45 protein-coding genes and 3 pseudogenes are annotated in these 55,877 nt (G+C 58.0%); 13 read left to right on the top strand and 35 right to left on the bottom strand.

The features are described 5' to 3' along the window. The 4 genes and pseudogenes from U4Z31_RS30345 to U4Z31_RS30360 all read left to right on the top strand — a co-directional run. On the top strand, nt 1-456 hold a 456-nt coding region (locus U4Z31_RS30345), incomplete at its 5' end, for a tyrosine-type recombinase/integrase (RefSeq protein WP_321812244.1). After that, nucleotides 453-1,400 carry a tyrosine-type recombinase/integrase gene (locus tag U4Z31_RS30350; RefSeq protein WP_321812245.1) on the top strand — a complete coding sequence of 316 codons (948 nt, stop codon included), beginning with the start codon at nt 453-455 and terminating at the stop codon, nt 1,398-1,400. The genes U4Z31_RS30345 and U4Z31_RS30350, both read left to right, overlap by 4 nt. Beyond that, nucleotides 1,397-2,392, top strand: coding sequence for a tyrosine-type recombinase/integrase (locus tag U4Z31_RS30355; protein ID WP_321812246.1), 996 nt, complete (start codon nt 1,397-1,399; stop codon nt 2,390-2,392). Before U4Z31_RS30350 ends, U4Z31_RS30355 begins: the two co-directional genes overlap by 4 nt. Nucleotides 2,393-2,480: 88 nt before the next feature. Then, nucleotides 2,481-2,720: pseudogene (locus tag U4Z31_RS30360) on the top strand (transposase domain-containing protein); the annotation flags it as partial. A gap of 260 nt (nt 2,721-2,980) precedes the next feature. Here the strand turns inward: U4Z31_RS30360 and U4Z31_RS30370 are convergent. From U4Z31_RS30370 to U4Z31_RS30420, 11 genes are all read right to left on the bottom strand, one after another. Then, entirely contained in the window at nt 2,981-3,322 is a 342-nt protein-coding gene (locus U4Z31_RS30370) for a hypothetical protein (RefSeq protein ID WP_321812247.1), read from the bottom strand. Then, a complete protein-coding gene (locus tag U4Z31_RS30375; protein WP_321812248.1) occupies nt 3,304-4,473 on the bottom strand; it encodes a DUF1624 domain-containing protein in 1,170 nt (389 codons plus the stop codon). Before U4Z31_RS30375 ends, U4Z31_RS30370 begins: the two co-directional genes overlap by 19 nt. Nucleotides 4,474-4,836: 363 nt before the next feature. Beyond that, nucleotides 4,837-7,365 (bottom strand): efflux RND transporter permease subunit, encoded by a 2,529-nt coding sequence (locus tag U4Z31_RS30380; RefSeq protein WP_321812249.1) that lies wholly within the window; start codon nt 7,363-7,365, stop codon nt 4,837-4,839. Continuing rightward, nucleotides 7,362-8,507: a WD40/YVTN/BNR-like repeat-containing protein gene (locus U4Z31_RS30385; protein WP_321812250.1), complete on the bottom strand. Its 1,146-nt coding sequence runs from the start codon at nt 8,505-8,507 to the stop codon at nt 7,362-7,364. The genes U4Z31_RS30380 and U4Z31_RS30385 overlap by 4 nt, the downstream gene beginning before the upstream one ends. A gap of 132 nt (nt 8,508-8,639) precedes the next feature. After that, nucleotides 8,640-10,019: a DUF1329 domain-containing protein gene (locus U4Z31_RS30390; RefSeq protein ID WP_321812251.1), complete on the bottom strand. Its 1,380-nt coding sequence runs from the start codon at nt 10,017-10,019 to the stop codon at nt 8,640-8,642. 37 nt (nt 10,020-10,056) lie between these two features. Then, nucleotides 10,057-11,733, bottom strand: coding sequence for a DUF1302 domain-containing protein (locus U4Z31_RS30395; RefSeq protein ID WP_321812252.1), 1,677 nt, complete (start codon nt 11,731-11,733; stop codon nt 10,057-10,059). 138 nt (nt 11,734-11,871) lie between these two features. Further along, nucleotides 11,872-13,074: a formaldehyde dehydrogenase, glutathione-independent gene (fdhA, locus tag U4Z31_RS30400; RefSeq protein ID WP_321812253.1), complete on the bottom strand. Its 1,203-nt coding sequence runs from the start codon at nt 13,072-13,074 to the stop codon at nt 11,872-11,874. Nucleotides 13,075-13,102: 28 nt separating this feature from the next. Next, nucleotides 13,103-14,101: a PDR/VanB family oxidoreductase gene (locus U4Z31_RS30405; protein ID WP_321812254.1), complete on the bottom strand. Its 999-nt coding sequence runs from the start codon at nt 14,099-14,101 to the stop codon at nt 13,103-13,105. 320 nt (nt 14,102-14,421) lie between these two features. After that, the gene (locus U4Z31_RS30410; protein WP_321812255.1) at nt 14,422-15,324 is read right to left on the bottom strand and encodes an alpha/beta hydrolase; all 903 of its coding nucleotides are present in this window, start codon (nt 15,322-15,324) and stop codon (nt 14,422-14,424) included. Beyond that, nucleotides 15,321-16,571: an amidohydrolase family protein gene (locus U4Z31_RS30415; RefSeq protein ID WP_321812256.1), complete on the bottom strand. Its 1,251-nt coding sequence runs from the start codon at nt 16,569-16,571 to the stop codon at nt 15,321-15,323. The genes U4Z31_RS30410 and U4Z31_RS30415 overlap by 4 nt, the downstream gene beginning before the upstream one ends. A gap of 28 nt (nt 16,572-16,599) precedes the next feature. Then, complete coding sequence (locus tag U4Z31_RS30420) at nt 16,600-17,658, bottom strand: aromatic ring-hydroxylating dioxygenase subunit alpha (protein WP_321812257.1); 1,059 nt, start codon at nt 17,656-17,658, stop codon at nt 16,600-16,602. A gap of 163 nt (nt 17,659-17,821) precedes the next feature. Between U4Z31_RS30420 and U4Z31_RS30425 the strand changes: the two genes are divergently transcribed. Continuing rightward, the gene (locus U4Z31_RS30425) at nt 17,822-18,478 is read left to right on the top strand and encodes a TetR/AcrR family transcriptional regulator (RefSeq protein WP_321812258.1); all 657 of its coding nucleotides are present in this window, start codon (nt 17,822-17,824) and stop codon (nt 18,476-18,478) included. A gap of 235 nt (nt 18,479-18,713) precedes the next feature. Here U4Z31_RS30425 and mdlC read toward each other — a convergent pair whose 3' ends face one another. Then, nucleotides 18,714-20,276, bottom strand: a complete 1,563-nt coding sequence (mdlC, locus tag U4Z31_RS30430; RefSeq protein WP_321812259.1) for a benzoylformate decarboxylase — start codon at nt 20,274-20,276, stop codon at nt 18,714-18,716. A gap of 50 nt (nt 20,277-20,326) precedes the next feature. Then, nucleotides 20,327-21,763: an NAD-dependent succinate-semialdehyde dehydrogenase gene (locus U4Z31_RS30435; protein ID WP_321812260.1), complete on the bottom strand. Its 1,437-nt coding sequence runs from the start codon at nt 21,761-21,763 to the stop codon at nt 20,327-20,329. A gap of 582 nt (nt 21,764-22,345) precedes the next feature. Here U4Z31_RS30435 and U4Z31_RS30440 point away from each other — a divergent pair. Further along, entirely contained in the window at nt 22,346-23,239 is an 894-nt protein-coding gene (locus U4Z31_RS30440) for an IclR family transcriptional regulator (RefSeq protein ID WP_321812261.1), read from the top strand. A 207-nt stretch (nt 23,240-23,446) separates the two neighbouring features. On the opposite strand, the gene U4Z31_RS30445 is transcribed toward U4Z31_RS30440, so the two are convergent. After that, nucleotides 23,447-24,400 carry an MFS transporter gene (locus U4Z31_RS30445; protein ID WP_321812288.1) on the bottom strand — a complete coding sequence of 318 codons (954 nt, stop codon included), beginning with the start codon at nt 24,398-24,400 and terminating at the stop codon, nt 23,447-23,449. On the opposite strand from U4Z31_RS30445, the pseudogene U4Z31_RS30450 reads away from it, so the two are divergent. After that, nucleotides 24,326-24,790: pseudogene (locus U4Z31_RS30450) on the top strand (transposase); the annotation flags it as partial. The gene U4Z31_RS30445 and the pseudogene U4Z31_RS30450 sit on opposite strands and share 75 nt — an antisense overlap. Nucleotides 24,791-25,437: 647 nt before the next feature. Here U4Z31_RS30450 and U4Z31_RS30455 read toward each other — a convergent pair. The 5 genes from U4Z31_RS30455 to U4Z31_RS30475 form a co-directional block, all read right to left on the bottom strand. Further along, complete coding sequence (locus U4Z31_RS30455) at nt 25,438-26,298, bottom strand: fumarylacetoacetate hydrolase family protein (protein WP_321812262.1); 861 nt, start codon at nt 26,296-26,298, stop codon at nt 25,438-25,440. A gap of 41 nt (nt 26,299-26,339) precedes the next feature. Continuing rightward, nucleotides 26,340-27,398, bottom strand: coding sequence for a gentisate 1,2-dioxygenase (gene gtdA, locus U4Z31_RS30460; RefSeq protein ID WP_321812263.1), 1,059 nt, complete (start codon nt 27,396-27,398; stop codon nt 26,340-26,342). A gap of 183 nt (nt 27,399-27,581) precedes the next feature. After that, nucleotides 27,582-28,724, bottom strand: coding sequence for an FAD-dependent monooxygenase (locus U4Z31_RS30465; protein WP_321812264.1), 1,143 nt, complete (start codon nt 28,722-28,724; stop codon nt 27,582-27,584). Then, nucleotides 28,721-29,188, bottom strand: a complete 468-nt coding sequence (locus U4Z31_RS30470; protein WP_321812265.1) for an acyl-CoA thioesterase — start codon at nt 29,186-29,188, stop codon at nt 28,721-28,723. The genes U4Z31_RS30465 and U4Z31_RS30470 overlap by 4 nt, the downstream gene beginning before the upstream one ends. 55 nt (nt 29,189-29,243) lie before the next feature. After that, on the bottom strand, nt 29,244-30,923 hold the full coding sequence (locus tag U4Z31_RS30475) for an AMP-binding protein (RefSeq protein ID WP_321812266.1): 1,680 nt from the start codon (nt 30,921-30,923) through the stop codon (nt 29,244-29,246). Nucleotides 30,924-31,100: 177 nt separating this feature from the next. Between U4Z31_RS30475 and U4Z31_RS30480 the strand changes: the two genes are divergently transcribed. Beyond that, nucleotides 31,101-32,027, top strand: coding sequence for a LysR family transcriptional regulator (locus U4Z31_RS30480; protein WP_321812267.1), 927 nt, complete (start codon nt 31,101-31,103; stop codon nt 32,025-32,027). A 356-nt stretch (nt 32,028-32,383) separates the two neighbouring features. On the opposite strand, the gene U4Z31_RS30485 is transcribed toward U4Z31_RS30480, so the two are convergent. Both U4Z31_RS30485 and U4Z31_RS30490 read right to left on the bottom strand, forming a co-directional pair. Next, nucleotides 32,384-33,658 (bottom strand): hypothetical protein, encoded by a 1,275-nt coding sequence (locus tag U4Z31_RS30485; protein WP_321812268.1) that lies wholly within the window; start codon nt 33,656-33,658, stop codon nt 32,384-32,386. A 315-nt stretch (nt 33,659-33,973) separates the two neighbouring features. Continuing rightward, complete coding sequence (locus U4Z31_RS30490; protein ID WP_321812269.1) at nt 33,974-34,858, bottom strand: GntR family transcriptional regulator; 885 nt, start codon at nt 34,856-34,858, stop codon at nt 33,974-33,976. 189 nt (nt 34,859-35,047) lie between these two features. On the opposite strand from U4Z31_RS30490, the gene purU reads away from it, so the two are divergent. Beyond that, nucleotides 35,048-35,914: a formyltetrahydrofolate deformylase gene (gene purU / locus U4Z31_RS30495; RefSeq protein WP_321812270.1), complete on the top strand. Its 867-nt coding sequence runs from the start codon at nt 35,048-35,050 to the stop codon at nt 35,912-35,914. A gap of 289 nt (nt 35,915-36,203) precedes the next feature. Here the strand turns inward: purU and U4Z31_RS30500 are convergent, their stop codons facing one another. From U4Z31_RS30500 to U4Z31_RS30510, 3 genes are all read right to left on the bottom strand, one after another. Further along, nucleotides 36,204-37,598, bottom strand: coding sequence for an MFS transporter (locus U4Z31_RS30500; RefSeq protein WP_321812271.1), 1,395 nt, complete (start codon nt 37,596-37,598; stop codon nt 36,204-36,206). A 115-nt stretch (nt 37,599-37,713) separates the two neighbouring features. Further along, nucleotides 37,714-38,421, bottom strand: coding sequence for a carbon monoxide dehydrogenase subunit G (locus U4Z31_RS30505; protein WP_321812272.1), 708 nt, complete (start codon nt 38,419-38,421; stop codon nt 37,714-37,716). Nucleotides 38,422-38,529: 108 nt separating this feature from the next. Continuing rightward, nucleotides 38,530-38,925, bottom strand: coding sequence for a PaaI family thioesterase (locus U4Z31_RS30510; protein ID WP_321812287.1), 396 nt, complete (start codon nt 38,923-38,925; stop codon nt 38,530-38,532). 646 nt (nt 38,926-39,571) lie between these two features. Between U4Z31_RS30510 and gcvA the strand changes: the two genes are divergently transcribed. Both gcvA and U4Z31_RS30520 read left to right on the top strand, forming a co-directional pair. Next, nucleotides 39,572-40,504 (top strand): transcriptional regulator GcvA, encoded by a 933-nt coding sequence (gene gcvA, locus U4Z31_RS30515; protein WP_321812273.1) that lies wholly within the window; start codon nt 39,572-39,574, stop codon nt 40,502-40,504. Continuing rightward, complete coding sequence (locus U4Z31_RS30520; protein ID WP_321812274.1) at nt 40,501-42,099, top strand: class I adenylate-forming enzyme family protein; 1,599 nt, start codon at nt 40,501-40,503, stop codon at nt 42,097-42,099. The genes gcvA and U4Z31_RS30520 overlap by 4 nt, the downstream gene beginning before the upstream one ends. A 128-nt stretch (nt 42,100-42,227) precedes the next feature. Here the strand turns inward: U4Z31_RS30520 and istB are convergent, their stop codons facing one another. Then, the gene (gene istB, locus U4Z31_RS30525; RefSeq protein WP_321812275.1) at nt 42,228-42,977 is read right to left on the bottom strand and encodes an IS21-like element ISBmu3 family helper ATPase IstB; all 750 of its coding nucleotides are present in this window, start codon (nt 42,975-42,977) and stop codon (nt 42,228-42,230) included. A gap of 15 nt (nt 42,978-42,992) precedes the next feature. After that, nucleotides 42,993-44,543 (bottom strand): IS21 family transposase, encoded by a 1,551-nt coding sequence (gene istA, locus U4Z31_RS30530; RefSeq protein WP_321812276.1) that lies wholly within the window; start codon nt 44,541-44,543, stop codon nt 42,993-42,995. A 48-nt stretch (nt 44,544-44,591) separates the two neighbouring features. Between istA and U4Z31_RS30535 the strand changes: the two genes are divergently transcribed. Beyond that, nucleotides 44,592-44,729, top strand: a complete 138-nt coding sequence (locus U4Z31_RS30535) for a hypothetical protein (RefSeq protein ID WP_175891702.1) — start codon at nt 44,592-44,594, stop codon at nt 44,727-44,729. Nucleotides 44,730-44,788: 59 nt separating this feature from the next. Here U4Z31_RS30535 and U4Z31_RS37225 read toward each other — a convergent pair. The 6 genes and pseudogenes from U4Z31_RS37225 to U4Z31_RS30565 form a co-directional block, all read right to left on the bottom strand. Further along, nucleotides 44,789-45,714 (bottom strand): annotated as a pseudogene (locus U4Z31_RS37225) (XdhC family protein). Between the two features lie 33 nt (nt 45,715-45,747). Next, complete coding sequence (locus tag U4Z31_RS30545; protein ID WP_321812278.1) at nt 45,748-46,125, bottom strand: RidA family protein; 378 nt, start codon at nt 46,123-46,125, stop codon at nt 45,748-45,750. An 85-nt stretch (nt 46,126-46,210) separates the two neighbouring features. Further along, entirely contained in the window at nt 46,211-46,705 is a 495-nt protein-coding gene (locus tag U4Z31_RS30550) for a (2Fe-2S)-binding protein (protein WP_321812279.1), read from the bottom strand. Nucleotides 46,706-46,708: 3 nt separating this feature from the next. After that, nucleotides 46,709-49,027, bottom strand: a complete 2,319-nt coding sequence (locus U4Z31_RS30555) for a xanthine dehydrogenase family protein molybdopterin-binding subunit (protein WP_321812280.1) — start codon at nt 49,025-49,027, stop codon at nt 46,709-46,711. Next, nucleotides 49,024-49,905 (bottom strand): xanthine dehydrogenase family protein subunit M, encoded by an 882-nt coding sequence (locus U4Z31_RS30560; RefSeq protein ID WP_321812281.1) that lies wholly within the window; start codon nt 49,903-49,905, stop codon nt 49,024-49,026. The genes U4Z31_RS30555 and U4Z31_RS30560 overlap by 4 nt, the downstream gene beginning before the upstream one ends. 84 nt (nt 49,906-49,989) lie before the next feature. Continuing rightward, nucleotides 49,990-50,823, bottom strand: a complete 834-nt coding sequence (locus U4Z31_RS30565; protein WP_321812282.1) for an alpha/beta hydrolase — start codon at nt 50,821-50,823, stop codon at nt 49,990-49,992. 74 nt (nt 50,824-50,897) lie between these two features. On the opposite strand from U4Z31_RS30565, the gene U4Z31_RS30570 reads away from it, so the two are divergent. Continuing rightward, nucleotides 50,898-51,083: a hypothetical protein gene (locus tag U4Z31_RS30570; protein ID WP_321812283.1), complete on the top strand. Its 186-nt coding sequence runs from the start codon at nt 50,898-50,900 to the stop codon at nt 51,081-51,083. Nucleotides 51,084-51,895: 812 nt separating this feature from the next. On the opposite strand, the gene U4Z31_RS30575 is transcribed toward U4Z31_RS30570, so the two are convergent. From U4Z31_RS30575 to U4Z31_RS30585, 3 genes are all read right to left on the bottom strand, one after another. Further along, the gene (locus U4Z31_RS30575) at nt 51,896-53,782 is read right to left on the bottom strand and encodes a methyl-accepting chemotaxis protein (RefSeq protein ID WP_321812284.1); all 1,887 of its coding nucleotides are present in this window, start codon (nt 53,780-53,782) and stop codon (nt 51,896-51,898) included. A gap of 349 nt (nt 53,783-54,131) precedes the next feature. Then, complete coding sequence (locus U4Z31_RS30580; RefSeq protein ID WP_321812285.1) at nt 54,132-54,920, bottom strand: SDR family oxidoreductase; 789 nt, start codon at nt 54,918-54,920, stop codon at nt 54,132-54,134. 327 nt (nt 54,921-55,247) lie between these two features. Beyond that, on the bottom strand, nt 55,248-55,763 hold the full coding sequence (locus tag U4Z31_RS30585) for an aldehyde dehydrogenase family protein (protein WP_321812286.1): 516 nt from the start codon (nt 55,761-55,763) through the stop codon (nt 55,248-55,250). Between the last annotated feature and the right edge of the window lie 114 nt (nt 55,764-55,877).

Genomic DNA, 55,877 nt, shown 5'->3' on the forward strand with positions numbered 1-55,877 from the left:
GAAATCGTCGCAATCGAGCTTGACGACATTCACTGGCGTTCGGGGGAACTCGTCGTTCATGGCAAGGGGCAAATGGTCGAGCACGTCCCGCTGCCATCGGAGGTCGGAGAAGCAATTGCAACATACCTCCGCGATGGTCGCGGAGCGAGTGCATCGCGGCGCGTATTCCTTCGCAGATGGGCACCCCGGGTTGGTTTGGCGGGGCCGGCGGCGATTGGCAAGATTGTTTGTCAGGCCTTCGCACGTGCCGGTTTCCGCCCCGCGTGCCGGGGCGCCGCACATCTGTTCCGTCACGGTCTGGCGACGACGATGATTCGCCACGGGGCCTCGATTGCAGAAATAGCCGAGGTCTTGCGGCACCGCTCACCGGACAGTACAGCGATCTATGCAAAGGTCGCGTTTGAGGACCTGCGCGGGGTCGCGCGCTCGTGGCCGATGGCTGGAGGTTCAATATGACTGCAATCCGCGATTCTCTCGCTCGGTACGTGGCGGTCCGCCGTGCTCTCGGGGCGTCATTCTATGAACCTGCATTGGCACTCGGCCATTTCGTTGATCTTCTGGAACATGAAGATGCTGAGTTCATTACTACCGATCTGGCTCTGCGCTGGGCGATGACGCCCGAACTCGTCGAACGCGCGACCCGGGGGCGGCGCCTCTCTCAAGTGAGAGGATTCGCCAGATGGATGAATGTCATTGACGGTCGAAACCAGATTCCGCCAGCAGGACTCCTGAGTGCCCGCAGACGGCGCAATGCCCCGCATATTTACACTGAGCAGGAAATTGATCTGCTTATGACACGAGCTGCTCAACTGCGATCCCGAACCGGCATGCGAGCACTGACCTATTCGACGCTCATAGGGCTTCTTGTAGCGACGGGCCTCAGGCCAGGCGAAGCATTTCGGCTCGACCGGTCCGACGTAGACCTCGTCAGCGGGATACTCTCCATCCGGGAATCGAAGTTCGGTAAATCGCGCTTTGTTCCTGTAGCGGAATCGACCCGGGTGGCACTCGAACACTATGCCCAGAAACGCGATCAACTCTGTCCTTTACGATTGAGCGAGGCGTTCCTGGTTAGTGAGCGCGGCAAGCGACTGAAGGCCGGAACTGCACGAAGCATGTTCGTCAGAATGTCGCGCGCTGTCGGTCTGCGATCGGCGACAGAGGATGGGCGGGATGGTTACGGCCCGCGCCTCCAGGACTTCCGGCATAGCTTCGCGACTGGACGGTTGGTCGAGTGGTATCGCGCCGGTCTGGATGTAAGTCGGGAATTGCCTAAACTTGCCACCTACCTCGGCCATGTCAACATCGGTCTTACGTACTGGTACATCGAAGCGGTTCCTGAGTTGCTTGAACTCGCGGCAGCCTATCTCGACAAGAACTGTCCGGGAGAACGGCCGTGAGCGCCGCCGGCCTCCCATCCCTCGTTCAGCGGTTTTTTACCCAGCGCCTGCTCGAGCAGCAAGGTCTGAGTTCGCATACGGTAGCAAGTTACCGTGACACGTTCCGGCTGCTGCTAGCGTTCGCCACGAAGCATATCGGGCGCGCGCCGTCAAAGCTGCGAATCGAGGACTTCGACGTGTCGTTGATCGAGGAATTCCTGCAGCACCTCGAACACGGCAGAGGCAATTCAGTGCGGACACGCAACACGCGGCTTGCCGCCGTGCATGCCTTCTTCCGGTTCGTCGCGGTCAGCGAGCCTGCGTTGTTTCTGCAGTGTCAGCGCATTCTTGCAATTCCATCGAAACGCTGCGAGCACGGCCCTGTTGAGTTTCTGACCGAAAGCGAGGCCGCCGCTCTGGTAGGGGCGCCTGACGTACGAACGTGGATCGGCAACCGCGACCGAACGCTGCTTCTTGTAGCGGTTCAAACGGGTCTGCGCAACAGCGAATTGACCACACTCCGGCGTCAGGATGTCATGCTCGGCACAGGCGCTCACGTCCGTTGCCTTGGCAAAGGCAGAAAGATGAGGTGCACTCCGCTGCGACCGGATGTCGTTGCCGTCCTGAAAGGATGGCTGTTGTATCAACCAGGCGAACCAAGTGATCCGGTCTTCCCCAGTTCGCGTGGTGGTCATCTCAGTGCCGATGCTCTTCAGCGACTCGTGTCGCGCAACGCCGAAATCGCGCGTCTCTCGTGCCCCTCGCTGAAGAAAAAATCAATAACGCCTCACACGCTTCGGCACACGGCCGCGATGAGCCTCATGCATCACGGCGTCGACCTAACCGTGATCGCGCTCTGGCTCGGTCACGAGTCCTCCGAGACTACTCAGATCTACTTGCACGCCGACATGCAACTCAAGGAACGCGCGCTCGCGCACGCCACGGCGAGCGGTGTCGCGCCGACACGCTACAAACCTCCAGATCCGTTGCTCGCCTTCCTGGAGGCTCTCTGATAATGCCGACAATCCGAGCGACCGGGAACCGAGATCCGCCCAACCGTTGTGCGCGTGGATTCATGACGCGGCATAATCGGGGAGTCGGCATAACTGGCTGGAGAACCAGATTCGACCATGGGCGACTGGCCGCTCGAACTGGCTGTTCGCCGGCTCACTGCGCGCGGGGCAACGTGCAGCCGCGATCATGAGCCTGATCCGGTCGGCGCAGCTTAACGGCCATGATCCGTACGCCTACCTGAAAGACGTGCTCACCCGACTGCCCACGCATCGTGCCGACGACATCGCGTCGCTGCTTCCGCATCGCTGGTCGCTCGCCGCGGCTTGATCAGCGGTACCTCACGAGCCTCGGTGCCTTTACCGGGGGCTTACGCATCAACGACATATTCGGCTCTGAAACCGCGATCTTCGCCTATCGACGTGTTCGTCGAAGGCGTTGTTCTCGCCAATGAACTGGGCAACGAATGCGTTGCATGGCTGTTCATACAGGGAAATCGGGTCGTCGATCTGCTGAATCACGCCCTGATGGAACACCGCCACCCACCCGCCACCCATCGCGGCCGCTCGACAATCCAAGTGAGACATTCGTCAACCAGTTCGTCCTGCTGTCGCCTCGCCAGCGTCTGCACTTGCAGCATTCGCTGCATCAGCAACGGGTTCGTGAACCGCCCCTTCCGGACTGGTGAGCTTGGTCCGTTCAGCGATCGATAGATAGCCGAATGGCTTGATCGCACCCGACTTTGTCTGCGCGAAGCGGTACAGTGCGGTGAAGTACAGGCTGCTGCGCGGGTAAACGAAACTCGTGTCGACGATCCCGTAAATCACGACTGACGAAGCGCTCGCGTCGTCCACGGCGAACAGCGCGAGCGCAACGCTCGCCGGCATCGCGGCGCGCGCGCTCCTGCAACGACTCACAGATACTTCAGCCATCCGAGATCCTTGCGGCGTTGCTTTAGCCGCGCGAACCACGCAGCCGGCCAGTACAGCGGCACGACCAGCAGCGTCGAGGTCAGCCAGATGCCCCAAAGCGCGTCAAAGCCGAAGTACTTGCCCCGATTTGCGCCAAATATCACGAAGGCGACCACGTAGAGCGCCTTGAGCACGTATAGGTGCAACAGGTAGAAGAACATCGGCGCACCGCCGAGTGTCGCGAGCCGCTGCGCGGCGGCGCAACGATCGCGCCATTCGAACCATGCGAGCAACAGCAACGTGGCGCCGAGCGTCGGCAGCAGGAACATCAGCGACGGCGGATATTTCGTCGCGGCGAGGAAGCTCATCGTCGTGCGCAGTGCGTCGCCGGTTGCGAGCCACGGCTTGTCGCCATACACGTTCAGCCAGCGCAGCCCGATGTAGGCCGCGATCAATGCGATGCCGAGCATGATCGGGCGGCGCACCCGCACACCGGGCGCAACGTCGCGCGCGAACCACGGGCCCACCGCGTAGCCGAGCAGGATCACGCCGATCCACGGCAGAACGGGATAGCTCGTGCGCACTCTGATGCCATCCCACAGATCGATGAACGCACGCTGGTGCAGGATTGCCCATGGCACGAAACCGATCGAGTCTGGCTCGAGACGCAAGCCATCGAGCAAGTTGTGCCCGGCGACGATCGCGATGCCGAGCGCGAACTGAACGCCTCGCGGCAAGCGCAGCAGCGCGGCGAGCGCGAGCATCGAAAGGCCAATTGCCCAGATGACCTGCAACCAGAGCGTCGATGGCGGAAATTCTGCCGTCCACGCAAACGACACGAAGGTCAGTTCGAGAAAGATCAGGAATGCGCCACGCTTGACGAGGAATACTGCTGCCTCGGCAGCTGGACGGTCACGGCCGTACAGCCATGCGGAGAGCCCGGTCAGGAACACGAACGCGGGCGCGCAGATCTGGCTCGTGAGCCGCGTGAAGAACAGCGCGGGATCGACGCTCAGCACATCCATTGGATCGGATACCTGCCGATGCAGGAAGAAGGTTTCGCGAACGTGATCGACAAGCATCAGCAGCATCACGAGGCCGCGCAGCGCGTCGATCGCAATCAGGCGACCACCGCCGCTCGCTTGAGCAACAGGAGAAGAACGAGGACACATCGGGCAAAGGCATGGAGTGGAGGAAGTCGATTCGGAAGTTGCCCGACAGTCCCGGCTTATCGGCACCGACAGCCATCATCGGAACCGACATGTGATCGCCGCTGCGATGATATAACATTTCATTACGCTTTGTAATTTATCGGCGTGACCACCATTCGTAGTACTCCCCGCTACGGCCACGTGCCGGGCGTAAGCCAGCGCATTGCGTCCTGCTGGACATCCGATAGCGACCGACATCCTTCAACGGTGCGCCGTGTCGCTATCGGAGCGGTTTAGTCGGACTCGAACGCGAGTGCATACGCCCGTTCTTCACGAGCGCGAGTTTTCGTTCGAAGCACGGTCGGAAGGATATTGAGACTAGCCTCAATCATTCAGTGATGTGGCCGCGGTACCAAGGCCATTCTCGGACATGCTTGCGGAGCCCTCCGATTGCGTAGAGGTAGATCGCTTCGTGACATCACGATGCATGCGCGATTTCGATGCGGGAAACATGAAATGAGCAAGCGCAGGAAGCAAAATAAGTGCACCAAGCATATTCAGAACGAACATGAAAGCGAGCAAGATGCCCATATCAGCCTGGAATTTGATGGGTGATGCAACCCATGTCGCCACGCCCAACGCCAACGTCACGCCTGTCAGCAACACGACGCGCCCTGTAAACAGCAGCGCAGCGTAGTAGGCTTCAGAGAGGGACCTTCCCTGACGCAACTGGGTGAGCGTAATACTCATCACATAGAGCGCATAGTCCACGCCGATTCCGACGCCGAGTGCGATAACCGGAAGAGTCGCAACCTTCACGCCGATGCCAAGTGCCACCATCAGCGCCTCGCAAAGCACCGACGTGAGCATCAGCGGCAGCACCGCGCATAACACACCGCGCCAAGAACGGAAGGTGAAAAGACACAGCGCAATCACCGCCGCATACACCCAAAGAAGCATCTCCCGATTCGCCTTCTCGACAACGATATTGGTCGCCGCGTCGAAACCTGCAGTACCAGCTGCCAGCAGAAAGCGAGCGGAATTCGAATCATTCTGGTCAGCGAACTCCTGGGCAACAGAAACGGCCTTCGCAAGGGTCGTCGCTTTGTGATCGCGCAGGTACGCAAGAACGGTCAGCGTGTTGCAGGTCTCGTTCATCACGTCACGTGGCCCCCGAGCATCGATCGTATTGAGCAATGCCTGATTCGGCACGACATCTGCCCACTTCGCATTACCTTCATTCAGCCCCACCGCCATGGCACGGTCATAGCCAGCAATCGAGCGAGTCGATTCAACACCATCGATCTGGCGCAGTCTCCATTCGAGCGCATCCACGAGCATCGTGGCGTGGTAGCTCGAGCAGCCACCGTCTGGCGTTTTGACCATGATCGCAAACACGTCGGTCGAGGCACCGTAGTTCGCTGTCGAAAATGACATATCCTGGTTGTATCGCGAGTCCGCGCGGAGTTCCGGCGCGCCGGGATCCAGATCGCCAATCTGGAGATGACGACTCGTCACATAGCCGGCGCCCGCAATCAATACAGCGATGAATATTGCAAGTGCTGCAACGCGGCGCTGCGTGAAGAGGTCGAGAAACGACCAGAGCGCATGCTTGCCCGACACGACAGCTCCCCCCACCACCCGTTTCCCTTCCTCCGCGCGCAAAGACCGCAGCGCAGCCTTTCGGCTCACCCCGGTATAGCTGAGCAGAACGGGAAGCAGCACGAGGTTCGTGAAAATCAGTACCGCCACGCCGATGCTCGCGATCATTGCGAGGTTCTGAATGGCCGGGATGCGGATCAGCATCAACACGGCAAAGCCGACAGCATCGCAAAGCAGTGCGGTGAGTCCAGCGAGAAATAGTCTCCGGAAGGTATAGCGCGCAGCTACGAGGCGATGCGTGCCACGCCCAATATCCTGAATGATGCCATTCATTTTCTGCGCACCATGACTCATGCCGATGGCGAATACGAGGAATGGCACCAGCACCGAGTACGGATCAAGCTGAAAACCCAACATCGGCAACAGTCCCAGCTGCCACACAACGGCCATCAACGAGCACGAAACTACCAGAAGCGTGCTTCGCATACAGCGTGTATAGCCGTAAAGAACGACGCATGCCACGGCCACTGCAATGCCGAAGAACACGGCAATCGCCTTCATTCCCTCGATGAGGTCACCGACCATCTTGGCAAAACCCGTAATATGAATCTCGATGCCCTGCGCCTTGTATTTCATGCGGATCTCATCGAGATTTCGACTCAACCGCACATAGTCGAGCGGTTTTCCCGTACTGGGGTCCACTGCCAGAAGTGGTACATAAATCACCGACGAGCCACTATTGGCAGCCACAATCTGTCCAATCTCCCCCGATCGCTGGACGTTCAAACGTACGCGTTCGATCGACGCGGGCGATGTCGCGTCATAGTCGTCAGGAATCACCGCACCACCGTCGAGGCCATCCTCGGTGACCGCAGACCAGCGCGTATTCGGCGTCCATATCGACTTCATGAACGGGCGATCCACACCGGGCATCAGAAAGATCTCATCATTGATCTTCTCAAGCGTTGCGAGGTACGCAGCGTCGTATATCGATCCTGGTTTGCCATCTGCCCGGCGAGGTGCCTCAACGACGACACGCACTGCATTCCCCAAGCCCTGCAGATCACCGTGGTTCTTCAAATAGTTCTGGATGAACGGATGATACGTGGGCAGGGTACTTTCGAAGCTGGCGTTAAGCGTGACCCCCGTCGACTGGAAAGCGAGAATGAGCGTCATAATCGTACACAGCAGTAGTACGATCAGACGATGATTGAAAAGCAGCCGCTCAAGTACACTCCCCGACTGAAGATCGAACTCGTCCAGGGATCTGACCACCGGTTTCGGCGGCACGTCACTGCGTGAGAAACTCATGGACGACCTCCTGCCATCTCGGTTTTTCCTTGTGTCGTAGGAGCAATCTGCATGTCGGCATCGTGCTGAAGATGTGCCACCGATAGTACGCCAGTAAAACCGGCTCCGAGCACTGCGCCACTTTGAGTTAGCGCGATGCCGTTCAGCGGAAACTTCGGTCGGGAAATCAGTGGTTGAAAGGTCCCGGTGGCGTTGCGGCTCGCCAGCACCTGGCCATTCTGCGCCGCAAGCACCCAGGTGCCGCCGGAGGTGTACACGATGTCGGTAATCGCGGCTTCACCCCCCGGTTTGAATGCGATGAACGTCGCGCCACCATCTTCCGTTCTCACCGCTTGTCCGCGCAGACCGCCCAGCACCACAACGTCATCCTGCCCGATGCCAACGGAGAAGAAACTTCCCTTGTACGGCGTCAGGTCGGCCCTGAAGCGGTGGCCATAATCGGCTGAATGGGCGACGAACCCCTGCTCTCCAGCCACCCAGATAGAATTGCCACGCTGGCGTATCGCATAGAGATGGAGCGCACGCTGATTACCAATACGCGCCGTCCACGATTGCCAAGTTCGTCCTCCGTCATCCGTATGAACGGCAATGCCATACGCGCCTACTGCAGTGCCATGTTGCGCATCGCTGAACGAGAGCGACAAGAACGGTTTGTCCGCTCCTTCCGAAACAAGTCGACGGGCGTTTTGCAACGCAACCTGAGAAGATGGTTTGGGGAAGACTGCCGAATCGCTTCTACCGACGCTACCGACGCCCTTTGACTGGCCGGTTTCCGGCATCGACGCTTGGCTCGTTACCATGGCCTCCGCCTCCTCCAGTGCAAGGTGGGCAACACTGACGCCGTCGAGCTGACGCGTCCAGGTGTTCCCTCCATCGCCGGTATGCAGAACAACCCCTGAATGTCCAGCTGCCCAGCCTTGCCGCGCATCGACGAACTGCACGCTGGTCAGCGTCACACTCACCGGAACCTTGGCCTGCCGCCACTGACGACCGGCATCGTCGGAAACGAGCACGATGCCACGCTCGCCGACAGCCACCATACGCGAAGCACCTGCCGGCGCCACGGCGAGCATCAGTGCACGCAGCGCGAGAGGTGTCGTGACCGCGGGTCGCATGCCGGGCGGCACTTCGGCGACAGCCATTGCGGAAGGCGACGCTGATACCAGCATAGTGAGTAGAACGACTCTCCCCTTCCATATGTCCCGACCGGACGCGGCACCCGAACGAGGCGACGTCCGCACGCGGTTCATGTCTTTTCCCGCCATCCTGTCCCCCTATTGACCCGCGGCTGCCATCGCATCCGCCGTGAACATATCACCGTGCAGACCTTGAGGCGGAATCTCGTACTGGGGACGTGCCGAGCCGAGCGCATTCTCGATGATGTATGTGGAGCCCAGTAGGTCGTACTGCCCAAAAGTCGTCGGAATCGCGCCAGGGGCATCCGGCATGGCAATCAACCACTGCCAGTAGGTTCTCCAGAGTTGACCCTTTGCATCCCAGCCATCAGCGAGCACCACGGTCCACGTGTCCTCGTCGAGATAAAACCTCTTATGCGGAACCTGGTGGCGCTTGCCCGCTTTGAGTTGCGCATCGATGACCCAAACACGATGTACTTCCCAACGGACCGCATCCGGATCGATGAAGCGTTTTCCGACCAATTTTTCGTCCGAAACCTTCAGTGCGCGGTTGACGTTGTATGGGACGATCATTTCCTTCTTGCCGACAATCTTCCATTCGTAACGATCGGTGGGCCCCGAAAAGACGTTCAGTTCGTCGAACGTCGTGAGTCCTGAACTCGCCGGCATCGGCGTGTCGTACGCAGCCACAGGCAGTTTTCGGACCCGGCGTTGGCCCGGCAAGTAAGTCCAGGCCGGATCCAGGGTGCCTGATCGGTCGATCTCGCTCCAGCCGACGTTTGCTTCACCCGCATGCAGTGCCGGCGAAGAAGTCACGGCGTAGACTTTGTAGTAATAGCCCTCGAATTTGTCCGCTCCGTCCTTCACGTAATAGGGACGTTGCTCATACAGCTTCCCCGAACTGAGCAACACCTTGCCGCCGTCCGCCGTTACTTGATAGTGGCTGACACCTGACACGTCGCCCCCCGGCGACCAACGCAGCAGGTGATTCCATATCGCCTCATCGCCGCTCTTCGGAATGGGAAACGGGATTCCTCCGTAGGCCCCGGCAACTTTCAGATTGCCCGCTTCAAGCTTCGCACTGGTCGCATTTCGGAAGGTCGCATCGTAAACCCACTGCGGAGCGACGCCCGTGCGATGCGTCGGATATACATCGATGCGGTAGTCCGGGTATTTTTTCAGCAGCGCCTGCTGCCCGTCGGTCAGCTTGTCCGAGTACTGCGCCATAGTCTGTGGGGTAATCGAATACAACGGCTTTTCGTTTGCAAACGGATCCGAACGCTTGCCACCTGACGTGTCCCCTCCCTTGATGATCTCTCCGGTCCATGCGGGAATCGCACCATCCTTGCTCCCTTCCCGCTCCGCCCCCATTGGCGTAAGCGTCGCCTTGAGTTTTCCGGCTTCCTCGGCACCCACTGCCGCATACGCGCCCATGTTCAGTGTCAGCATCGATGCTGCAGAAACCGAGAGTGCGGTAACAACGATAAAGCGTGGCTTGTGAACGTTCAGTAGAGTCATGGTTTGTCTCCTGGTATTTTTGATTGAGTCGACGTGTTTAGAAACTGCGGGAAAGCGTCAGCGATACGAAGTCCCGATCGGCAAGAGATTGCCCGTACGTATAGTGACCAGCCGAATCCAAAAAATTCTGGCCGGCACCCAGGTACCTGGTATAGCGCAAGGCGACGTTCCAGACCCGCTCGTACGCGCCCTTCACGCCAAGCGTAAATACCCCAGTGTGATAGCCGCCGCCGTTGAACCCAACAACCGACGACTTACCGACCGGGTTGTAGCCGAGACCGATCGGCACGCTGATATCGAGACCGGGGAGCACTTGATAGTAGTTCGGCGAAAACACGAATTGCACGCCGATCGCATCGCGTGTCGCGTTGGGATCGAGGGTCTGCGCATTCGCATCGATCGACAGGCGTCTGTTCCATCCGACCTCCGCCATCAGCACGGCGTCGCGCCAAAAAGGCGTTGGCGGGACGGAATACAGCATCGACAGGTTGGCATGTGCAGTCTTTCCGGTGGCAAAAAGCACGTTTCCGGTATTGTTCCCCCTCCCGCTGAAATCGAGGACAACATCGCTCATCAATGGCATGTTTTCGCGAATCGACACTTCGCCAGCCACGTTCGCATCACCTAAAGTGGTTGAGAAGCTCGCACCGAACGATCGCACACCATTCCCATAGACCAGACGGTAGTTTCCCATTTCCGGATTCGCATATATCTCGGGATCCTTAGCATTAAATCTAATCCAGTAGAGACCGAAGTCAGTATTCCATCCGGTCGGCGAAAATCGTAGCTGAAATCCAAACTGGCCTGTGTCCTTCCCTGCCTGATCGTTCGCTCGAACGAGATGTGACGGAAAACCTGGAATGGGAAGATAGAAGCTTTCTGCCCCTTGGCCCAAAATGTCGGAAGACGAGAAATAGCTTCCGGCAGGAGGCAACTGATCGGAACGCCATCTAAACTGATAATACGCGCCAAGCGTAATGTGATACGGCAGCTGTGCCGAGATCGTGGCCTGCGGTACCGGCATGACGATCTGCTTGAATTCTGCGCTGGGATCCGAGAACAATTTGTCGACGTCGACTGGCACCATGCCTCCCGCAATGCCGTTGGCGCCGAAGAAGAGCGTCTCGCCCCACTCCTGGGCCAACTGTCCGATACGAACTGAAATCGGAATGTTGCCCACGCGTCGGCTACCATAGACAAACGCATCGAGAAGCTGTGCCTGCTTGCCCTTCACCGTCGTGGTGGCATCGGTAAACTGGTTGTACGATACGGAGAGATTGTTCGACGTGAATGCCGAATTGTTGGCGTTGTGCCTGTTATACATCGTGTCGTAATACGCTTCTCCAGAGATCCGGAAGCCATATTCCATATACTTCATATCCATTTCCGAGAAGATCGCAAAGCGATTCTCGACAATCCCACGGTGCCGAAACGCATTGTTTCCGTCATCTTGATTAATGGCCGCGGGATTGGTTGGCCCGAAAAGCAGATTCTGACCCGCCGGGCGAAGACGATAAGCGCCTGTATACGAAAGCGTCGTATTGAAATCACCCGTCAGGTCAGGATTGTCGAAAGTAAACGCGAACGCATGCGCATTTTGGGAAACAGTGATCGCGCTCGACACCAAGACACTCGCGATGGTTCGTCGAACGATCTGCTTCTTTCCTTTTTTGATCCCGACAATTAACTTAGTATTACTTATATAGTGTGACATGTGTCTCCTCCCGTATTCCGATCTTGGGGTCGCCCATTATCGGGGATTCGCGCGTCAGGCAAGTCGCCGTATGGGAAACACGGCAACACTCTACTCCGGGCTGTCTCAATCGCCCGGCTTCGAGCGGCCCGCGCCGAGCTATGCCGCCTTGGGTACCAGACCGTGCGGATCGATCACGAACTTCTTCGGCGCCCCTGCATCGAAGGCCGCATAAGCAGCGGGCGCCTCGTCCAAGCTGATCACCTGAACCCCCACCGTTTCCGCGATCCGGATGCGGTCCCACAGGATCGCTTGCATCAGTGCTCGGTTGTACTTCATCACCGGCGTCTGCCCGGTGAAGAAGCTGTGTGATTTCGCCCAACCCAAGCCAAGACGAATACTCAACGAACCATTCCTTGCCGCACCGTCGACACCGCCCGGGTCTTCCGTCACGTACAGACCCGGAATACCAATCCGGCCTGCCGCACGCGTAACCTCCATCAGCGAGTTCAGTACCGTCGCCGGTGCCTCGTGCTGCACTCCATCGTGGCCATGGCCGCGCGCTTCGAAACCCACCGCGTCGATCGCACAGTCAACCTCAGGCACACCGAGAATCTGTTCAACCTGCTCAGCCAAGCTTGCATCCTGCGACAAATCTATCACCTCGTAACCCAGCGCCTTCGGATGCACGAGCCGCCCCCGATTCACATCGCCAACGATCACGCAGGCCGCCCCAAGCAAACGCGCCGACGCTGCCGCAGCGAGTCCCACCGGGCCCGCGCCTGCTACATACACGGTACTGCCGGGCCCCACGCCCGCAGTTACCGCACCGTGATACCCGGTCGGCAGAATGTCGGACAAACACGTCAGATCGCGAATCCTCTCCATTGCCTGTGCCTTATCCGGGAAGCGAAGCAGATTGAAGTCCGCGTAGGGCACCATTACGTATTCGGCCTGCCCCCCCATCCAGCCCCCCATGTCAACGTAGCCGTATGCGCCGCCCGCACGCGCCGGGTTGACGGTCAGGCAGACACCGGTGTGTTGCTCCTTGCACGTCCGGCAGCGACCACACGCAACATTGAACGGTACCGAGACCAAATCACCGTTGTGCAGCGTTTCGACGTCCCGGCCTAGTTCAACCACCTCCCCTGTAATCTCGTGGCCCAGAATCAATCCCTCCGGCGCTGTCGTGCGCCCGCGAACCATGTGTTGATCGGATCCACAGATGTTCGTCGACACGACGCGCAGGATCACACCGTGATCGATACGCCTTCCGCGCGGGTCTTCGAGCTTTGGGTAGTCGATTCCTCTGACCTCCACGGTCCCCTGCCCCACATAAGCTACGCCTCTGTTACCAGCCATTTCCCTGTCTCCTGATATTCACCAGCGCTTAAAGATCCAGCACGAGCCTTGCAGTGTTTGCGCGAGAGCAGCAAGGTGTAAACCGGTCATTGACGGCCTGCTCCTCCGGCGTAAGATATACATCCTTATGCGCTGGAATTCCCTCCAGCACCCGAGTCACGCACGTCCCGCATACCCCTTGCTCGCACGACAATGGAATTCGCACACCGGCATCAGCGAGCGCCTGTGCAACCGTCTGATCTCGCCCCACAACGACGAGCCGCCCCGAGCGCGCCAGATGTACCTCGAATGCCCGATCGCCGTCCGTATTGCATGGCTTGGCCGAGAAGAACTCGTAATGCAGGCGATCTTCAGGCCACGCCCGCGCACGCGCCTGTCCAAGCACGGCGTCCATGAATCCCCCAGGGCCACACACGTAAAGCTCTTGCTGCGCGCCAATGCGGTCCAGCACCGCAGCAATGTCAAGCTTCTGCGTCCGCGCACCATCATCGAAATGAAACAGGACTCGCGATGCAAAGCCGGACTCGCTGATCCGATCGTAAAAGGCCATGCGCTCCTGGGAGCGCGCACAGTAGTACATTTGAAAATCAGCTCCGGCCGCGTATAGCCGCTCGGCCATCGCAAGGATTGGGGTCACTCCGATTCCACCTGCGAACAAGAGGGTCGGCAGCCCGCTGGCTGACAACTCAAAGTGATTCCTTGGTCGGCTGATCGTGATCTCATCGCCAATATGAATGGCTTCATGCATCGCCCGTGAACCGCCGCGTGAGTTCTCTTCCTTAAGCACGGCGATTAGATAGCGGTGCCTCTCCGAAGGAGCGTTACAAAGCGAGTACTGGCGCACGAGCCCATCGCTCACACGTACATCAATGTGCGAGCCCGCCGAAAATGGCGGCAATGCCGACCCATCCAGTGACGTAAGTTCAAAGCTGTCGATATTGATCGCCTCCCTACGCCTGCTCGCAACCTTCACCCGAAGAACCTGCGTCGAACCCGACGTCTCTGGCAACACCGTTTGCACTAGCATTTCGCTGTGTTTCCTGAACAAAAACCGATGGTTTCCGCGGCCTCATGATTCGTTATCCTGAGCACACGTTTTGTCAATTTTCAAACTTCGAGAAAATTTGTCAATCGTCAAAGTCTCGGGTATTTTCCCTATCCTGCATTGAACTGTCGCGCTCGATAAAAGATCACCGCCGCGACACAAGACGCGGCATCGATAGCCCAGGTTCTTGCGGCAAGCCCCTCGAACGTCCAGATAGTCCGTAAACAATAGCGGTCCACGCGTCTCGTGGCTTCCCGTCTTACAATTTTGTGGCTTCGTCGTGCATGCCAATCCGGCTCGCACTACGATTTCGCAAATTTCAACCCGGCAATGAAATCGCGCAACATACCGCTAACACTCTCATCCCCAGTGTTGAAACTGAAAGACTGGGAAAAATGGTTGTGATCGGGAATGACATGCAGCCGTGGACTATAAGCATGCTTTGTCACCAAACGCGCGAACAGCTCGCCTGCCTGAACCTGCATCTGGACCAAATCCCGCTCCGCAAAACTGATCAACAACGGACAAGGCTCCGTATCGATCAACTCCACCGTACTGGCAGCCTGCCATAGCGCTCGATCCGAGCCGAAGTACGCTTCGTTTCTCGGGTCCGGCGTGGGTGCTCCGAACTGCATGCTCGCCAGCCCTTCAAGGTGTGCGTTGTATGGCCCGGAAAGCAATGCGGCACCGCGGAAGCCGACCGGTAACGACTGGCGATAGCGCGCGATTAAAGTGGCAGCAGCAACATGTGCGGCGCCGGCGGATTCACCCGCAAGCACGAGACAATCGGACCTTCCGCCGTAAACTCCACAATGCCGTGCCACCCACTGCGCGACTCGAACCACATCTTCCGGCCCAGCCGGCCATTGGGACACTGGTGCAAGACGGTAATTGCACAGGACGGTCACGACGTTGTGTCTGGCGAAGTACCAACCAACGTTGGCGCGATCACGCTTGTCTCCCCGGATAAAACCACCGCCGTGAAAATAGACCAGTATGGGCCGGACTTCACCGTCTCCTTCGACCGGCTCGTACACATCGAGAACGTGCCGCTCGTCGGACCCATAACGCAGGTCGTAATGAACGCGAACACCGTCCGTGGGCTGCGTCGCCAGCAACGGCTCATACACTTCACGAACCTGCTGAAGGTTGAACCCGGTACCGAGCTCGCGTAGACGAAGCGCGAATGCAGGCGCCAGATTCATACCGGATCCTTGTGGAATGCGCCAGCCTTCATGATGCCTCTGAGGCGAGCCTTGTCCTGCAGGATTCGCACGTCGCACGCCGGATCGCCATCCACAAGAAGCAGATCAGCCAAATAGCCCGGCTTGATCAACCCGAGTTCACCCGCCAGGCCCATGATCTCGCCGCCGAGTTCGGTTGCCGCACGCAAAACTTCCAAAGGCGAGAAACCAAAATAGCGAACCCACAGCTCAAGATCCCATGCATTGCGGCCGTTCGGATTGAACGGAAAACCGTAGTCCCCGCCAGGCAAAATCTTTACGCCCCGTTTGTGCAACTGGGGGATAAGAACACTCAGCAGATCCAGTTGTTCCTTGGCATTGCCCTTCTGATACTCGGAGTCCATGAAAGGCGGCAACTCTGTGTCAAGGATCGCCTGCATGATCCCGATCGACGGTGCGACGTAAATGCGGTCTCGTGCCGCCTCGAGCATATCCATTGCCTCGGCATCTGCGTAGGTGCAGTGATACAGAACCCGGAATCCGTGCTTGATAGCGAATTTGATCGCGTCCTTCGCTTGGGCATGAGCCGACAGCCATACGTTGCTTTCCCGTGCCTGTTCGCCCGCTGCTCGTACTTCCTCTTCCGAATACGTGAGCTTCTGCGACGTGCCGGGTGATAAGGCATTCTCTCCATTCAGGAGAAACTTCACAGCTTTGACGCCGGACTGGGCCGCCGCCCGGACGAATGCACGCACACCCTCCGGGCCTGATTCGTGTTCTTCGACGGCGCCCGTCGCAAGAAAACCATCAGTGGCACCGGGCGGCTCGCGCTCAATCGTCGAGGGAATCAGGCGCGGCCCCGGAAACGCGTTTTCGTCGAGATGCTTCGCGAGTGCGACCTCCACACCGGGCGCAAGCGCTCCCGCCGAATAGGCACTGGTAAAGCCATGGTCGAGCAGGATACGCGCGTTGCGAGCCGCGTTGAGTGTGAGGTCCTCGAGCGGCAAGAACATCCCGGGCACCAATCGCTCGACACTCGTCGGCCAGGTCAGATGCGCGTGCGCCTCCACCAAACCCGGCATCAGCACACAACCCGGGCTCTCGACGATGCGTGCCCCGTCACGCGGAACACGCTCGGCGGCCCGTGCGACCTGCGTAATGCGCTCTCCGTCGATCCTAACCTCGCCCGGAAACGGTTCGCTTCCCGTTCCGTCGAATATCCGTACGCCTGTAAAGACTACGGCGCTCGCTTGATCACTTGCTGCCATATTTGACCTCTATATCGGTTGGGGGCAATCACGCGACCGCGTCAATCGCGGTGCTTTCCGAACGAATCTGTGCGGAAAGACGCTTACGGACCTGAATTGAACCCACGTCCGCACGCACTGATACTTCCTGAGGCAGCGCCAGACCAGACTGCAGCATCTGCTCGATCCTGGTGAGCGCCGCCTGATCCTGAGGACCGATCTCGTTGCTGGAATTAAAACACCACTTCGCAATGACGCTGTCGTCGGTTCGGAAGTTACGCGAAATAATGACGTGATAATGGGTCGAGTGCGCCGTCTCGGGTGTCATCAGGTGAACGAAGTTCATCGAACCCAAGCTACGACCTGTACCTGTGGCATAGAAGCCACCCCCGGTGCGAACGAGACATGGTCCGAAATACTCGGCGTCGAAATCCTCATCGACGGCACCGTCGTAATCGGGAAAGAACATCTTCAAGAGCGGGTTGCTCGGGATGTGGCGCGCGATCCGACGCAAGTTGAACGTCTTTTCGCCACTGACGGCCTCCGCCGGAATACTTGCTACAGCGTCTGCCGCAGGAATCGTGTCAGCATGAACGAACGAGATGTGTGTGAGATCGAGCAGATTATCGATGAGCAGCGTAAAGCGGGCGGGCAAATGGATGTATCGTGTTTGCTCGGCCACCCAACCCGGCGCGTCCAAACCGATCGCCGCGAGATCGGGCATCAGTGCGGAATCGGCCAGTTCCGGCTCTCCCGTCCACATCCAGATTGTGCCGCCTCGTTCCACGACCGGATAGCTTCGCAATGCGACCGGGGCTGCGCCGGACTGGGACGGTACTGACACACATTGGCCATTCGGGCTGTACGTGATGCCGTGATACCCGCATTGAATCGAATCGCCAATCAGACAGCCGTGCTCCAATGGATACATCCGGTGCGGACAGATACCGGACACTGCCACGGCTTCGCCGTTCTCCTTGCGATAAAGAACGACACGCTCGTCGAGGATAGTTTTCCCGAGCGCCTCGCGCCCAATCTCGCTGCTGTACGCGACCATCCACCACTGACGGCGAGGAAAAGGCTGCGCTTCCGTAAGCGGATACATCATGAGTCTCCTGTAGTTGTGTTGTAGAAGGGATACGCGACAGTTCACGATCTTTGTCAAGTGACAAAGTAGGTGACGCGACAATCTTTGTCAATTGACAAAGACGTTAGGACTTTCCCGCAGGGGCTTCGTGCTCGGCGCGAGCTTTCCGCGGTAAAATTTCCGCATGGCTACGAAAAGAAAAGATTCCACTGTCAGCAGTGCGGACGCTAATCGGGCGCGCATTCGCGCGGCCGCACTCGACCTGTTCTCCACCTATGGATTTGAAGCAGTCAGCACGCGACAGATTGCGACAGCCGTAAGCATGGAGTTAGGGCACCTTACCTACTACTATTCGAGCAAGGAGGCGTTGTGGCGCGAACTGGTCGCCGAAAAGCAGGCCGAGTTCGAGCGCAATCTTGACGAAGCCTTCTCCGTTGCGTCAACGAAACGCACTGCACGGTCGAGAGCTGCCATCATCCTGCCTCGGCTGCTCGAACACTTGGCGAACGAACGGCGGCTCGCGAGGCTCATCATGCAAGAATTCTCCATGCAGTCACCACGCCACGACTGGGTCGTCGCGACCTGTGCGGAACCGATCTGGATCCGGATGAAGCCGTTGTTCGAGTCATTAAAGGATGAGGGTGTGCTGGACGGAGTCAGTCCGGCGACGGCCTACTTTTCCCTTGTATCGGCCGCCGTGACATTGTTCGCGGCGACTGAAGAAATCGTCCGCGTGTCCCGCTTCGACATACGAGAACCTCGGAACATCGATGAAGCCATCGTGTACTTGCTGAAACCGCTTTTGGGAAAAGGGATTGAAAAGGCCCGACTTGCCCCCTGATACAAAACCACCACAAGCGCTGTGTCCCGACTTGATTCAACCGCCTCCGAAGAGCTGCATCCTTGGTAAAGGGCCCCGTCCGTGCACCGACTCGCGGGGTTTCGACCTCACCCGAGAGTCGGTCCAAACGAAACGGTAATGCGGGCAACCCGGCGATAGAATGCCCCACCCGCCAGGACTGCCAATTTCCGCACGATCGAAAGCAACCGCGGAGCCCTTCGAGAGTGACCCGTGTTTAGTTGACAATCACTTCGACGAGAACAGGCCCTGCGGCCGCGAATGCCGTCTGCAGCGCCTCGTCAAGGGCATTCGCCTTCTCGACGCGACAGGCTGGAACGCCATACCCTCGAGCCAGGTGACAAAAATCGATGCCTGTGACTTCCGCTCCAACGACGTCATCCTTGGCGATGCCCATACGCTGAGCCAGCCCGACGAGGGCTGCATAGCCGTGGTTGTTGAGTACGATAAATGCCACAGGAACCCCGCGCTGCGCTGCGGTCCACAACGCCTGGATCGCATAATTGCTCGACCCGTCACCAATAATGGCAATGACCTTTCGATCCGGCACACCCATGGCAATGCCGACCGCTGCTGGCATACCATAACCGAGCGATCCGCTCGCGAAGGTGAAATATGTATCCGGCTTGGTCATCGGTATGAATGCACGCATTGCATCGAGGCTTGTCGGTGCCTCATTGATGATAATGCTGGTCGGCGGGCGATGACGTTCGATCCGTTGCATTAGGAACGCATCGGTCAGCTCACCGGACGAAAGCTCGAATTCCCGGATCATCGGTGGAGGTGCCGACCGCGGAGACGGGGCTGGACCCGTGCATAGTGCTTGGACGGCATGGCGAAGGTTGCCCACGATGGACGTCCCAACTGGCGTCCATGTGGCCGTCGAAGGATCGCTGACGATCTGAATGAGCCGCGCTCCGTCCGGAACGAATGGTCCGCTGCCTTCGACATGATAGGTGAAGACCGGGGCCCCGAGCACAAGGATCAGGTCATGGCCGGCAAGCGCTTCGACGATGGCCTGGCGGTGCCATAGCAGAAATCCCGCGAACAGGGGATGATCTTCCGGAAAGCAGTTCCTGCTTGCGTGAGGAGCTGAGTAGACCGGAGCCTGATGGCGCTCGGCAAGTGAGACGAGATCCTCCCAAACACCGGCCTGAGCCAATTCCTGTCCAACGATAATCACCGGCTTACGAGCTTGTGCCATCGCCTCCGCGGCCTCACCGACAAGCACCGGGTCGGGTAGTACCCGCTGACTCACGATGCGGGCGTCCACGCTTTCACACGCACAGTCCCAGTCATCTACCGGCACGGAAACGAAGGTCGGACCACGCGGCTCTTGCATTGCTACGTAGTAGGCCCGCGCGATGGCGGCCGGCACGTCTTCGGCTCGCGCCGGTTCAATGCTCCATTTGACGTACGGCCTGGGCAATTCGGTCGCTCTTTCCGACGAAAGGTAAGGCTCGAAGGGCAGCATCGACCTGGCCTGCTGCCCTGCGATGATCACAATTGGCGCCTGGTTGCGAAACGCTGTGAAAACCGCCCCCATCGCATGCCCAAGGCCAGCCGCGGAGTGCAGATTGACGAGCGCAGCGTTGCGAGTAGCAAGTGCATACCCGTCCGCCATGCTCACCACGCTGGTCTCTTGCAGCCCGAGGATATAGTCGAAGTCTTTCGGAAAATCCCGGAACATCGCCAGTTCTGTGGAACCAGGGTTTCCGAAGATTTTCGTTATGCCCAGCTTCCGAAGAACCGAATACGTCGCTTCACGGACCGTTGTCATTTCGCCCTCCATCTAGTCAGTCAGTGTTCATCATCAGGTCCGGCATGGAATCACGGCGTCTGGTGTACGTATTTCGTGGTCAAAAACGCATCCAGGCCCTCGGCGCCAAAATCACTCCCGTAGCCGCTATCCTTGACTCCGCCGAACGGTGCATCGACGCTTGCCACCACACAGTTATTGATTCCGACAAGCCCGCACTCAAGCGCATCCGCGATGGAGTTTGCGGTCTCTGCCGAGCGCGTGAACGCGAACGCAGAGAGACCATAAGGCAACGAGTTGGCACGCTCCACCGCCTCGTCGAATGTCGAAAAACGCGACGTCATGGCAATCGGGCCAAAGGGCTCTTCGCGCATCACGCGTGCCGATAGTGGAACGTCAGCCAACAACGTGGGTTCAAAGAAGTATCCTTTGTCTCCGAGCCGATGCCCACCGCTCACGAGGGTCGCGCCGGCCGCGACCGCATCTTCGGTCAGCGATTCCATCGCGGTGAGCCGACGGGCATTGGCAAGCGGCCCCATATTCGTCGCTTCGTCCAGCCCTGAGCCGACGCGCAGCGCTTCGACGTGCCGGGAAAACGCGGCGACAAACCGGTCGTGCACCGACTCGTGGACAAAAAAGCGAGTCGGCGTGAAACACACCTGTCCGGCATTGAAGAACTTGAAGCCGGCCGTAAGGGCTGCTGCGGCTTCGATGTCCGCGTCAGGAAAGATGATGACAGGAGCGTGCCCGCCGAGTTCGAGGGTTACGCGCTTCAGACCGGGGGCGGCGAGTGTTGCCAGATGCCGTCCCACCGGTGTCGAGCCGGTGAACGAGACCTTGCGGATGATGGGGGAAGCGATCAGATGACTCGACACGTCCGACGGGGTGCCGAAGACCATGTTGAGGACGCCCCGGGGCAAGCCGGCCTCTTCGAGCACACGGGCCAACTGCAAGATCGCTGAAGGGGTCTCCTCGGCAGGTTTGATGATGATGGTGCAACCGGTCGCAAGACTCGCGGCGATTTTGCTGCCGCCAAGAACCACAGGCACGTTCCACGGGGAAAAACCGGCAACGGGCCCGACCGGCTCGCGCAAAACGTATGAGCGCCCACCACGCACGCGCCGCGGCAGGACCCGTCCATACGACCGCACGGCTTCGCCGGCATACCAGTCGAACAGGTCCGCCGCGAAACCAAGCTCCCACAGCGCTTCTCCATGAGGCTTCCCCTGTTCCAGGACAAGCAGCCGCGCGATCGGCTCGGCTCGCTCGCGAAGTAGCCTGGCCGCAGTACTGAGGATCCGAGCTCGCTCGTGCGCTGGCGAGCACTTCCATGTACGAAATGCTCGTTCCGACGATTCCAGTGCTCTGTCCAGGTCGTCGGTCGTCGCTATTGGAACCTCACCGATCGTTTCCTGCGTTGCCGGGTTGATGACTGGATACACATCACGATTGCCGCGCGTGATCCATTCACCATCGATATAGAGATGCAAAGGGTCGTGGGTAGCCATGAAGATGAGGATCGATTCCCGGGTCTAACCTGGGGTTGAAGACAATGCCGCAAGACAAACCGGTGGCGACTGCCGAAATCCACGTCCGCTTGATCGGCGACTCATTGAGTTCCTATATCTGAACTGTTCTCAATGATGAACAAAAGTACATGAATGGTCAATTGAGATGCGCGAGGGGAAAGCCCTAAGTTGCGAAATTCCGTATCGCGTGAGCAATTCAGATTGGTGCTTGCAGCAGCAAGGCGGTAAAATGATTCAACCCTGTGACAGCGTTTCATCATGCAGCGACTCGTGGGGTCGGCCGTGTATGATGAGGCTCCGGTGCGTTGTCCGGCATGCCGAGCGATCGACTCGAGTACAGCAGCTTCGACGCCCCGCATCCGCCCTTATCCAAACCATATTGTCCGAAGCGAGAATCGGGATGCCATGGGGTCTATGCCCGGATCATGCCGGCATGGCCGGCAAGCTTGGGATCGTCTTGCAGCAGCCGACACCTACTTGCCGAAGATTTGCTCCGCAGGATACGGCAAGGCCGGCAAACCGCTGTCACTGACCTTGCGTAATATCGCAAAGGATTAGAAGATGCCGCCTATCAACCAGCACACAGTCAGGCGGCTCGCCATGTTTCACGGCGAGTGTCTCGCGAGTACCGCGCGCTGGAATCTTCTAATCGCTCCCAATACAGAAACGCCTGATATCCCGCACGGTCGAATGAGCACGCCACACACGCCAACTTTCAATGTCAAGTCAGCTGCCCGATTCGCAGACATCCTGGAATTCGTGGCCGACTCAGCCAGTCCTCCGACGTTTGCGGACATCGCTACCGGCCTTGGCGTCCCCAAAAGCAGCCTGTTCAACCTGCTCGGCACGCTAACCGAGCGAGGTTACCTCCAACAGAATGGCGCGCGTGGCGGCTACCAGCTAGGGCCGATGATCAGCAAGCTTGCCGGCAAACAATCCCGCCCCGCCTCACACGCACTGGTGGTCCAGCCAATCCTCAAGGAGCTTGCGATGCAGCTCAACGAGACGTGCGGCTACTATGAATTACTCGGCGATGAGGCCGAGGTCATGCGCACCGAAAGCAGTTCGCAGGCACTGGCGTATATCCTGCGCGAAGGGGACCGCGCCCCGCTCTACTGCGTTTCAGCCGGCAAGGCGCTCATGGCACAGTGGTCCACTGAAGAGTTGAAAGCCTATTTGCAACGCACAACGCTGCGCCGCTACACCGAAACAACGCTGACGACTAGCGCCGCACTGACCCGCGAGATGAAGAAAATCCGCGAAGCTGGCCTCGCCTATTCAATGCAGGAGTACAGTACAGGCATCGTCGGCATGGCGATAGTCGTGCACGCCGGCAAGCAGGTGATCGGTGCGCTCAACGTGGCGATGCCGGCAGCGCGCTACAACTCCGAAATGGATTTGCGCGTGCGCCATGCGTTGGCTCAGGCTGCCGCGGCCGTGGAACGCAAGCTTTGATCCATGCAGCCGGCAGACGAGCAGAGCCGGCTTCGAACAGACAAGTAAGCTTTGCGACGCCAGTCATGCCGCGCACAAACTCCCAAGAACGTCTCGATCTCAGGCTATCGACGAAAACGGTGCTCTCAACATTGGGGCACGGTTGCATCGCGCAAACCCTGATGAACGTCGGACATTGACCCGATTTGCTACAAACGCGTCGATGCCCTACAAGTTCATGTTCATCGCTCCATTTTTCCGTTCATCCTGCGGAGTCGTGGACGATAGCATTGAGATGAGCGCGATAGTACACGTGACAATCGGGATAGATAACCGCACGAACAGATCGCGAGGATCACCCGCCATTAGCATCAACCATCCACCGGTCATCGATCCTGCGATTGCTCCGGCGCGGCCTACTGCAAGCGGCGACCAGGCCACGCCTGTCGCGCCGGACGCAGTGGGATAAATCGCCGCGGCAATCAAATTTAAACCGTTTTGTCCACCGATTGCTCCAAATCCTGCGAGGAAGATAGCAGTTGCAAGCCACTCGGCATTAGACATGACATAGCCAATTAATACGAAACATAGTGCTGTGCCAGCGTAAGACACGACCAGTACCTTAACCGGTGCATACGGTCCATCAGTAGCGCGAGGAGGATAGAACCAAATACCCCCCACTGGCAACATTGCACTAATTTGCGCGGCCTGCACGATCGTGTACCCCTCATCCTTCAGAATAGTCGGAAGCCATTTTGTCATCAAATAGAGTGCAAATAGCGAACCAAAGCACGATATCCACGAAAGAAAAGTCTTTCGACTATATCCGGTCGCAAACAGATGAGTCATCGGTGAGCGGAAATTTTCGACCGAATAATCGACCACAAACGTAACTTCATCCCATTCATCGCGCCCTGTAATCTTTCTCATAATTACCCGAAGAGCGGCAAGACCATCAGAGCAACTAGCTAGAAACCGCACGGATTCAGGCATCCAAATAGCTATAAGCGGGAAAATGACTAGCGGAACAACACCTCCGAAAGCCAAGGCACCACGCCAGCCGTACCCTGGAACGATATAGCTAGCGCCCACACCAGCCAGTACAAGGCCCAGCAGCTTGCGGCCTTGCGTAAGCAACGCGACGAGGTCGCTGCCGAAGTGGAGCGACTGGTGCTTGCTCACCCTCTTTGGCCGGTCCTGACCAGCATGCCGGGAGTCGGCGTCAGGACCGCCGCCAGACTCCTGACCGAGGTTGCCCATAAAGCCTTCGCCTCGGCTGCTCATCTGGCGGCCTACGCAGGCCTCGCGCCGGTCACCCGGCGCTCAGGCTCATCGATCCGTGGTGAGCACCCATCCAGAGGTGGCAACAAGGTGCTCAAGCGCGCCTTGTTCCTCTCCGCCTTCGCTGCCTTACGAGACCCAGTCTCGCGCGCCTATTACTCGCGCAAGATCCAGCAAGGCAAGCGCCACAACCAAGCGCTCATCGCGCTCGCACGGCGACGCTGCGACGTTCTGTTCGCCATGCTGCGCGACGGCACCATTTACCAACCCAAGTCAGCCCCTAACGCTTGACGAAACACATAGGGGCACCCCCCGGCGGCAACGGAATTGGCGGCGCGGGAGCCGGTTAAACATGTAGCCAGCGGACGAATGCAGTGTTGTGCGTTTCGAGAGAAAGTATTTTGCGCGAACAACGAGTAACGTCGAGTTGACATCGGTTTGCCGTCAGGATCCCCTGCACATAGCGCGTAGCCTGAGCATCAAACGCAAGCGTTGGCATGATGAGATATGTTTCGTCAGCAAAGACAATATCTCGCTGCAAGGGACTCGCTGCGGCGGCATCGATTCTGATCCCGCCAAGTTAGAAGCGGCATCGCGACGATCGAACCGCCACGCGAGGTTGCGTTGTTGTAGTAGGAGACCCCGGTGTCCACGACTCCGTACAGGGTAATGCTATTCTACGCAAAGGCCGCATGGAAGACGGCAAACAGTAGCGCCGCCATCGAAATTACCTACATTGTTCCTCCGAACCATCATTAACCTTACTAGCCCACCAATCTACCATTACCCAGAATTGGCAAATAGAAGACAATAAATATCTACGGCTCCATTCTATCAACTTAAATCAGAAACTGCTCCAATTAATTCCCCTTCGTATACTCGACAGCCCGCATCCCAACTCAACAAGGCATCGCCCCCAACACGCACAACCGAATACTTTAATCGTTGCCGTGGCGTGTCGCAACCCTTATTCTCAGGCTGCCAATTTTTTCTATCTCGGCGTCCATAACGTCCCCTGCTACAACCGGCCCAACGCCTGCTGGCGTACCCGTCATAATGATATCGCCCGGGTTCAACGTGTATAGCGCACTTGTATATTCGATCAGCCGACGAACACCGACAATCAGGAGCCTCGTATTTGCCTGCTGGCGCAGTTCGCCGTTGACCCGGAGGCTCATCTCGAGCGAATCGGGATCCGGAATTTCGTCAGGCAGAACCAGCCACGGCCCAAGTACAGAATAAGTATCCGCAGATTTACGATAGCAAGGCGTCTCCTGTCCCCGAATGGACATATCCAAGCCAATCGCATAACCAGCAACATAATCTAAAGCCGAATTCGCTTTAACGTATCTGGCAGTCTTACCAATTACCACGGCGAGCTCGACTTCGTGATCGGTACGCCGGTCCGAGAACGCCAACTGCACTTCGTCTGCCGGACCGATAAGCGAACTGTTTGCCTTTAAAAAACCCCCGTAGGCCTCCAGAGTCGTGTATGTCTTCCCCGTGTTGATCTCGTTGTCGGCGTTGGCCTCTTCGATATGCGCGTGATAGTTAACCGGCGCCCCGACGATTTTTCCGGGGTTCGCCACGGGACTTTCCAAGCGGACGGAATCTAGAGAGCGCCTTGACCGCCCCCTCAAATCAATTCCGCGCTCGACAACGCCCTTCAGTTGCGCTATCACGATGTCTCCCTGCGGCACCGGCCAGGAAAGGTTACGGTCAAACAGATCGGTGATATCATAAACACCGTCCCCTACTACCGCACCTACCCGGTTAAAATCATATCTACAGATTTTCATGGCTCGAATTATTTAAATAAAAAAGTTTTACTCGATAAAAATCATGCTCGACGCTCTTCGCGAAGCAAGCCAAGCTTCTCATATACAGGCCTGTCCGAACAAATGAAGAAAATAGAATCCTCGATTGCTTCGAATTGACGGAACGTCCACGATGGAATCGCAAAAACGTCATTCTTATTCAAAATGAAAATCTCGTCGCCGACGCCTACCTTCAACTTTCCCTCAACCAACACCAATACTGAACCGTCAACGGATCTGTACGGCTTAGTTCGATACTCCTTGGGTACAAGCCGAATTCCCGTTGCAATGGTAGGAATAGCCCAATCACCATTGGTGGGGTTCACATACTTGAGTGCATAACCATGACACGGGTCAGGTTCTCCCGCATGCGTCAACCGATAGAGGGCTTCCCGCGTCCTGGAATAAGGATAGTTAAAAATCGGCGATGTGTGATGTTTCCCGCAGTCAACAGGCAGAAGCCCCGAGCCGTACCGCGCGTCCGAATCACCTATTGGCTTGCTAATTAGCTGCTCATTCTCGACATGTTCTTCCCTGAAACCTGCCCCGAGGAAACGAACGAGCGGAAGGTCAAGGCTGTCCATCCATACGACGGGCCCATCAGCCGAACTCCCGTGGTCGTGCCAGGTCCAAGCAGGCGTGATGATGAAATCGCCAGGATGCATCATTGTGCGCTCGCCATTGACGGACGTATATGCGCCACCTCCTTCGATCACAAAGCGCAGTGCAGCCTGGGTATGCCTATGTGCGGGAGCCACTTCCCCAGGAAGCAGAATTTGCAACCCTGCATATAGGGTATCGGTGATTTGTGACGTGCCCGGCAATCCCGGATTTTGCAGAACCAGAACACGTCGCTCTGCATCTTCCGCCGATATCAACTCTGACGCGGTTATCAACTTCTGACGAATTTTTTCATAACTCCAGGCATACGGAACCGCTTTTGGCTTCGGTTCGCGAGGAACTAGCCCCTTGAGAACCTCCCACAACGGGCCAAGATTATCCTTATCCAATTCCCGATAGTACGCTTCGAGTTCCTCCCGATTTCGGGTAACCCTATTCTTATTGCTTTCGCAAACTTTCATGTCGACCTCCAGCCGAAACCTTGAATAATTACAGCAATGTCGTGTTCCCGTTTATGAGGCGACGCGCATCTAGGAAAAAATCCAGAAGCATCCTGTCATCGATTCAGGTCACCTGCTACCGCCCCCGCCTTATCGGAAATTACCGGCGCACCGGTGCCCTACGGAACAGCGTCTCAATCGAGGTCATACCGGAGCACCGGCTTTCCTCCACGCTTCGTAACCCGCCACGAAATCCGGCGACATATTGCGCAGCCGTTCGGAATCAATGCGCCCCGAGCGACTGATATATCTCATCGCGAATTCCCAGGCAGGAAGTTCCATATGACTTGCAAAGTTCTCGTACCAATCTGCGCTACGGTTCGCAGCTACGGTGATTTTTTCCATAACGGGACGCCGCATGGCTTCGAAGCTGCTGAGGATATCGGGCACACTCTCAAGGTTTTCAGCCACGCATTGCGCCAACGTCTGTGCGTCCTCCAATGCCAGTCGTGTACCTGAACCAATGGAGAAATGCGCTGTGCGCAGCGCGTCGCCCACGAGCACACAGTTACCGACCGAAGAGCGCTCGTTGCTGATTTTGGGAAACTGCCGCCAGATGGACCGGTTGGCGACCAACGATGCTCCCTTTAGTTCGTCAGCAAATACCTTTTCACAAAAATGACGCGACTCGTCCTCGCTCATATTGGCAAAACCGATGTTCTTGAAGGTCCCGGCGTCGACCTCCACCAGGAACGTACTCATCGAATCGGAGTACCGATAGTGGTGGGCAGTAAAGTTGCCCTTCGGCAATTTCTTGAAAGTCTGCGTGAGATGCTCAAAGGTACACTTCGCACCAAACCAAGCGAAGTGGTTATCAAGATACTCTATACGGGTGCCAAACTCCCGTTCATAAGTGCGACGAACGAGTGAATTGACGCCATCTGCACCAACGACAAGATCGGCCTCGCTAATCTCGGCAATATCGGTGACGATGCACTGATTGGTCAGAACAACGCCAGTCGACTCGGCTATCCGGCGCAAAATTCCAAGCAGCTTCAGGCGAGCGATAGCCGTAAATCCAACGCCATCGATTCGAATCGATTCACCGTGAATTCTTAATTCGATGTCACGCCAGGCCTCCAAACCACTCGTGATCTGAGCCAACGTCTCGTAATCATTCACTCGCAGGAAATCCAGAGCCTGATCCGAAAATACCACACCGAAACCAAAGGTCGTGTGCGCATCGTTCTGCTCGTATACGTGAACCGTAACATCTGGGTTCTGCCGCTTGATTAGATACGCAGAATACAGGCCGGCCGGTCCGCCACCGAGAATATTGATTTTCATTCTTGCACCTCCAAGGAATTTGCTTCATCGCCTTCAAGCAATATACGCACCACATTCGGCACGGACTCTGCGCGCATCGAAGCGGAATTGCCGATGACGTGCGTCGCCCATACTCGCGTCTCGCGTGCCTCCATCAGAAGCGTCTCCCCGCGCAAAAAGCGATGAACGAAGCTCAATGACTTACCACCGATCTTCTCAACGGTAATTTCATGCCATAGGTGAGCGTTCAAAACCGGTGCATCATGGAATTGCATTGATAACTGGACAACGGGAAGCCCACCACGAGCCGTTTCGCTGTGCGCCGCATTCGGATCAATGCCAAGCGACAGCAGCATCTCGTTCAGTCCGTCAACCATCCACCGAGCATAGTGGGGAAAGAAGATGATGCCTGCCGGATCGCATTCGCTCCAATGCAGGCGGCGTTGATATCGATAGCTGCGCATTCGTTTATGCTCCAATTCCATGTCCCAGCGCGTATGACCGGCGCGCAAATCCATATTGTCGTTGGCGTCGGGGCATTCATACAGCTGCCGCCCGACCGCCCGACGTCGCCTCCTCTGCGAGCCTCTGTGCAATCTGACTGCGCAAATTTGCTCGATCGAGCTTTCCGACGCGGGTGGTAGGAAAAGCGTTACAAGCTTCGATCCGCTCCGGTAGCTTGAACTTCGCCAATCCTTGAGCAATGAGGTACGCGCCCAGTTCCTCCACAGTCGGAAGCGCATGGCCTTCGCGTGCAATCAGGAATGCGCAAGCCTTTTCACCATAGATTGGATCAGGCATAGCGACTACCTTTCCGTCAGCAATGGCGGGATGACAACCGAGCAACTGCTCGATATCCTCGGTACCGAACTTTTCGCCGCCGCGGTTGATATTGTCCCGCATGCGGCCTTCAAAATGAAATATGAGCTCCCCTTCGACTACCTCTGCCTTCATGAGATCGCCGGAGCGAAAGAAGCCGTCTGAAGTAAAGCTCACTGCATTGATATCCGGAGCCGCATAGTATCCGCGCAATGAGGACGGCCCCCGGAAACACAGTTCACCAACCTCACCAATCTGCACCTCGTCGTTGGTGTCGGGGTGAAGCAGCCGAACTTCATCGTAGGGCGAGCATAGCGCCCCCACGCTTCTGTGGCGCACCTTTTCAGGCGAGTCAGACTTACCTGTCGTAACCAACCCTTCAGTTATGCCAAACATATTTGTCGAAGTAACACCGATTGCCCGCTCGATCGGCTCGGCGCCCATCAGCGTGAAGAGACAACGCACGGACGACAAGTCGTGTTGCGCAATGTTCGGATATGCCGCGATCGCAGGCGCATGAGGCCCAATGGTGAAAGCATGCTGTACGCGTTCGTTCTCGATTTCCTCGAAATAACGTGTCACATTCCATTGCGGCAACAACACCGTCGTGGCTCGGTAGAGAACTGTGCGCACGATTGAGAACATCATGCCCGCATTGTGCAATATCGGAAGCGCCCAGATTCCGACGTTGCCGTCGCCGATACCATAACGATCGCACCATGAACGAGTTTGTGCCTGATATTCGGCGTGGTATCGCGGTATAACCTTCGGAACCCCCGTGGAGCCTCCCGATAACTGGAAAACTACCACATCCTCGCAATTGAACTCGTTCGATGTATCTAAAGGCTCCACCTCCAGCGTGCCTTCACACAAGACGTCCAGCGCATGTCCGCCGAATGTTGGGTCGCCGCGTGCAACCACGACGTGTGGAATCTCATAGCGTTGCGCCATTGTGGCAACAAACGGCAACAAGTCGAACCGGCCACCTGCGTCCGCCTGAACGAAATACGCCTTCGGTCGCGTAAGCTCCGCCAACTTCCCGATCTCGAGTTCCCGATATTGAGGAATACTACATACTGGTATGATTCCGGCCTTGAAGCAGGCGAAGAGCGCAACCGCCGTGTCGATGGCCGTACCCATCTGAAACATGGCACGATCGTGCAATTTCAGCCCCAATGCTCTCAAGCGCGCCGCCGCAAGCTCGCTTCTCGCATCGAGTTCGCGGAAGCTTATCCGTCGACCTTCACATACAAATGCTGCCCGGTGCGGCACCTGAGTTGCAACGTTGCGCAGTGCGTCCCCAAGCGTGCGCTTCTCCCAGACGCCCTCATCGAGGTAATAAGCCGCGCGTTCGCGAGAAGCGTATACGACCCCATCGATAGGATGCAGAGGACCTCTCATATCGCCTCCCTTTTTCGGCCGAGCGCCGGCCCGAGCCCATGTTCAGCGCAATACAGACGCACGCTTTGTCTCCTTTACATTGATAAGGTTAGTTGAATAATTTTCTACCTCCATCCTATAAATTTCAATTAATATAAAAGTATATTTCGTATTTGCTAGATAAATATGGAGGAAACTATGAAGTCTGATATCGACTTGCGGTTGCTACGCTTGCTGGTGCAAGTGCACGCTCTCGGAAGCGTCTCGAAGGCGGCCGAGGCAATACAATTGAGCCAGCCGGCAGCCAGTCTTGCATTGGGACGCCTTCGCCGTATCCTTGGTGATCCATTGTTCGTCCGCGGTACGGCCGGCATGCTGCCCACTCCCCGTTGCGACGAAGTTGCAACCACCGCTCGACACGCGTTGTCCATGATCGATCGTGCCGTTCACGTTCCCGCGCCATTTGATCCGATGACAGCCCGGCGAGACTTCGTTGTCACTCTTTCCGATATTGGCGAGATGGTTTTTCTCCCGAAACTGATGGCCCATCTGTCGCAGAAAGCCCCACACTGCAATCTGCGCTCAAAAGCGTTGTCGGTAGATGAACTGCCATATATTTTGGAGGGCGGCGAAGTCGAAATGGCAATCGGGTTCTTTCCGGATCTCGAACGGCCTGGCTTTTTCATGCAGACATTGTTTGAACATCGATTCGTCTGCTTGGTTCGGAAGGATCATCCACGAGTGACAGGAGATAGAATTCCATCTTCCGACTTTCTCGACCTTCCCCACGCAGTGGTCGAACCCGAAGGTCGCAGTCATGAGTTGTTTGAAAATCTGCTCAAGAAGAATGGTCTTAAGCGTCGTGTCCAGCTCAGCATTCCACATTACATGAGTGTTCCCGCGATCGTTGCGGCGACAGATATGATCGCAACAGTACCGACCGTGGTTGCCGAGTATTTCGTTCAATTCGGCAATCTGAGAATTGTTTTACCGCCGATTAACACCCAGCCATACGCGCTTAAGCAGCATTGGCACGAGAGATTCAACACCGATCCTGCTTTAAAATGGCTTCGAGGCGAAATATCCGTAATATTTTCCGATCTTCATTTCGAAAACCATGCCTAACCAATTTACCTATCTTTAATTCTCAATCAATACCAAATTATCCATCTTAATTTATAAACCTCCTAGGTCCGCTCATCCCACATCAACCTGACAAATGGGCACTGCGCAGAGCAACGGCGATTGAATCGAGAAAAACCGACTGGACAGCCGCCGTTCGCGTTCTTTACTGGTCGATCAATCCACGATCCTGACCAGCCGTTTCGAGATTGCACCCCGGCATACTTTCGTGTTTGATGATTTTGACAGCGATGATGGATGCCAATAGACGCCAATATATCAAGTGCATCTAAAAATGCACTACATCAATCGTCGCCATATCGGCATTCCAGATGAAAGTTACCAAAGAACCGCCCCATTCATGCTGCAATGTTAATGCGACGGTTGTCAGTCTTGAACGGGGCGGATGCAACCGTCGCCTTGATTTCGATCTGAGGTGTTCCCGGATTGCCATACAGCACAGTGACAAGCGAGCCCGGCTCTGCGCGCTCAACGTCAATTACGCACAATGACAGCATTTTACGGAACGAGTAGCTGTAGCCGCGCGAAGTCGAAACACCGACCAGAACCCCGCCACTCCTGACCTGGTCGGCATACATGAAACCACGATTGTTACGCGGCATCTCCATGTAGTCATAGGGCTGCCCCTCGCGGAACATCGACGCATAGACTTCGACAACGTCGACTGGATCCCACACAAGCGTACGAATCACACGCCGCGGATTCGCCACCTCGTCGCGCAGCGCATCGCTGCCCAAAAAGTCATGATCGAACTTGATGTTACGTCCCCAGCCGAGCTCGACCGGGCTGCGATACCAATCGGCAATATCGTTCGATTCGAAACTACCCGCGATATTCCAGGTCGAGGCGAACGAAGGGAGTGCCTGTGTGAAGTAATCGCAGTATTCCTTCATGTCGTCGGAGAAGATCGCCGGCATGTAATCAGTGACGATTGTCGGAAAACAGGCCTCAAGGTGATTGATCATCGCAGCCCGATGGCCGAGCCGGCGCATGCCGAATTCCTGACCAGCTTCGAAGACAGCGTTGTACACGTCCTGACTGTGTTCGACCCCTCCTTGCAATTCGAAACCGAGTTCACCTGCCATACCCTGCCGCAAAGCGAGCACTTCATGGCCTGCGATCCAAAGCTTGCCCGAATGCATGAACTTGATGTCGCGCACCGATGCACCGCAGAGCTTCTCCATCACCGGGATCGCCATCGGTCCCGATACCTGGAAATTGAAGCCGTCCGAAGGTACCGATTCGACGTCATATCCACCCTTGCGAAGCTGATAATCGAGCCAGAAACCTCCTCGCCCGAACAGCATGTATTCGTTGTCCGCCAATCGACTCAGGATGCCTTCATGGATGACCTTACCTTTGTCGTCGCAATGCGTGACGTGCTTCGACTGCAAAAGATCAAACTTGGCGAAGCTGTTCACGGAAAAGTCCGAAATTAGCTTCAGCACGTCAGGGCCACGATAGACACGTTGCCACAAGAAAGACCAGTCCCCGATGTAGCAGCTCTCCTTCCAAGATCGACTTTCATCAATCCAGTCCGTGTATTCGCCCAGCCCGAAACGAGAAACATAGTAGCCGGGCGGCGTCTTTCGCATCTCTTGAATCAATGGCATCATTTTTCCTTAGGATAACTACTCAATTTAAAAAAGCTAAAGCAGCGGTATCTGTCGACATGGCTCCCGTTCTATGGGCCTCCTTGCTTTGCGCTTATGCGATGGCGTTTGACAACAGCACCGCGACCGTCGCATGCCTTGACCTTGTTCGATGCCGCGTTGTCACCGATTAGAATAACCGATTGACTTGGCGATCGGCCGCCCCCCCGTCATCGTCGTTAGCTGGTCCTTGAATTCGTCGTGCAACCGAGCGACCAGCCGACGCTGATCAAGCAATTCAGCGCTCATTCCCATGCATCCTTCTAGCGCGGTCTGTCAGTGCCGCGAAGCATAGTGGCGCCCGGAGGGTTGAATCAGGCTCAGACCAGCGATCGCCCCAAACTGTGCGTTACCTTCCATCACGAACTTGAGGAAATTGGTAGCAGAGAATGAATGTTCGATGACGAGCGCTTCGGCACGTGTACCCTGGCGCTGACGGATCAAGTCAACGATGAGCCGGTGTTGCATCTGACTAAGCAGCAGGATTTCGCGGCCGCGCGGATCGCCCGAATGAGCCGAATGCACAAACGCGTTCGGTGCGGCAAAGGGAAGCTTGGTGATTTGGTCGATCGACCGTTCCAGCATCCGGCTGCCTGCGGCTTCGATCAGTAGAGCGTGAAAACGATCATTCAGGACCGCGTACTCGTCAAAAATCGACTCATCCGTGCCGCGCAATACCTCGTCCAGTTTATCGAGACACCGATCGAAAGCGCCGAGCATGGACGAGCTGACACCTCGTTCTGCGGCAAAACGGGCTGCCATACCCTCGAGCGTGCCCCGAACCTGAATTGCGTCATGCACATCCGCCTCGGTGAAGCATGCGACGACATAGGCCCCATTGATGTGCTCGAGCAGGCCCTCGGCGTGCATCCTGACCAGCGCCATGCGCGCAGGTGTACGCGAAACGCCCAAACGCTCGACGATGACGGCTTCCGAGACTCGCTCGCCGGCCTTCAGTTCACCGTCGACGACGAGTCCCCGAAGCCCGAGGATCGCCTTGATGGTCTGGGTCTGACTATCGTCCGACATGATGGTTTCGTCCTCGATTTCAACAGAGCTGCTGCCGCAGTTGCACATCGTCCGCGGCGCCCACACATCCAATGTATACGCAAGGGATACGCTCTGCAATATTGACACGCGAAATTCGGCATTTTTTTGCATAACTCCCCAATTTATAGGTATTAACCCGCTGTTTCACGAATACTTCTTATGAGAATTGAATTTCAATGTATACACTTCGAACTCCCGACGCAGAACTGAACTTGGTGTGGCAAGGATAGCGATGTCTCGCAAGGGGATTCGAGTCTCACAATTGGGTGTAGCGTCGTTCCTGAATATTCGGAGACAGGTATGGAAGAAAGCAGGATTTTGATGAAGCTGTCGTGTATGGATCGACGCGGCATCGTGGCCGCGACAAGCGCTTTCCTGAGCGACGAGAAGTACACCATCGTGGATGCCCAACAGTATGACGACCTCAGTAGCGGTCGGTTCTTTATGCGGATTGAGTTCCAAGCCGACTGCGACAGACCGAAAGACGATCTTTCGGCCCTCAAGGACCGGTTTGAGACGGTCGCGTCGAAGTTCGACATGTGGTGGAACATCCGGCACCGGTCCGCAAAACCGCGCGTGATGCTAATGGCCTCCCGTCAAGATCACTGCCTTCGCGATCTCGTCTATCGCTGGCGAATCGGCGAGTTGCCGATGGAAATATCGGCAATCGTTTCGAACTACCCACGCGAGACATACGTGGGCGCCGATTTCAGCGGCATCCCATTTCACTATCTGCCCATCACGCCTGCCACCAAGGCCGCGCAGGAAGCCCAAGTCCTCCAACTGGTGGCCGAGACAAAAACCGATCTGGTCGTGCTGGCCCGCTATATGCAAATCTTGTCGGACAATTTCACCGAGCAGCTAAGCGGCCGGTGCATCAACATTCACCATTCGTTCCTGCCTGGATTCAAGGGGGCAAGGCCCTATCATCAGGCGCACGAACGCGGCGTGAAGCTCATTGGTGCGACCTCGCATTTTGTGACCGCCGACCTAGACGAAGGTCCGATCATCGAACAGGACGTACTGCGCATTTCACATCGGGATACGCCGGAAGATCTGGTAAGAAAGGGGCGGGATATCGAGCGTCAGGTGCTGGCCCGCGCCTTGCTGGCCTGGCTCGAAGACCGGGTCATCCTGAACGGCAAGACTACCGTCGTCTTTGGTTGACCGGCGTTGCCCGCTTGTCGGTCGCGATACGTGACAGTCAGCGATGATCATGTATGCGCCGGTCGGGTGACAACCCACAACCGAGTCGGGCATTGCGCGTCCGGCTCAATGCGCGCGCGATGCAAAATTGACTTGAGATAACGCTGCATGTACATCGACAAGCGCGCCGGACCTGTAGAATGCCGAGAAGCCATAGATGCCCTGCTTCGCCCGGATCCGGCATGTCAGCCATTTCTCAGCAAACAGCGGCTTAGGCGACACTCGCCCGCAACGTGATGCGAAACGCGCACTACACGTCATCTGGCAAACGCTTACCATTGGTTTCCGGCAAGAACGGTGTCAGCGACAGCCCGAGCAAGTAAATGCACCCGACCGTCACAGCCGCGTGACCGTAACCATCGAAGCGCGAGATCAACGTACCCGCGACCAGCGGCCCGGACCACGCAAGCAGACGCGGCACGTTAAAGCAAAACGCGATAGCCGTGCCTCGTATGCGTGTGGGAAACAGTTCAGGTAGCCAAGTCGGCATCCACGTGTACTGACCGAGACTGAAAAATCCCGTCGCCGCCGACACTATCAGTAGCGGCACGATGTCGTGTGTCCACATAAACAGAACTGGCGTCATCACGAGCGCCATGCCGAAAAACAGAAATGTGATGCGCTTGCGCCCAAACGCGTCGGCCATGAAACCCAGACTAATGTAGCCCGCAATCGCACCAGCGTTGTATGCCATGCCTGCGAAACTCGCCCAGCGCGCCGCCGGCAGTCCGGCCTGAGCCGCAACCGAGCCGATATACGGCGGCACCCATGTCGAAATGCCCCACCATCCCAACGTCGTCGTGAGCGACATCAGTACGGCGATGATCGTGCGACGACGCAGCGTCGGTGCTAATAACAGGTCGACAATCGTAAAGCGGTTCAACTTCTGCTCGTGCTCATCAAGCGTCGCGCCGTCGCGCCGCCGCGCGCGAACCACCTTGCGGCTTTGGTTGATGTGTACCCAGTGCTCCGACTCGGGCACGCCCCTTCGCATCCACAACGTCGCTAGACCCGGCAGCACGCCTAGCAGATACATATAGCGCCATGCCCATTCGCCCGTCTGACTCATGAACAGCCATACAAGCGACGCGGCGAAAAAACCCATTCCGAGCCCACATTGCATCAACCCCGCACCCTTGCCACGATGGCGGTCCGGCCATAGCTCTGCTGTCATCGCGGTACCCGTCGCCCATTCCGAGCCCATAGCCAGTCCGACGATGAAGCGAAGCGCGACGAACGATTCCCAATTCCACGCGAACGCGCTCAGACCGGTCGTCAGCGAATATGCAAGGATGGCGAAGATCATCATGCGCTTGCGGCCGATATAGTCCGTCAAGATGCCACCGAGCAAGCCGCCCACGCCCCAGCCAAGCAGCGTCAGCGCGATGACAAGGCCGGCATAGAACGGAATATGCAGATACAGCGCGGGTTCGAGTAACTGGCGCAGCGCGACGCCGACCGTCAGAATCAGCGCGTAGGTTTCGTAGCCGTCGAACAGCCACCCGAGATTGGACGCGAACAACGCATTCCACTGCTTGCGGTTGAGCACACGGTACCAAGGCGCCGATTGACCGACTCCAGCTTGCGCGGCAAGCGGAGCGGCCGCGGGCCTGCTCCGCCCGGTATTGCCAGAGGGACGTTGCATCAGGTGTCTCCGTTTTTCTTGTTGGTTCGTGAGGCGCACTTTGCAATCGGTTCATGCGACGAGTGACGAGGGTTTGCCAGTCGACTTCACCGCCCCCTGCATGCAGAAGCCCGAATCAATGCAGACGATAGGCGGCATATGCCATTGCCAAAACAACCGCCATTCCGAAGAGCCACAATCGACTTGCTCCGCTGCGCAAGTCCTGCTTGTTCGAAGCAAGCAGGGCTTGCGCCTTGGTTGTGTTAGCCGCGCTCTCCGCGGCGTTCCCTGCACCGTCGGATCCGTTAGCCTGCGGCGGTTCCAGCGCAAGTGTGAGGCGGGCGAAAAAATCCTCTGCCATCTTCTTCGCGACGCCATCAATAAGCCTCGTTCCTACCTGCGCAAGCCGTCCACCAACTTGCGCGTTCGCACGATAGATGAGCCGCGTTCCGCCGTCATCCGACTCCAGGCCTACCTGTGCATTGCCCTTTCCGAACCCCGCAGCGCCACCAGATCCCTCAAATGTAAGCGAGTACGACACCGGCGCCTGCAAATCCGTCAACGTGAGCTTGCCGTTAAAGCGCGCCTTGACCGGACCCACGGTTGCCGCCATCACTACTTTGTAGTGCGTGTCGTCGACGCGTTCGAGCGATTCGCACCCTGGCAGCGACAGGCGCAACACATCAGGATCATTCAGGGCCGTCCACACGCGCTCCCGTGTCAGCGGCAGGAAGCGCTCTCCAGTCAACTCCATCGTCATTCTCCAATTAATTCTTAATGCAAGCCGATATTGGACCGGCGCCTTGACGTGAAATGCGATTTTCCGGTGTTCCACGTCGAACATTGAAGCCAGCCGGCCTGGTGGGCAAACGATCGTCTTTCATATCAGAGATGAGATTCATTCATACCAGACAGTCCGCACGCCCCGCACCGGCGATGTGCCAGGAGTACTTCATAGCTCGCTCGCGTATTTGAATGTTCCTTGTGCGGTCGCGATCAGCACACGAGCATTGGTCCAAGCTTCGCCGCGCGCGAAGTAAATATTGCCCCCGCTGCGCTCAAGGAAGCCCTTCGCGATCACCCATTCGCCAACGCCTCGTTCGAGGAAATTCAATGTCAACGAAAGCGTCACGCCATGCACGAGCCTCTGCGGATCGGCGCTGTATAGCCCAGCATACCCGCACGCAACATCGAGCAGCGTCGCGATCACGCCCCCCTGCAGCACGCCCCTCCGGTTGAGCAGTGTGGGCGCGATCCCGAGCCGGAATTCCGTGTAGCCTTCGCTCCACATCGTGTGCTCGATGCCAAGGTTGTTCAAAAACGGATTGGACAACGGCTCGTTCTCCAAATTTTTCACTGCGCTTGTTGATCCGACCGCACGTCTGCCTTGTCTCGGCTCGCCATAGCCCAACCGCGTGGCCTACGTGTCTGCGACGCGCCCGATCAAGGTCCGTCCAACGACGAATGGCACACCGGACCCGACCGCCAGCGACAGATCGTACGTCATCGCGCCCGCTACCATGAGCCCAACTCGGGCGACCTCAAGCGCATCGACGACGCTATCACAGCCGACGTGCCGTCAAGCCGGCCGGGTTGCACAGTGCTGGCCCGACGGGAAAACCGTGGTGAATGGATCGGCCGTAATCAGCCATCCGCTCAGGTGGTGTTCGGAACGCCGCGCCGCAGTGCCATGAGTGGTCATCGCCTGGACAACCGTATAACCATCAGGCGATATCAGCACCATCGTCACTAGGCCGGACCAGCCATACCCTTGCGCGAGACACCTGCCCAAGCCGGCACCCTAGCCTGCATGCGCGAGCGTACGGTCTGCAAGCTACGCTTTCTCATGCAACACATGAAAATCTCTCATTTCCTTGTAGAATCCCAAAAAGTCGACCATCGCGCCTGTGAGCCGGCACGCACCGACCTCCGTTTCTGCTCCCTAAGAGGGGCGGCATATCCTTCTCTTCGTGGTTTGCCAAGCAAAACGCCGCATGAGACCCTACATCCCATCCTTGCAATGTCTGCTTGCATTTGAGGCTGCATCGCGACATCTGAGTTTCACCCGCGCGGCCCAAGAGCTCGAACTCACGCAAACGGCAATCAGCCACCAAATCAAGACCCTTGAGGAACGTCTCGCAATCAAGCTGTTCGTTCGACGGCGCAACGTGCTGTCCCTCACGCCGGCTGCGCGCGAATACCTTCAATCCGTACACGAGGCGATCAATCTGCTGTCGATCGCAACAGCCCGCGCTCGAGATAAAAAATCGAAGACCATTCTTACAGTTGCATGCCTACCCACTTATGCAATTAAGTGCTTGATTCCCAGACTGCCCGAGTTCCAGCACGCGCATCCCGAGATTACCGTCCATCTCGCAACCAGCTCCAGTTTCGAGGAGTTCAAGCGCAATAGCTACGACGTTGCGATTCGCTATGGCTCGGGGCGCTGGGCGTCGGTCCGCACCGATCGACTGCAAGGTGAAACGTTCTTTCCCGTGTGCGCACCCGAGGTCCTCGAAGCCGCAGGACCATTCGGTTCGATTGCGGAGGGACTCTCACGCTTCCGCCAAATCCGCACATACTTTTATTCGATGTATCAGGACGATTGGCCCGCATGGCTCGAAGCTGCAGTGCGCGAGCCTGTGGAGTTCGTGGGCGAGGCAGTGTTTCATCTGCAGTTGACATCGCTGGCTGCAGCCGTTGACGGCGTGGGCCTCGCAATCGGACGCACACCGCTCGTCGATACCGATCTGAAGAGTGGAAAGCTCGTCGCTCCATTTGACGTGCGCATGCAATCGAACTCCGCGTATTTTGTGGCATCGCCGAAAGAAAAGGCTGATCTCAAGAAGGTTCAGGCGTTCCGCGAATGGGCGCTCGCCACACTCGGCGAAAACACCTCGGTACATACCGAGGCGGCGTGTCCGTGAGCGCTCCGTACAAGAGTGTCGGCGATCTGCTGGACGCACACCGTCGACGCACACCTCAAAAAGCGGCCATCGTAGACGTGGAGCGCGATGCGGCTCTCGATTTCGCTGCGCTTGCGGACATTGTCGACGCGCTTGCAAGGCAATTGCAGCGACGCGATGTACGGAGCGGCTCACGCGTGGTAATAGCTGGAGGGGAAGGCATCGACAAGCTGCTGCTCTGGCTAGCGCTATGGCATCTCGGCGCGGTCGTCTGTCCGATTGATGTAACGTTCACGGGTGCGATGCATACGATGCATGTGTTTGACCTTCTCATGCCCGACCTTGTTCTGCTGCCTGCCGATATGGATGCCGCGCTCGTTCCTGCAAGCGCGGCGCCACTGATACGCTTCGGCACGTGGCCGCCCGATGACGACAACGCGGGCGCGCAGCTCCACTTTCGCGCCGATCTGGCCGACAGAAGCGATCCATTGCCACGCGTCGGCACGCCAGGCAGAGCCGACACGCTCGCTTCTATGTGCTGCACGTCAGGCACTACAGGCTTGCCCAAGGTGGTCGTCTATGACCATGCGAGCTACTGGTACAACGGTCTCGACAGCATCGAACTACTGGCGCTCACACCAGACGACCGCACACTCGAATATCGATCGTTCGACTGGTACTCTGCGCAGATTCTGAGCTTGATGCCGTTTCTGCAACTCGGTTCGACCCTATGCATCGCACGGCACTTCTCGCGCAGTCGGTTCGCCGAATGGATCGCGCGTCATCGCGTGACTGTCAGCGCCGGTATTCCGACTGTAATCAACATGCTGCTCGAAGCCCCCATCGACGTAAGCCGCGGGGAACTGGCGACGTTGCGCGCGATGACATGCAGCACCGCGCCGCTTTCGAATGTCCAGTGGTCGCGTTTCGAGGCGAAGTATGGAATTCGCGTGCTGAATCTGTACGGCTCCTCGGAAACGGGCTGGATATGCGGGAACCACTTTGATCGACGCAAATTCGGCACGGTTGGCTTTCCCCCCGCACATATCGCGTTGTCGATCGTCGACCCCAACGGTTCACCATGCGCGGTAGGCGAGACAGGCCAAGTGGTCGTCGATGGTGAGAAGCTCGCGATCGGCCTCTTGACCGCACAGCACGTCATCGCGCCGATTCGGGGTGCGCCGTTCGCTACGCGTGACATCGCGACGCGGGACGACGATGGCTTCGTCGTCGTGTCGGGCCGCATGGACGATCTGATCATTCGTGGTGGTGTCAAGATCCAGCCCAATGAGATCGAGGACGTGCTGCTCGCGTATCCGGGTGTGCGAGAGGTGGCAGCCATCGGCGTACCAGATCCGATCTATGGACATGAACCCGTGTGCTTCGTCGTGCCACGCGACGAACGTGCTGCAACCGTCGTTGGAGCGGAGCGTGCCGCGCTGGCGATGGAACTGACCAAGTGGTGCTGCGCGTACTTGCCTCAAGAAAAACAGCCGAAGCTGATTCAGCTTACACCGGCGCTACCACGCAACGAGCGTGGCAAAGTTATGCGCGACACGCTCCGGCGCGAATGGTGGATGCTCACGCATGCGGTTCAGCAGCAGACACCTCGCTGAAAGCGTACAGTCCTATCAACGCGCTTCAAGTGCGGATTTCGGTGATGGTGATCAGGCGTTTCGGCGAACGTGATCAGTTTGGAAGGTGGTGTTGCGCGGTCAATGGATTATAGCGAAGGTGATCACGATCAGGATGCGGAGGACTGCTTGGCGTTGGTCTTTCGCATCGATTCGCCCTTCAACGGCAGCTTGTGGGCCTGATGGACGAGCCGGTCGAGGATCGCGTCGGCGAGCGTCGGATCCTGCAACCAGGCGTGCCAGTGTTCCAGTGGCAGTTGGCTGGTAATGATCGTGGAGCGCGTGCCGACGCGATCGTCGAGCACTTCGAGCAAATCGTTTCGAGCACCCTGATCGAGATCCTGCAGCCCCCAGTCGTCGAGCAGCAGGACGTCCATCTTGGCGAGCTGCGCGAGCCGCCGCGTGAAGCTGCCGTCGCCGTGGGCGATCTTCAATTCCTCGAACAGCCGGGCAACGCGGACGTACATCACGGAGAAGCCTTGTCGGCAGGCCTGCTGTCCGAACGCACAAGCGATCCACGTTTTCCCAGCGCCAGTCGGCCCAGTCAGGATGAGGTTCTGCGCATTGCGGATCCAGTCGCAACTGGCGAGGGTGGCAACGACGCTTTTGTCGATACCGCGGCTCTGCCGGTACTCGATGTCCTCGATGCAGGCTTGGGGGTTCTTGAGTTTCGCGGACTTCAGCAGCCGTTCGAGCCGCCGGGTATCGCGCCAGGCGAGCTCACGTTCGACGACCATGCCGAAGCGCTCTTCGAACGACAGGCTGGTGCTGGCGGTCAACGCCGCCTGTTCCTCGAACGCACGGGCCATGCCGTCGAGCTTCAGGGACTTGAGCTGGGTTAAGGTTTGCTGCGTCAACATCGCGACCTCCTTGGGTCAGTGGTAATAGTCAGGTCCGCGCACGTTCTCGTGATCGGGCGAATGCCATTCGGTGAGAGGAATCGGGAGCACCGGCTGTCGATCCAGGCCGGATTCGAGGATCGACAGCACGGAGCGGCGGGTCGGCGAACCGATCACGAGCGCCCGCTGGCAGGCGGCTTCCAGCCGCTCCTTGCCGTACTTGCGCGAGAGCGACGGCAATCCGAGGCACGCGCGGTACCCCATCTCTGGGTGCGGCCGGTTGGTCAGCAGGTGTTTGACGATCGTCTCGGCGCCGGGACCGACCGAGGCGCCCCAGTTCAACAACCGGCCTGGCGTCCATTCCATGTGGGCACGGTGCGCCGCCGGCATGTGCTCGGGCAATGTCGTATGCTTGTTCCGGAGTCGGCTGCGGGCGTGGGCGGCCACGCGCTTGCCGCGGTGCAGGATCTCGACGCCGTGGCGCGTAACGCGTGCGTAGACCTCCTGACGTACGAGGCTGTGCGGAACGCTGTAATAGTGGTGATCGACTTCGACGTGGTAGTCGATGTTGACGCGGCACTTCACGAAGGTCGCGATCTCGTATCGGCGCGTCGGCAACGGGCGCAGCGCCGGCCGATCGAGCCGCTCGAACCATTCGCGACGGTTGCCCTCGAGCTTCTTGAACGGTCGTTGGTTTAGATCGGTGATCAGCTTGACGATCGCCTTGTTCAATTCGGCCAGGCTGTAGAACCGGTGGTTGCGCAGCCGCGCGAGGATCCAGCGCTCGACGATCTGTACGCCGACTTCGACCTTCGCCTTGTCCTGCGGCTTGCGCGGCCGCGCCGGCAACATGGCGGTCGCGTAGTGGTTCACGAAGTCCTGCGTGGTGTTGCCCAGCACCGGTTCGTACCGATCGGCCTTGGCGATCAATGCCTTGGGGTTGTCGGGCACCAGCAGCTCGGGAACGCCGCCGTAGAATTCCAACGCGTCGATCAGGCTGCCGATCCAGTCGGGCATGGTCTCGGAACGCGTCGCACATGCATAGGTGTAGTTCGAGGCGCCGAGGACGGCCACGAACACGTGGGCCTTGAACGCGACGCCGCCGTCGCGGCCGAGGATTGGTACAGTTTGCCCGGCGAAGTCGGCGAACAGCTTCTCGCCGGCGCGGTGTTGCTGGCGCATCGAGCGCTTCAGCGCCGCAGCCCAGTCCTTGTACCGCTGGCAGAACTGCGTATAGCGATAGGTGCGCTGGCCGGGGTGAGCTTCGACGTATTCCTCCCAGAGCAACTGCAGCGTCACGCCCTTGCGGCGCAGGTCCCGGTGCATCACCACGTAGTCCGGTTCGACTCGCCGAGTCGGGGCCGCCGTCTCCGCGGGTAGGTCCAACCTGATCTCAAGCTCGTCGTCGGCGAGCAGTTCGACGGCATCCCAGTCGAGTCCCGCCGCGCTGGCTCGCGCAGCATACGCCGAAATAGCGCCGACGCTGATGCCGATCGCCCGGCTGATCTGGCGGTGCGACAGGCCGCACGACCACTTCAACCGCAGTACTTCCTTCAGTTTGCGCATGCTCATCCGATGTGCTGGCATCAACCTGTCCCCTAAAAAGAGACAAGGCTAACGCCCGTCGTTGATCACATGCGCAACACCACCGCCGAGCCGGAACGGCCATCCCGTTTCGGTCGCGTGATCAGCTGTTTCGGTTCGCTGATCACTCATTCCGGAAACGTGATCACCCGTTTCGGCAAGATGATCGCTCGTTTCGGAAACCGGTGATCAGCGATCACCTTCGACCGAAACGGCCGATCACCATCAATCGGAACCACTGATCACGTTCAACCGAAATCGCTGATCACGTTCGCCGAAATACGCACTTCAAGCGCAAACAGTGCCGGGCATACGTCAGGCGCCACGAGCGGCCCCCCGGCTCTTGCGTACTCCTGCGATTCATCCGCACCAATTTTTTCCGCCCACTCTATATCGAGCGCGACGCCATTCTTCGCCGATGTCCATTCCGCTGCAATCGCCACTGCGAGCTCGGGTGGCGTGCGACTTCCTATCGCGAGGCCCGCAGGCCCGCGCAGGCGTGCAAGCCATGCATCGGCGATGTCGAACAATTTGCGCCGTTCACGCCGCTTTGAATCGTTCAGCCGCGAACCGATCGCCGCAACGTAAGACGCGTCGGTCTGCAGCGCATGGATCAGTACCAGATCATCGAACTTCGGGTCATGCGTCAGCGCAACCACGGTGCTATGACCGTCGAGCTGCACATCGAGTACGGTATCGTCGGCCATAGCGCGCGTCAGACACGTGCTCGGCACGTTCCACGTGTTCGCATACTCCTCGCGCGGATCACACACGGTTACTTGATAGCCGATGCCCTCGGCGATCGACGCGAGGAATTGCTAAAGATAGCCAGTCGATAGTGGCAGGATCCGCGGCACGCAGCAACTCGAGCACCAGTTCGATCGTGCCACCGGACGGCGAGTCGAAGCGCCATGCTTCTTCCGTGCTAACGCCATATAACACGCGCTGGGGTGGCCCTGTGACGAACGCCGTGCGCCGCACGCGGTCGATGAGGTCGACTTCAACATAGCCGCCCGACACAGAGCCGCACACCATGCGTCGTCGCGCAACGCAGCCCTTTCGCCAACCGGCCGCGGGCGCGCTCCCCAAGTCCGCGCGACGTTCGAAAGCATGACCGACCCGCAACCTGCCATTCCACGCAATGCTGCACGACTTCGACATCGATACTGTCCATCGACGTGACTTCCGCACGAACATGATGCTCGCATCAACTCAACGAGCAAGCCACCATTTGCAACTCCACAAGAAATCCATGGTGCAGTTCCGGCACCGGCACGACCGCGCGCGCTGGCTGGTGCTCACCGAAATATGCCGCATAGATACGATTGAATTCAGGCCAACGTTCGATGCCAACAATATACGCAGTACACTGCACGACATCCTCAAACGCGCAGCCTGCTGCTTCCAGCACGCTTTCACAGTGCTCGAGCGTTGCGCGCACCTGGCGCTCGAAATTGTCTGGACCGGACGTTGCTACACCTGGCCCCGGCAGCATACCAGAGACGAACGTGAAACCGTTTGCCTGAATGGCATGCGAGTAATGGCCGCCGGGCGCCGGCGCGTCGCTTGATTGGATGATCTTCATTGACGAGGCAGGTTCAAAATGATTCACTCTCACGCAGAGTAGCGTCCGGCCGGAGCACCGCTATCCCGCCGCATCCGGCCAGTGGTTACGTAAGCGCTGATTCGTTGCGTCGCAGCCGCGCCGCGAGCTTGACCGCTTCGATGATCTCCGGATAAGCCCCACATCGGCACAGATTCCCCGATAGGTAATGACGGATTTCCGCTTCCGTCGGATCGGAATTCTTGTCGAGCAGTTGATGGGCCATCAGCAGGAAACCCGACGTACAGAATCCGCACTGGAACGCACCGCATTCGATGAACGCCTGCTGGACCGGATCGAGCGAACCGTCAGCATCGAGTTGCTCAACGGTCGCCACTTCGGTACCGTCCGCCATCGCCGCGAGATAAAGGCATCCCGAGACGGCCTCACCATTGATCAGCACCGTGCAGCAGCCGCACAGCCCCTGGCCGCAGCTTTCGCGCGCACCATACAGACCGAACTGCTGGCGCAGCAGTTCCAAGATGGTGTAATGAGGCTCGACAGTCGCGCACACGCGCTCGCCATTCAATTTAAATTCAATATTGAGGGAAGCAGAGTTCATCGTTCATTCCTCCGAGAGCGGATCATTGCGTGCCGCGCGCAGCGCGCGATAAACGACTTCAGGCGTGATCGGCAACGATTTGATCCGAACGCCTACAGCATCCTCAATCGCTTCCGCGATCGCCGAAGCGACGCCGAATGTCGCGCTTTCGCCAACGCCCTTCGCACCGAATGGGCCGTTACCCTGCACAGCATCCACGGTTTCACGACCGATCGTGTGAGGGATGTCATGAATGCCTGGAATCTTGTACTCGGCAAACGACGCGTTGCGCAATTGCCCAGAGGGGTCGAATTCCATCCGCTCGAACATCGTGATTCCAAGCTGCATGATCGCCGCGCCCGAAATTTGCGTATCTACAACTTTCGGGTTGATCGGCGTGCCACAATCGACCACATTCTCGAAGCGCACCAGCCGGAAGTACCCGGTGTCGGTGTCAACCTCGACTTCCACACCGGTCCCACCGACCATCCAGTTCGGTGTGATGTCATCGGACTGCCCCGTCTCATGATCGGGTTTCGTGTACGGTGGAATAAAACTCCCGACGCCGACGATATTGCCCGCCTGCATTCCGTACTTTCGCTTGAGAAGGTCGCCGGCACATATCGGCTCGCCGCCAGGAATGCCCAGTTCGTCAGCGAGTTGACGCATCTTCACGAGCGCATCCTCGGCAGCGAGGCGCACCGCATGGCCCATGTGGAAAGTCGAGCGCGACCCGAGCGTTGCCATGTCGTACGGTGTCGCATCGGTGTCCGGGCGAACCACCTTGATCTTCTCAGCCTCTATACCAAGCACGTCACCCGCCATCAACGCAATCGCCGTGTCGGATGCCTGTCCCATGTCGACCGTGCTCGAATAGACGGTGCAACTTCCGTCGGCAGCGAGGCTCACCATCGCCATCGACGTTGTCGGCGCGACCAGCGCTTTGAAGCCGATACCAATGCCACGTCCACGCTTCACCGTGCCAGTGCCGCGCTCGAACGGTGCGTTCCAGTTCATTCGTGCCGCCACGCGCTCCAGTACCTGATCGATTGCCGCGTCGCACATCACTGTGCCCGTAGCATGAGGTCGGCCATCGCGCAGGATATTGCGGCGCCGGAACTCGACTGGGTCGATTCCGAGCTTGCGTGCAATCATGTCTGCATGGCTTTCGTACCCCCACACTACCTGCGGAATGCCGAAACCGCGGAACGCCCCTGCGGGCGGCAGGTTCGTGTATACCTGATAGGAATCGATCGAAACGTTCTCGATGTCGTACGGTCCTGACGCGGTAAACCCTGACTTTTGCGTGACGCGCGGACCGATGTCCGCGTACGCACCACCGTTCCACCAGATTTCGCATCGGCGACCGGTGATTCGGCCGTCCAACGACACTGCCGTCTGTATGCGGAAGGTCGTCGCGTGCTTCGTGATGGTGAAGAACTGCTCTTCCATCGTGAGCGCGACCTTAACAGGGCGACGAGTAAGCAGCGCGAGTGCTGCGGCAAGCGCTTCGAGCTTGATATACAGTTTCGCGCCGAAGCCGCCGCCGAGAAGGCCGACGCGTACCCGCACGCGGTTTTCCGCCCAGCCAAGCAGGCGTGCAATTTCGATACGCACGAACGAAGGACTTTGCGATGCCGTATGTATCGTTAGCGTGCCGGAACTCTCACCCGGCTCCGCAACCGACACCATCGGTTCGAGCGGAGTATGCATCACCTGCTGGGTCGTAAAGGTGTCGTCGAAGATATGCCCCGCCGCATCGAACGCCGCATCGACGTCGCCGCGTCGCACGCGGAAATCTAGCGCGACGTTAGTTGCTTTGTGCCCATGGAGATGCTTTAGATCGGGGAAGGTTCCCGCCGGTTTCAGCACTTCATGGACGTGTGCATCCGAACTCGCCGCCTCGACTTCGTTGAAGACGGCCGGTAGCTCCTCGTATTCCGCAATGATGAGATGCAGTGCCTCTTCGGCAGCATGCGCGTCGGTGGCGAGAACTACTGCGACCGGCTCACCGATGTAGCGCACCTTATCGACTGCGAGAATCGGCTGATCATGGAACGCAGGACCGAAATACGGTTCCGGCATGACACGCATGATGTCCCGCGCCGTGTATACGGCATACACATCACCGGCTTCGCGCGCGGCAGTCGTATCGATCGAAACGATTCGGCCATGCGCGACCGTACTGCGGAAAATCTTCGCGTACAGCAGGCGCGGCAGCGACAGATTGTGGATGTAATCGGCGCGCCCCGTCACCTTCGCGCATGCCTCCAGTCGGGTCAAGGAACGGCCGATCTGGCGCGGTGCAGCACCGGCCTCGATTGAGTGGGGATCGACCTTCATCTCGCATTCTCCTTATTGCTGGCCGAATCTAGCGCGACGCGCACTGCGCGCCCAAGATAAACCGACACCAGATGTTTCTTGTAGCTTGCAGAGCCGTGCGGATCGCCGACGATGTCGAGCGCTGCCGCGGCCGCTTCGCCGGCGCGCTTGAGCGTCACCGCATCGGGCAACGCGCCATGCAGGATCGATTCGGCTTCGACTAAGCGTGTTGGTCGATCCATCGCCGCGCCTGCTATCACGCTCGCACTGGCGATACGCTCGCCCCGCATGTTCAGGACCACGGCAATGCCAAGCGCCGGCCAGTCGTGCGCAGCGCGTGTCGTCACCTTCATGTACGCTGCGGGACGACCTGCTTGCGCCGGCACCATCACCTTCGAAATCAGTTCGTTGCGCGCAAGCACCGTCTCGTAGTAACCCGTCGCCAGCTCTTCGACCGACAGCGTGCGCTCGCCATCCGGTCCCGTCACCACGACTTTTGCGCCGAGTGCACTCAAGACGGGCGGCATATCCATGTGCGGATCTGCATGCGCGAGATTGCCGCCCATCGTCGCGACGTTACGCACACGCACGTTTGACAGCGTGCGTAACGTTCGCGACAGAAGCGGCCACCCTTCACGTACGAGTGTTGACTGTTCAAGCGCCGTGAGGCGCGTTAGGCCACCGATCTGCAGTTCCCCTTGCGCCCCGATCGCGATCTGTGAGTATGTCGGCTCGATATTACGAAGACTGACGAGTCGCGTCGGGCGCAGCACGCCGGCTTTCATCATCAACATGATCGCGGTGCCGCCACCTACCGGCCGAATATCAGGATCTTCAGGATCGAGTAGGCCAATCGCGTCGTGCAGCGATCCGGGTGTGGCAAGTTCGAATGGTGCCATTCGGACGCTCCTTGTCTCGTATGCGTTTGCGTATTGGTTTACGCGTGCGGAGCTCAGTGCCGCGCGCGCGACGTGCCGCCTGTCTCACGTTGCGATGCGGTCGAACAGCGCGTGTAGTTCCCTTGCCACGAGATCGGGAACTTCGAGCGGCGTAAGATGACGAGCCTGCGGCACCACTGTCAGCGTCGCCCCGTCAATGCCCTCATGCAAAGCGCGTGCCATCGACGGCGGTGCTGCATAGTCTTCCTCGCCGACGATCACACAGGTGGGTACACGGATCTTCGCCATTTGTGCGCGCCCATCAAACGCACCAAGCATTCGTCCCGTCGCTGCGAATGAGGCTACTTCGTTACGTAAGAAGGTTTCGACGCAACGCTGGACCACATCGGCGCGCTGGGCACGAAAGATATCGCTGAACCACCGTGTAGTCTGAAACTCAACCAGTGCAGCAAGCCCTTCTTTCTCTGCCCTCGAAACGCGCAGGTCCCAGTCTTCCGGTGCGGTTTCGCCGTACCAGGCGGTAGTGTCGATCAGGGCGACCGCACGCGTTAGTTCCGGATACGCTCCGGCGAATTGCAGCGACACACAGCCGCCCATCGATGCACCCGCAACAACGATGCCACCTAGATTGAGTGCATCGACCACATCACGCACGTCATCGGCGAACTGCTCCACCGAGTATGGTCCGGCAGGCCTATCGGATGCGCCATGACCGCGACAGTCAAGCGCGAGGACGCTTGCACGCGGCAGCAGGCGGTCGATGACCGGGTACCAGAACTCGCGATCCATCGCCAAGGAATGAAGCAGTGCAATGCGAGGCACGGAATCGCCTCTACCATGAAGGGTATAGGCAATACGCGCTCCGTCGCGCACGGTCACGTACGCAGACGTGGCGTCGTGATGGATAGAGGTTGTCATCGGGACAGGTCTGATCGAAACATGCGGTTATCTCTAGGCCCGATACTGATGGCCCGACAAAAAGCGAGCAAACGATGATCTTTCATATCGGGTATGAAAAAAATTCACCGCTGAAAGCGCACGACTCAGAGGCGCTCGAAAGTTCCGACATAGGTCCTCCGGTGCCCCAAGGGCAGCGCCGAAAGATGTCCGTCACATTGAGCGTCGATCCCACCGTCGGCATCAACAGTACTCGGGCGCACGCCGCCGAGCGGGAATGAGGCAGGCTGCAATAGCAAGTCAATAGAGGTTTGATGGTGACGCACGCGGTGCTCGTCGCCAGTTGAGATACTGGCGCCATTATCGTCATGCAGCGTTGTCGCATGAGTGGTGGACTTTGCGTCCGTCGGCACTGGCTTCAAGCCGATGTATTTCCGCGAGAAGGTTCCACTACGCGAGATTGAACGGCGCACGCCTAACCCGAAACACGGCACGCAAGTGGCGGCGCCAGACCGAAGCGACCGAACCCCAAGTATTCGTATCGTACGATTCCCTGCATCGTCGACGACTGGGCCGATTAGCTTTCGGCCGGCTCAAGTCCGATAGTCACTGTCCGAAGCACGAGCAGCGCACCGCGCACTTCATGTTCGAGGTACTCCGGGCATGGGCCCGCACAGGCAGCCAAGACTGCGTTAGCGCCTTTGTTTGCGGTTGGCACGCGCAGCAGGACGACGCATCTCGGCGCAAGATGTACGTGCAGCTCGCGAGCGAGCCCGGCGCGATCTTCCAGTTCGACTGGAGTTGCGAGTACGCCTAGATCGGCGGCCTTCACCGACGGGCGGAGTCGCTCGCGTGAATCTGGATGCCAGCGGAGCTTTCTGGCTCGTCGCCTAGCCGACGCAGTTCAAGCCGGTCGGATCGTAGCGCATGGAATGCGAATCGAAGCGTTGAGGAACAGTGGTGGACCAGGCAAAGCGGCGAACATTGAGCGACACGGTGTATCGCGGCGCGCGCAATTGTCTTGCAAGCGTCAATTCGGTCTGACTTCCGAGAATAAGATCCGCCACCGCCCTCTCGCCCCGCCCGCCGCCCATCAACCAAGCGTGAAAAATTCCACTGTCGATTGCAACTCACGCCCCTGCCTGTTCAGGGTCGCGGATGCGGCGGCGAGTTCTTCAACAAGCGCCGCGTTCTGTTGGGTCGCGCGGTCCATCACGGATACGGCCTGGTTTACCTCGTCGATCGATCGACTCTGCTCCCGGGCAGAAGCGGAGATTTCGTTGGTTATCGCGGCCACATTGGAAATCGCATGCGTCAATTCCTCGATTGTGCGTCCAGCGAGATTGACCTGATTCGAACCTGCACGCACGTTGCTTACCGACGCGTCGAGAAGCGCCTTGATTTCTTTTGCAGCATTGGTCGATCGTTGTGCAAGGTTGCGAACCTCCGACGCCACCACAGCAAATCCGCGACCGCTTTCGCCAGCGCGCGCCGATTCCACCGCGGCATTAAGCGCAAGGATATTCGTCTGGAATGCGATGCTTTCGATCATCGCGACGATACCTTCGATACGGCCCGATTGCTCGACGGCGGCGTCCATCGTGCGCGCAGCCTTCGATACGGCATCGTTGCCGCGGCGCGCGATTTCCACTGCCCCCCCAGCAACATTGTTCACATTCTTGGCCTGATCCGCCGTTTCCCGTACCGTCCCGGCTAGTTGCTCCATCGTAGCGGCCGTCTGCTCGACCGAGGCGGCCTGCCGCTCGGTTCTGGCCGATAGGTCGCTGTTACCAGCCGACACCTCTCCTGCGGCCAATCGGAGCTCATGGCTACTGGCGACAACGTTGCCTAGTAAGCCCTGCAGCTTCTCGACGAACGCGTTGAACTGCCTTGCCAGCTCACCCACTTCATCCTGACTGACCTGCGGCAAGCGACGGGTCATGTCACCATCGCCCGACGCAATCTCCTGCATCGACTTTGACAGGTTGCGCAATGGAGCCGTCATCCGGCGGCCGAAAATCATTGTGACCGCAAGCGCGATCACCAGAACCACTAGACCGACGCCAACCAACATCAGCATCAGATGGTTGGCCCCGGCCATCATTTCTGCATCAGGAACCAGAGCGTAGTATTTCCAACCATTTTTCGGCGACGTGTAGACGTATGCGCGATATCGCGTACCGCTCATGTCTATCGTGGCGACCCCATCCGATGCATTCGCAAGCTCCGCATAGCCATCGCCAAGTCCCTTGCAATCCTTGAATTCGTGGCTCTTGTCACGTGGGTCGATCAGGATCTTTCCATTGCTGTCTGCGACAATGAGATAACCCGTATCTCCGAACCGGATTCCGTCGACGAGTTTCGCGAAGGTCTTGAGCGAAAAATCTGACTCGATCACACCAAGGATTCCGCCTTGAGGATCCTTCACCAATCTCGCGAAAGAAATCGATATGCCGCCGGTCGACCCGACGCTGAGATATGGCGCCGGTCGTACAACAGTTTCGGGTGACGCCGTTGCCAGCTTATACCAAGGCCGGACTCGCGGGTCATAACTTCCTGAAGCGAAATTCTCGATCGGCCACTGAACGAATCCGCCCCATTTCGTCCCCATAATCACGTAGCGGATACTCGAATGCGACTCACCAAACCGCTTGAACAGCTTGAAGATCGAAGTCTCCACTGGACCGTGGCCGTCTGCCGTCATCTCGCCGTGAGTCAGATAGTCCGTCAGGCTCTGGTCCGCTGACAGCACTTCAGGAGACGTGGAGAGAAACGTCAAGTTCTGCTCGATTTCATTGAACGTGCCGTCCAGTGTTTGATCTGCCTGGCTTATCCGACCCAGACTTGATGTGACAAACGCATTCACCGCCTGCTGCCGGACCGTCACGGCACCTATTGACGTGAGGACGACAACAGTGGTCGCAAGGGCAATGCCCGATGCAGCGCTGAACTTGTTGGCAATTGAGCCGCGCAGTTTCATCTTTCGCTTTCCCCGTTATAGCTTCGCATCGAATTGATACGTCATGCTTATTTATATGAATTCATTTACTATAATTCGGATTACGGCATCGGCCGTGCATTCTTTAGCAATGAGACTACCGATTAGGCCGGAAAAAGCGACTTTCTTTGCCGGTGGATTCGAGCTTCCAAGTCACCATCGAGATGGATATCAGAAACGCACAGCGGTCCATGCAGGACCGCTGTCGCATTACCTCCACGGGGAGGCAAACGGTGCCCCGACCACTCACGCCCGACCGGGCCTGGAATGTGTAGGATTCGACTACACGTTAGGTTAATCGTAGTTCGGCGCGCGCGGTTGAGCGCAACGATCACGCCACGGTACTGCCAGCGTCCAGCACGATGCTCGCCCCGTTCATATGCGACGACTCGCCCGCGAGCAGAAATGCGACCGTGTTTGCTACGTCTTCAGGATGTCCGTATGGCGCAGCAGTCGCTCGGGTGATCCCTTGACCTCGGGATTTGGCCATATCGTTAAGTGCGTCGATCATTGGCGTCTGAATCGGCCCTGGCAGGACGGCGTTAACACGTGCGCCTGTCCCGATTGCTTCAAGCGCCGCACTTCGAACGAGACCCAGCACCGCGTGTTTGCTGGCTACATAAGCCGACAGATTTGCTCGTCCACGGATGGCGGATGTAGACGCGACCGCGACGAAGCTGCCCGCTCCACTTGCACGCAGCGCCGGCAGCGCATGTTTGAGTGCCAGAAATGTACCGCGGACGTTGACGTTCATTACCAGATCGAATACGTCCTCTGGGTATTCGTCGACCGGTTCGAGTCGACCCGCGGCACCGGCATTGGCGACAAACCCGTCCAGGCGTCCATAACGTTCGACGGCGAAGGCGACCAATTTCCGAACGTAATGGGCTTCTGTAATATCGCCGGTCACTATATCCGCGGGCACCCCGAGCGCACGGCAACGTCCGAGCACGTCCGCCGCGGCTTTGTCGGTGCGCGACGACAGCACTACCGCCCAGCCATCGGCGGCGAGGCGCTGGCAGATGGCGGAGCCTATCCCGCCGCCAGCACCTGTCACGATCGCGACTTTCCGATCAGGCTGGACATCCTTGCTGGCAGAGACGTGTTGCGGAGAAGACATATTGGGCTCCCGATCCAATAATAGGTGAGCCGTGGCCTCAAGCCAACGAGTCTCCGGCTTCGAGGTCACGACATGTAAAGATTCTTCGACATGCCATGCGTCAAGCATTGTTAGACGCCGCACAGGAGCGAAGCACGCTAACGCGGCACTTTCCGTTCGAACATCGCATAAGCTGCGACGCTTGAACACAGCGGCTCAACTGAGATACCAGCCCCACGGTTCTTCGCTAACGTAAGCAGTGATCTGCTTGGTCTCGAGGTAGTTCTCGAATCCCTAACGACCGAGTTCGCGGCCGATTCCCGACTGCTTGTAGCCGCCCCACGGTGCCTAGGTGAAAGTGGGCTGCGAACAGTTTATCCAGACGATCCCGGCTCGCAAGGCGGCGGCAACACGTTCAGCGCGCGCATCGTCGCTCGTCATCACGGCAGCCGCGAGCCCGAAGCGGGTGTCGTTTGCGAGCGTGATCGCTTCGTCTTCCGAGTGAAACGCGCGGACACAAACCACTGGCCCAAAAATCTCCTCCTTCCAGGCACGACTATCGAGCGGCACATTCGTCAAGACGGTCGGCTCGATGAAGTAGCCGTCCGACAGATGCGCCGGACGCTCACCACCCGTCATAACGGTTGCGCCATCGGCCCGCGCCTGTTCAATGGCTGCAGTCACACGTTCCAGCTGGATCTTCGATACCAGCGGGCCGAGTAGGATACCTTGCCGCCGAGCTTCGGCGACACCCATTTTCCATCGATGAATAATCCAGTACGCATCATTGTCCCAACTGTTTGGATTGATCCGCGTGACGGATATCCTTGTTCGAACCGGGCCAACCGACCACAAGAAAGTCACGTAGCTGTCAGAATGACTGATCCGGCGGACTCAAGCATGCGTCAGGAACTTCCTCGGGATCGCACCCCGGAACACACGATCCAGCACAATCGCAAGCGCCACGATCGCGATGCT

The organism is Burkholderia sp. BCC1985 (genome assembly GCF_905339915.1).
In the GTDB taxonomy this organism is placed as follows: Bacteria; Pseudomonadota; Gammaproteobacteria; order Burkholderiales; family Burkholderiaceae; genus Burkholderia.

What these genes read in the sequence shown, in the direction of transcription:
- U4Z31_RS30350 (WP_321812245.1), top strand. Translation starts at nt 453, where the DNA reads ATGACTGCAATCCGCGATTCTCTCGCTCGGTACGTGGCGGTCCGCCGT.
- U4Z31_RS30370 (WP_321812247.1), bottom strand. Translation starts at nt 3,322, where the DNA reads ATGGCTGAAGTATCTGTGAGTCGTTGCAGGAGCGCGCGCGCCGCGATG.
- U4Z31_RS30375 (WP_321812248.1), bottom strand. Translation starts at nt 4,473, where the DNA reads ATGTGTCCTCGTTCTTCTCCTGTTGCTCAAGCGAGCGGCGGTGGTCGC.
- U4Z31_RS30380 (WP_321812249.1), bottom strand. Translation starts at nt 7,365, where the DNA reads ATGAGTTTCTCACGCAGTGACGTGCCGCCGAAACCGGTGGTCAGATCC.
- U4Z31_RS30385 (WP_321812250.1), bottom strand. Translation starts at nt 8,507, where the DNA reads ATGGCTGTCGCCGAAGTGCCGCCCGGCATGCGACCCGCGGTCACGACA.
- U4Z31_RS30390 (WP_321812251.1), bottom strand. Translation starts at nt 10,019, where the DNA reads ATGACTCTACTGAACGTTCACAAGCCACGCTTTATCGTTGTTACCGCA.
- U4Z31_RS30395 (WP_321812252.1), bottom strand. Translation starts at nt 11,733, where the DNA reads ATGTCACACTATATAAGTAATACTAAGTTAATTGTCGGGATCAAAAAA.
- fdhA (WP_321812253.1), bottom strand. Translation starts at nt 13,074, where the DNA reads ATGGCTGGTAACAGAGGCGTAGCTTATGTGGGGCAGGGGACCGTGGAG.
- U4Z31_RS30405 (WP_321812254.1), bottom strand. Translation starts at nt 14,101, where the DNA reads ATGCTAGTGCAAACGGTGTTGCCAGAGACGTCGGGTTCGACGCAGGTT.
- U4Z31_RS30410 (WP_321812255.1), bottom strand. Translation starts at nt 15,324, where the DNA reads ATGAATCTGGCGCCTGCATTCGCGCTTCGTCTACGCGAGCTCGGTACC.
- U4Z31_RS30415 (WP_321812256.1), bottom strand. Translation starts at nt 16,571, where the DNA reads ATGGCAGCAAGTGATCAAGCGAGCGCCGTAGTCTTTACAGGCGTACGG.
- U4Z31_RS30420 (WP_321812257.1), bottom strand. Translation starts at nt 17,658, where the DNA reads ATGATGTATCCGCTTACGGAAGCGCAGCCTTTTCCTCGCCGTCAGTGG.
- U4Z31_RS30425 (WP_321812258.1), top strand. Translation starts at nt 17,822, where the DNA reads ATGGCTACGAAAAGAAAAGATTCCACTGTCAGCAGTGCGGACGCTAAT.
- mdlC (WP_321812259.1), bottom strand. Translation starts at nt 20,276, where the DNA reads ATGACAACGGTCCGTGAAGCGACGTATTCGGTTCTTCGGAAGCTGGGC.
- U4Z31_RS30435 (WP_321812260.1), bottom strand. Translation starts at nt 21,763, where the DNA reads ATGGCTACCCACGACCCTTTGCATCTCTATATCGATGGTGAATGGATC.
- U4Z31_RS30440 (WP_321812261.1), top strand. Translation starts at nt 22,346, where the DNA reads ATGCCGCCTATCAACCAGCACACAGTCAGGCGGCTCGCCATGTTTCAC.
- U4Z31_RS30455 (WP_321812262.1), bottom strand. Translation starts at nt 26,298, where the DNA reads ATGAAAATCTGTAGATATGATTTTAACCGGGTAGGTGCGGTAGTAGGG.
- gtdA (WP_321812263.1), bottom strand. Translation starts at nt 27,398, where the DNA reads ATGAAAGTTTGCGAAAGCAATAAGAATAGGGTTACCCGAAATCGGGAG.
- U4Z31_RS30465 (WP_321812264.1), bottom strand. Translation starts at nt 28,724, where the DNA reads ATGAAAATCAATATTCTCGGTGGCGGACCGGCCGGCCTGTATTCTGCG.
- U4Z31_RS30470 (WP_321812265.1), bottom strand. Translation starts at nt 29,188, where the DNA reads ATGGAATTGGAGCATAAACGAATGCGCAGCTATCGATATCAACGCCGC.
- U4Z31_RS30475 (WP_321812266.1), bottom strand. Translation starts at nt 30,923, where the DNA reads ATGAGAGGTCCTCTGCATCCTATCGATGGGGTCGTATACGCTTCTCGC.
- U4Z31_RS30480 (WP_321812267.1), top strand. Translation starts at nt 31,101, where the DNA reads ATGAAGTCTGATATCGACTTGCGGTTGCTACGCTTGCTGGTGCAAGTG.
- U4Z31_RS30485 (WP_321812268.1), bottom strand. Translation starts at nt 33,658, where the DNA reads ATGCCATTGATTCAAGAGATGCGAAAGACGCCGCCCGGCTACTATGTT.
- U4Z31_RS30490 (WP_321812269.1), bottom strand. Translation starts at nt 34,858, where the DNA reads ATGCAAAAAAATGCCGAATTTCGCGTGTCAATATTGCAGAGCGTATCC.
- purU (WP_321812270.1), top strand. Translation starts at nt 35,048, where the DNA reads ATGGAAGAAAGCAGGATTTTGATGAAGCTGTCGTGTATGGATCGACGC.
- U4Z31_RS30500 (WP_321812271.1), bottom strand. Translation starts at nt 37,598, where the DNA reads ATGCAACGTCCCTCTGGCAATACCGGGCGGAGCAGGCCCGCGGCCGCT.
- U4Z31_RS30505 (WP_321812272.1), bottom strand. Translation starts at nt 38,421, where the DNA reads ATGTTCGACGTGGAACACCGGAAAATCGCATTTCACGTCAAGGCGCCG.
- gcvA (WP_321812273.1), top strand. Translation starts at nt 39,572, where the DNA reads ATGAGACCCTACATCCCATCCTTGCAATGTCTGCTTGCATTTGAGGCT.
- istB (WP_321812275.1), bottom strand. Translation starts at nt 42,977, where the DNA reads ATGTTGACGCAGCAAACCTTAACCCAGCTCAAGTCCCTGAAGCTCGAC.
- istA (WP_321812276.1), bottom strand. Translation starts at nt 44,543, where the DNA reads ATGCCAGCACATCGGATGAGCATGCGCAAACTGAAGGAAGTACTGCGG.
- U4Z31_RS30535 (WP_175891702.1), top strand. Translation starts at nt 44,592, where the DNA reads ATGCGCAACACCACCGCCGAGCCGGAACGGCCATCCCGTTTCGGTCGC.
- U4Z31_RS30545 (WP_321812278.1), bottom strand. Translation starts at nt 46,125, where the DNA reads ATGAAGATCATCCAATCAAGCGACGCGCCGGCGCCCGGCGGCCATTAC.
- U4Z31_RS30550 (WP_321812279.1), bottom strand. Translation starts at nt 46,705, where the DNA reads ATGAACTCTGCTTCCCTCAATATTGAATTTAAATTGAATGGCGAGCGC.
- U4Z31_RS30555 (WP_321812280.1), bottom strand. Translation starts at nt 49,027, where the DNA reads ATGAAGGTCGATCCCCACTCAATCGAGGCCGGTGCTGCACCGCGCCAG.
- U4Z31_RS30560 (WP_321812281.1), bottom strand. Translation starts at nt 49,905, where the DNA reads ATGGCACCATTCGAACTTGCCACACCCGGATCGCTGCACGACGCGATT.
- U4Z31_RS30565 (WP_321812282.1), bottom strand. Translation starts at nt 50,823, where the DNA reads ATGACAACCTCTATCCATCACGACGCCACGTCTGCGTACGTGACCGTG.
- U4Z31_RS30570 (WP_321812283.1), top strand. Translation starts at nt 50,898, where the DNA reads ATGATCTTTCATATCGGGTATGAAAAAAATTCACCGCTGAAAGCGCAC.
- U4Z31_RS30575 (WP_321812284.1), bottom strand. Translation starts at nt 53,782, where the DNA reads ATGAAACTGCGCGGCTCAATTGCCAACAAGTTCAGCGCTGCATCGGGC.
- U4Z31_RS30580 (WP_321812285.1), bottom strand. Translation starts at nt 54,920, where the DNA reads ATGTCTTCTCCGCAACACGTCTCTGCCAGCAAGGATGTCCAGCCTGAT.